Genomic DNA, 57,010 nt, shown 5'->3' with positions numbered 1-57,010 from the left:
CGGCAGCGCACCGGTCGGCCCGGGCTCGCAGCCGGCCGGGTTGGCGACGTCGCCGATCTCGGAGACGATCGACGCGGCCAGTCCCTCCCACTTGGCGTAGGCGTCCGGGAACCCCGAGCGCTGCACGGTCTGGGCGGCCACCGTGACCGGCATCCGCTCCCAGCCCGGCACCTCCACCAGCCGCTCGTAGAAGATCCGGCTGCTGTACGCCGGGTCGGTGACCTGGGCCGGGGTGCCCCAGCCCATCGACGGGCGCTGCTGGAACAGCCCGAGCGAGTCCCGGTCCCCGTAGTCGATGTTGCGCAGGGTGGACTCCTGCATCGCGGTGGCCAGCGCGACCAGCCACGCCCGGGGCGGCAGCTCCATCTCCTTGGCGACCGCGATGATCGCGGTCGCGTTGGCCCGCTGCTCGTCGGTGAGCGTCTCGATGGTCGCGCCGCCGCCCCCGCGGCCGACGGTGGCCGTGGAGATGCCGGTGTCGCACCACTCGGCGCCCGCGGACTGGCGGCCGGTCACGTTCGGGCTGAACGCCAGGAACCCGACGGTCAGGAACAGCAGCAGGGCCAGCGCGATCGCGACGAACGGCAGCAGCAGCCGCAGCGGGCGCAGCGCCCGGGTGAGCGGGGTGCTCACACCCGGTCGTAGCGGGACACCTTCCAGCCCGCGTCGGTGTCCACGACCAGGATCGTCAGGCGCAGCGTGTCGGTCGGTACCTCCACCTCGACGCTGCGCGGCGCGGCCCGCACCGGCGTCGCCTGCCCGGTGACCCGGGACGCCGGGATGTTCGCCGGGTCCACGCCGGCGAGCACGCCGAGGAACTCGTCGGTGGTGTAGGGGCGCAGGCCGGCCAGCCACTGCTCGGCCGTCGTGCCGTCCGGGTGGTTCACCCACGCCGACGCCCACACCCGCGCGACCTCCAGGGCCTGCGGCGACGCCTGCTCCGGCGGGATCGCCTCGGGGGTGAGCTCGGCGACCGGCGGGAGCATGGTCGGGGTCGGCGTCGCCGAGACGCCGGAGCGGCCGTCGTCCCAGCCCTGCTGCCCGCCGCCGGCGATCAGCCCGCCGCCGGAGGTGCCGCCGCCGAACTGGCCGCCGAGCGTCACCAGCCCGAACACCAGTGCGCCGAGCACGACGACGGTGACGGCCAGCCGCAGCGGGGAGCGCAGCGGCCACTGCCACACCGAACGGTAGGCGGCCGCCCGGCCGCGCGAGGACCTAACGGGCACGGTCACCCCGCCCGTCGTCGGCGGTCCGGGCGGCCCGCGGCCGGTAGATCTTGTAGACGGGCACGCCGTCGACCAGCTCCGGGGTCACCGGCGTCGGGTCGCCGGGCCGGCGCGGCAGCGGGTCCGCCCGCCGGTAGATGGACCGGTCGTCGATCTCGCCGGGATCGGTGCGGCCGGGCACGCCGGAGCCGGTGTCCGGCCGTCCGGACGCCCCGACCGGCAGCCCGGCCCGCCGCGGCTCGGCGAGCCGGGCGTTCTGCGGGGTCTCGCCGGACGTCCGGCGCCGCAGGGTCCGGGCGCCGGGTCCGGCCACGGTGTCGGCCTCGGGCCGGACGGCGTCCGGGTCGCCGGAGCCGCCGCCGGGCCCGCGCTCGGACCACCAGCGGCTCTGCCGTTCCTCGCCGGGCAGCGGGCCGCGCATCCGGTTCCACACCTTCGACATCGGCCCGTCGGCGACGCCCGGCACGATCCCGCCGAACTGCTCCCTGGTCAGCGACACCATCGACACCAGCCGCCGGAACGGCCGCGCGACCGCCCACAGCACGAGCGTGACGACCCCGGTGACCAGCAGCGCGAGCCACAGGTCGACGCCGGAGCCGGGCGCGAACAGCGACACCACCAGCAACGCGTGCAGCCCGGCCAGCGCCCCCACGACGAGCGTGTTCACCACGGCCGCCCCGGTGATCCGCAGGATCGCCGGGATGACGTCCGGTTTCAGCAGCGCGACGACGGCGACCGCGGGCGCGCACACCACCAGCAGCCGGATGATCAGCAGTGCCACCAGCACCAGCACCTTCGCCAGCAGCTGGAACAGCGCGATGCAGGCGGCCTGGATCAGCGCGAGCGTCCCGGCGCCGATCCGGCTCCCGGACGTCCCGGTGAAGTAGCTGTACCGGTCGCCCATCCGGTCGGCGATCGCGGCGTAGTCGGCCTTCTTCTGCTCGGCCGTCTCGGTGGTGTCCAGGCCCTGGTCGATCTCGTCGATGGTGAACGCCTGCGCCCGCAGCAGGTCCCGGCCCAGCTCCTGGGCCTGCGGGACGTCCGGTGCGCCGAACGTCCCGCGCAGCCAGTTCTGGTAGGCGACCTGGTCGACCAGCACGGTCGGCAGCGTGTCCCGGGTGCCGAGCCCGATCTGGCCGAGGAAGCCCTCCTGCATCTGGGTGACCCCGTCGAGCAGCAGATCGTCGGCGGCCCGTGACCAGTCCACCGGTGCCAGGTACGCCGCCGACCCGATCATCAGGGCGAGCACCGCGATGCCGGTGCGCTGGGCCTGCTTCGCGAGGTCGCCGCGCATCGCCAGCAGCAGGACGATGATCGCGAACCCGAGCAGCGCGAGGCCGATCCAGGTGGTGAACACCGTCTCGTACATCGCGCGGGTGGCGGTGGTGATGACGTTGTCGATCGGCTCGAACAGGGCGCCGCCGTCGGCGATCAGGTAGTGCGCCCAGTTGACCCCGCCGACGGTGAGCTTGGCCAGGTTGAACGCCTGGTTGCCGAGCCAGGTGTCGGTGGTGACCGACGGGTTCAGCACCCCGGACGCGGCGCAGCCGAGGTCGTAGTTGTGCCAGACCAGGCCGGCGTAGCCGACCTCCTCGTAGACCGACCCGGCCTCGCCGTGCAGCGCGCTCGGCCGGTCCAGCGAGCCGACCAGGCCGGTGCCGGGGCGGTCCGGCTCGGGCGGGGTCTTGCAGTCCAGGGCCTGCGCCATCGCCGGCGTGCCGACCAGCAGCGTGCCGCCGACCAGCGCGGCGACCACGAGCGCGGCCCGGCGGCGCGGGCGCGCCGGTCCGGCGGGCCGCGGGCGCCGGGCGCGCCGGGCCCGCACGACCGAGACCACGACGGCCGCCAGCAGCACCCCCAGCACCACCCAGAGACCGGCGCCTCCGGACGGATCGGACCCGCCCGTCACCGCCCGGCACCGTCGGGGCCGGGCCGGGGATCGTGCCCGTTGCGGGGCTCGTCGACCACCCACTCGTCGTCCAGCTCGTCGAGCAGGTCGAGCTGCTCGTCGTCGAACAGCTCGGCGGAGTCCAGCACCTCGGCCGAGACCACCTGCACCGCACCCGCCCGGACGCCGCCGGCCAGCACCGGATCGGCGTCGCCGACCGGGCCGATCCGGGTGTCGGCGACACGCAGGTCGGCGTCCCTCAGGTCGGCGTCCCTCAGATCGATGTCGTCGCCGTCCAGGTCCGGGACGACGGCGGACGCCGGCGCCTGCCGCGGCGCGGGCGGCAGCGGGGTCGGCTCGTCCGGCGCGGTCAGCCCGGGATCGGGCGTGCGCGGCTGGACGCGGGCGGCGTCCGGGTTGGTGTCCAGCGCCTCCCGGATGTGCTCCAGGTGCGGCGCCTCCAGGTCGATCCGGATCTTCTCGACGCCGCCGTGCCCGTCGGCGAACACGAACTGGCGCGGGGTGTCGTCCGGCCGGTCGTCGTGCCGGGGGCGCGGGGACAGCGTCCCGAGCATCTCCTCGTAGCCGACGTCGGTGGGCACCCGCAGCAGGCGCAGCGCCTCGGACTGCGCCTCCTCGTCGTCGGTGCGGCCGACGAACACCGCGTTCACCAGCGACGCGAACCCGGACACCCGCAGCAGGTCGCCCGCCAGTTGGGAGGCGAACAGCGCGCGGACGTTGAACTTGCGGGAGTCGCGGGCCAGCCGGTCGATCAGCACCTTGCCGGTGGGCACCTGGGACAGGAAGTGCGTCTCGTCCAGCGCGACGCCCTTGCGCAGGTTCCGGTCGGCGTCGTAGATCGTGCGCTGGGTCAGCCAGGACGCCAGGTTCAGCAGCTCGACGCCGAGCGACTCGTTGTCGGTCCACTCCTCGCGCGGGCTGCCGGGCCGGGGTAGCGACAGTCCCTGCATGGTCAGCACGGTGAGCCGGTAGTCGCGGTCGGCGTGCCACGGATCGGCCCGGGTCTCGTCCGGGAACAGCAGCGCGGCCTGCGGGAGCTCGCGGCGCTCGTCCAGGAAGTCGGCGACGACGCCCGCGTGGTCCTCGCCGTCGGCGGCGTGCCGGCGCAGGGTGTCGATCACCATGCCGGGATGACGGTCCGGTGCGCCGCCGACCTCGCGGACCGCGCGCAGCAGCACGATCCGGGTGTGCGGCTGCCGGGAGACCTCGTAGGGCAGCAGGCCGGACAGCACGTCGAGCACCAGCCGCCGCCGGGTGGCCGCGGCCAGCGAGCGCTCCCGTTTCCAGGCGCGCTCGGGGTCCTCGTCGTCGGCGAAGTGGTCCGGCCGCGGCTCGGCGACCACCCGGTACGGGTTGAGGATGCCGGGATCGGCGCGCAGCAGGTTGATGTGCCGGGAGAACGGTGCGAGCTCGGGCAGCCGGGTCAGCTCCGCGAGCGGGCCGGACGGGTCCAGCACCGTCCAGCGGGCCCCGGCGCGCAGCGTCTTGTAGACGACCAGGCCGGTGAGGAAGGACTTGCCGGACCCGAGCCCGCCGACGATCGCGGTGAGCCCGGACGCCCGCCGGACCTCCTGCGCGAGCCACGGGTCCCAGGCGACCGGGCGGCGGGTCGCGGTGCAGGTCTCGCCGAGCATGATGCCGCGCCGGTCGCCGACGCTCGCGGTCGCCGCGGGCACCCCGGCCGCCGCCCAGGTGACGCTGCCCCGGCGCCGGTAGGCCGTGGAGGCGAGCGGCTCGCCGGGGATGAACTCGCGGGCGTAGCGGTACTGCGCCTCGGGGTGCTCGATCTGCACCTTCGGCCGGTACAGGTCGACGACCTGCTGGGCGCGGGTGGTCGCCTCCGCCTCGTCGCGGCCGGAGACGGCGATCCGCCACCAGCCGTAGAGCCGGGTGTTGAGCTGGGTGAGCCCGGTGGTGAGCTCGTCCTCGACCTCGAGCACCCGGTCGGCCTGGCGGGCCAGCGACATCGGCGGATCGAGATCGTGGTCGTGCGTGTAGTGCCGGATCTGGCTGCGGACCTTGCCCATCTGGCGCTGCAGCTCGCCGGTGACGTCCTCGGGGCGGCGGATGTACATCCGGGCCGACCACTCCACCGGGAACGGCAGCCGGTCCGAGTGCTGCATCCACGGGTCGTCGATCTCCGGGATGCGCAGGCCCTCCATCAGGCCCAGGGAGAGCACCGCGACGTTGCGGGAGACGGTCTGCGAGCGCATCCGACCGACCACCTGCACGGTCGGCGCGTACGGCTCCTGGTGCAGGTCGACGCCCTCGGTGAAGGCGGCCAGGTCCTCGGCCTCCCAGGTGCTGACCCCACGCGGGACCGACGACAGCCCGCGCGGCGCGGGCAGCCCGAGCGCGACCGAGCGGTGCATCAGCCACGCCATGTCCTCGGCGCTGGCCGGGACGGCGTCCAGCCCGGACCCGGCGACCAGCACGTCGAGGTGGTTCACCTCGGACTCCAGCGCGGCCAGCTCGGCGCGGACCGCGGACGGCGCGATCCGGTCCAGCACGGGCGCGGCGCGCTCCACCCAGCGATCGAGCAGCCCGCGGCCGGACACCTCGATGCCGAGGAAGACCTCCTTGTCGGCCATCGACAGCCCCATCAGGTGCCGCTGCTCGCCCTCCAGGAAGCCGTCCCAGCCGAGCGCACCGGGGACGTCGGGCATCCGGCCCAGCGCGTTCTGGTCGAACGACTCGGCCCACATGTGCACCGGATAGGGCCGGGTGGTCACCCGCAGGTGCAGCCAGCGGCCCTGCAGCTCGCCCAGCTGGGCGGCGATCTGCCGGATCAGCACCTCGCGCTGGCCGTCGCTGCGGAAGCTCCAGGCCTGCGCGGCGAGCCGGTACCAGGCCATCACCTGGGTGCCGGTGCGGGTGAGGTGGCCGTCGATCGAGCGCAGCGCTATCGACGGCGTGTAGGACGAACCGCCCTCGCCGGCCCGGGCACGGCCACGCCTGCGCGCCCGGCGGGAGGTCCGCTCAGGTGCGGCCACGGTGGCCACCCCTGCGCCAGGGCTCGGGCTGACGGGTGCGGGCCGGGGCGGCCGCGCCGCGACCGCGCCTGCCGATCCGGCCGCGTGCCTTGCGGAAGCGGCCCCGCTGCGGCGCGCTCACCGGGTCCGGGAGCGGCGGGACGACGCGCTGCGGTTCGGCGGGACCGGTCTCCCCGGTGCCGGGTACGACGGCCGGGTCCCCGATGGCACCGTCGACGACCGTGGGACCGGCCGGAGCCGGGTCCGGCACAGCCGGGTCGTGCACGGCCGGGCGCTGCACTGCCGGGTCGTGCACTGCCGGGTCGTGCACTGCCGGGTCGTGCACTGCGGGGTCCTGCGCAGCCGGGCGCTGCACTGCCGGGGACCGCCCGGATCCGGCGCGCGGGGCCGGGACCGTGGCCCCGGCGAGCGACGGCCGGGCGGCCCGGCCGGACAGCGTCCCCGGCCGCTTCCCCTGCCACCCGGTGGCTCCGGCGCGCAGCGCGGGCTGGTTGCGCGAGGCCTGGATCCGGACGTGCCGGGCCCGCACCGAGCCGCCGTTCGCCCGCGGGTCCGCCCGCGGGCCGGTCACCTCGGCCCAGAAGTGGGCGAGCACCTGGCCGAGCGGGCGCTCGTAGTCGATCTTGTGGCCGAGGAACCGGGTGATCGCGACGGTGCCGACCAGCGCCCACGCGACCGAGAAGAAGTCCAGGCCGATCCCGAGCCGCCGCTGGATCATCATGATCAGCATCATCACGAGCAGCCCGACGCCGTAGCTGACGTAACGGGCCCGCCAGGGGAAGGTGGCCCGGGGCGGTCCGAGCCAGACCGCATCGACGCGGTAGACCTCGTCGTCGGTACGAACGAGCACGGATCAGCCCCGGCTCAGCCCGTGGAGACGAGCAGGTTGGCCAGCGCCTGACCGACCGCCGGACCGCTGCCGGTCACGGCGATGCCCAGTGCGACGAGCCCCACCAGCAACCCGATGCTGCGCCGGGCCACGCCCGCGTTGTCACCACGGCCGCCGATCCACAGCAGGATGACGGCGATCGCGAGCAGGATCAGCGGCACGATGTTGTTCGTGATCCAGTCACGGAGATTGACGGTCGTGAGCTCGCCCTGGGCGAGCACCAGCTGGATCGCCTCGAGCGAGGTCTTCACAGCTCCTCCTTGCGGCATCCGCTTGTCCCGGTCGCTCCCGCAGGCGAGTAGACCACGAGACCCGCCGGTGATAGTAGAGGAGTGGTCCGTACGCCCGGTGTGAACGCCACGCACCGCAGTCGATCAAACACGGTCGGCCGAGTGGAATCGCCTCCTCCCGGGCGTGACTCGTGCCTCACCTCGGGCCGGCCGACTGGGGCGGGGCCGCCCGAGATGTCATGGTCCAGGGGGCTACTGTTCGGTAACAAAGCATGTCCCGTCCCCCGGTGGTGCAGGGCGCTCCGCGCCCGGGCGCACTACCCTTCGCCCGACCGCCGTTGCGTCCCACCACACCAACGCGACGGCGACGTCCGAGGAGGCACCGCGATGGAGAGGCCCGCCCGGTCCCGGCGGCACGGTCCACCGTGCCCGGCGCCGCCCGCCTCCCCGGCCCGGCCCGGTCCTCGACACACGATTCCCGTCCCGTCCCGCCGCGATGACAGCGCGCCCAGCGCCCCACGTCTCAGGTCGGCACGGCCCCGTACAGCGCACGGGCCGGGTGCTCTCAAGGGAGGTTCCTCCGTATGACCTGGGTGCAGTATGTCCTCGGCACCATCACGGTGCTGTCGGCCGTCGTCGCGGTCGTGCTGGTCGCCCGCACGGTCGCGAAGATGGTCTCGATCATCCGGCTCGGCCAGCCGGCCCCGGACCGGACGGGCCCGTTCGGCCCCCGGTTCCTCACCATGCTCAAGGAGACCCTGGGTCACACCAGGATGCTCAAGTGGAGCCACATCGGCGTCCTGCACTGGCTGGTGATGGTCGGCTTCGGCGGGCTGTTCCTGGCGCTGGTCGAGGCGTTCGTCGAGGTCTGGAACCCGACCTTCCACCTGCCGCTGATCGGCACCTGGTCGGTCTACTCGCTGTTCGTCGAGATCCTCGGCGTCGCCACCGTCGTCGGCATCGGCTCGCTGATCGTGATCCGGCAGCTGCACAACCCGAACCGTGAGGGCAGGCTGTCCCGGTTCTACGGCTCGAACATGGGCCGGGCCTACTTCGTCGAGGGCATCGTGTTCCTCGAGGGCCTGGGCATCCTGGTCGTGCGCGGGGCGAAGATCTCGCTCGGCGCGTTCGACGTGCCGACCTGGTCGGCACCGGTCTCGACCGCGCTCGCGGCGGTCCTGCCGCCCTCGGAGACGCTGGTGACGGTGTTCGCCGCGGTGAAGGTCCTCTCCGCGACGATCTGGCTGATCGTGATCGCGCTGACGCCGACGATGGGCGTGGCCTGGCACCGCTTCACCGCGTTCCCGAACATCTACTTCAAGCGCGAGGACTCCGGCCGCAAGGCGCTCGGCGCGGTCAAGCCGATGATGTCCGACGGCAAGCCGCTGGACTTCGAGGAGGCCGATCCCGACACCGACGTCTTCGGCGCCGGGAAGGTCGAGGACTTCACCTGGAAGGGCCTGCTCGACTTCACCACCTGCACCGAGTGCGGCCGCTGCCAGTCGCAGTGCCCGGCCTGGAACACCGAGAAGCCGCTGTCGCCGAAGCTGCTGGTCAACGCGCTGCGGGACAACGCCTACGCCAAGGCGCCGTACCTGCTCGCGGGCGGCCGCAAGGACATGGCAGGCGACGAGATCGGCATCACCGGCGACGACGCGGAGGCCCGCCTGGCGGCGATCCCCGAGTCCGCGCGCACGGAGGCCGAGCGGCCGCTGATCGGCGGCGAGGACGTCCTCGGCGTGATCGACCCGGAGATCCTCTGGTCCTGCACCACCTGCGGCGCCTGCGTCGAGCAGTGCCCGGTGGACATCGAGCACGTCGACCACATCGTCGACATGCGCCGCTACCAGGTCATGATCGAGTCCGAGTTCCCGACCGAGCTCAACTCGCTGTTCAAGAACCTGGAGAACAAGGGCAACCCCTGGGGCCAGAACCCGAAGGACCGCCTGGAGTGGACCAAGGGGCTCGACTTCGAGGTGCCGGTCGTCGAGGGCGAGCTGGACGCCGAGACCGAGTACCTGTTCTGGATCGGCTGCGCCGGCGCGTTCGACGACGGCCAGAAGAAGACCATCCAGGCCACCGCGGAGCTGCTGCACCGGGCCGGGGTCAACTTCGCCATACTCGGCTCGGGGGAGACCTGCACCGGTGACCCGGCCCGCCGGTCCGGCAACGAGTTCGTCTTCCAGATGCTGGCCCAGCAGAACGTCGAGGTCCTCAACACCGTCTTCGACGGCCGCGAGCCCGGCACCCGCAAGATCGTCACCACCTGCCCGCACTGCCTCAACACCCTCGGCCGGGAGTACCCGCAGCTGGACGGGCACTACGAGGTGCTGCACCACACCCAGCTGCTGAACAAGCTGGTGCGGGAGAAGAAGCTGGTCCCGGTCTCGGCGCCGTCCGCGGAGCAGGGCCCGGTCACCTACCACGACCCGTGCTACCTGGGCCGGCACAACGAGGTGTACGAGGAGCCCCGCGCGCTCGTCGGCGCCGCCGGCGCGACGTTGTCGGAGATGCCGCGGCACGGCGACCGGTCGATGTGCTGCGGCGCCGGTGGCGCCCGGATGTGGATGGAGGAGCGCATCGGCAAGCGCATCAACTTCACCCGCGCCGAGGAGGCCGCCGAGACCCTCACCAAGGCCGGGAACGGCAGCGAGCCGTCCGGGACGCTCGCGGTGGGCTGCCCGTTCTGCCGGACGATGATGACCGACGGCGTCAACCAGACCGCCGGTGAGGCCGTCACGGTGCAGGACGTGTCGCAGATGCTGCTCGCGGCCGTGCGCCGTGGAGACCCGGCTCCCGAGCCGACTCCTGAGGCGGCTCCCGAGCCGGCTGCTGAGGCGGCTGCCGAACCGACTGCCGAGGCGGCTCCCGAGGCGACTGCTGAGCCGACTGCCGAGGCGGCTGCCGAACCGACTGCTGAGGCGACTGCCGCGCCGGAGGTCCCGGCCGGGTCCGACGGCGCCGAGAGCACCGGGACCGCGGCCACCGGGCCGGGATCGAACGGCGCCACGGGCAACGGATCGTCGTCGTCGCCCGAGCAGGCCGCGCGGGAGCGCACGAACGAGAGCTGATCACCGTCCGGGTGCACCGGGCCGCGCGGATCGCGGTCCGGCGCACCGGAACGGTGATCTTCCGGTGCCGGTCGGGCTCAGCAGGGCGCGAAGGACGAGACCTGGAAGGTCGGCGTCGCCGCGGCCGTGCGGGTGAGCACCACGGTGCCCAGCTGCGGTCCGGCTGCGGCACCCCAGGCGGTGCCGCAGCCGTCGACGGTGGTGCTGCCGCCGGGTGCGACGGCCGGATCGGACAGCCGGTCCGGCGTCGTGACCGGGGCGTCGGCGGGGACCCGGGAGTGCAGGACGGCGACCGCGTCCTCGCAGGTCGCTGAGCCGGTGGCGAGCCGGAGCTGCTCGATCGCCGGATCCTGCGCCAGCCGGCAGACCCGCGCCGGGTTCCCGTCCGTGACGCCGGTGTCGAGCGCCACCAGGGCGAGCTGCGGCCGGTCCACGCCGAGCGCCGCCCGCATCTGGGCGCCGGCCTGGGCGTCGATCCGGGCCTGGTCGTCGCGGATCTCGGCGGACCGGAACGCGTAGCCGGCCCCGGACACGACCAGCAGCACCCCGCCGACCGCCAGCACCTTCCAGCGCGGGAGCAGCAGCAGGCCGGCGACGACCACCCCGACGCCCAGCGCCAGCCCCCACGCCCACGGGTTGCGGGAGGTGGCCTGCAACAGCGCGCCGACCAGCACGACGCCCGCGACGTGCGGCGCCCAGCCGTTCAGCAGCCGGTCGAGCCGGAACAGGGTGAGCAGCACCAGCGTCCCGAAACCGAGCCCGACCGGCACCCACCAGCGGTCCGGGTCGTCGAGGAACGGGAGCAGCAGGACGGCGGCGCCGGCCAGGCCGAGAGCGCTCGCCCCGCGCACGGTGCGCGGCCGCAGCCTGCGCCAGTGCGCCCACGGGTCGCGATCGGGATCGGGGCGCGCGGAAGCGGGCCCGCGGCCGCTGCGCTCGCGCTCCCGGTCGCTTCGCTCGCCGTGCGCGCCGGGACCGGGCTCGCGGTCCGTGCCGGGCTCGCGGGCCGGGGCCGCGGGCGCGTCCTGCGCGCGGGGGACGTGCACCATCGCCGAGCCGGGATCCTGGGCGCCCGCACCGGCGGCCGCGCCGTCACCCGACCGCCGGCCGCGGTCGGGCCGCCCCGGGCGGCGGCGCCCGGTCGCCCACGGATCAGGGGGTCCGGTGTCCCGGGAGCTGCGGTCGGCGTCCATCGCGACCAGGGTAGCGACGCGCCGCCGCCGCGCCGCGGAACGACGGGGCGGGCGGTGTCAGATCCGGCGGGTGTCGGTGCGGTGGAAGTTCCGGAACGCCCGCGACGGCGTCGGGCCGCGCTGGCCCTGATAGCGGGAGCCGACGCCCTCGCTGCCGTAGGGCCGCTCGGCGGGGCTGGACAGCCGGAACAGGCACAGCTGGCCGATCTTCATGCCGGGCCAGAGCGTGATCGGCAGGTTCGCCACGTTCGACAGCTCGAGGGTGATGTGGCCGGTGAACCCGGGATCGATGAACCCGGCCGTGGAGTGGGTGAGCAGGCCGAGCCGGCCCAGCGAGCTCTTGCCCTCCAGCCGTCCGGCCAGGTCGTCGGGCAGGCCGACCCGCTCGAAGGTGGAGCCGAGCACGAACTCGCCGGGATGCAGGACGAACGTCTCGCCGTCCGGCGTCTCGACCGGCGTGGTCAGCTCGTCCTGCTGCTCGGCCGGGTCGATGTGGGTGTACCGGGAGTTCTGGAACACCCGGAAGTAGCGGTCCAGGCGCACGTCGATGCTGGACGGCTGGAGCATCTCGACGTCCCACGGATCGAGCACCAGCCGCCCGGACTCGATCTCCTTGCGCAGGTCACCGTCGGAGAGCAGCACCGGCACACCCTAGCGATCGGGGCTCACGCCCCGGACGACTCCTCCGCGGCCGACTCCTCCGCCTGCTCCGACCGGGCCACCGGGTCCAGCTGGGGCGACCGGCAGAGGCCGAACATCCAGGCCACCGCCTGCTCCGCGCGGGCCGCCTCGAAGCCGTCGGACGACGCCGGCCTGCGGCCGTGGTCGCCGTCCATCACCTGGGCGACGGCCGCCGCGGCGTCGTGCGCGGCGATGCTGCGGATGGAGTCGCCCGGCTGCGGCACGTTCGGCCCGTCGACCAGCACGGCCAGCGTGCCCAGCCCGGGGGCGTCGACCACCAGCTCGTGGTCGTCGCTGACGACGACGGTCGCCGCGGCCAGCACGGCCAGCTCGTCGGGCAGTTCCAGGAGCGGGACGACGGTGACCCGCGGGTGCCGGGCCAGCGACAGGGCCGGCTCCTCGGTCGCGAGCGAACCGGTCACCAGGATCTCGATCTTCGGGTACCGCTCGAGCAGGTCGGCGAGGCCGCCGAGCACCGCCAGCGACGACGGCCGCTCGAGATCGACCAGCACCAGCCTGCGGTGCTGGTCGTGCGCCCGCTCCAGCGCGTCGCGGCAGTTGCGGTCGCACGGCCCGGGCAGCGAGTTGACGGTGTCGCCGATGGTGAGCACGTTCGGGCCGAGCGGGCTGCCGAGCGCGGACCCGCTCGTCGTCAGGAACAGCGACGCCAGCTGGCCGATCACCCGCCGGTGCGCCTCCTGCGGGAACGGGCACAGCAGGTCGTCGGTACCCATGCCGGCCTGCATGTGGACGACCGGGATGCGCCGCCAGAACGCCACCGACGCCGCGACGGCGGCGGCCAGCCCGCCGCCGTGCACCAGCACCGCCGACGGGTCCTGGTCGACCATCAGCTGGTCCAGCCTGGTCAGCAGGGCGGCCGCGACGTCGGCCACGGCGGGCCCGACGTCGCCGGGCAGCAGGATCGTGATGTCGGTGGCGACGCCCAGCGCCTCGAAGGTCTCGTGCACCGCCATCGGGTCCGACCCGGTCGCGACGGTGATGCCGCGGATCCGGTCCGCCGCGGCGATGGCCGACGCGACCGGGGCGAGCCGCGCCACCTCCGGCCGGCTCCCGGCGATGAGGAGAACGTCGTGCTCGTGGTCCGCCGACATGGCGGCCGAACCGGACGTCAGCGGCTCGAAGATGCTCATCGCGACCCCTTCCGGCCGTAGAACGGACCGACGTCCGAAGTGTGCGTGACGGTCGCGATGGGGGTCGAGGTGATCGCGCCGGGTGGTCGGTTCCTGCGACGACCGGACGGTGGTGGCCCGTGACAGGTCGCCGAGGGCTGGTGCTAGGGTGATCGCACACCGTGCGGATGTAGTTCAATGGTAGAACATCAGCTTCCCAAGCTGAATACGCGGGTTCGATTCCCGTCATCCGCTCGCATACCGAAGGCCCAGGTCAGCGGGGTAGTCACCCCGAGCCTGGGCCTTCGTCGTTCCAGGGCGGGCCGCGGACCGCTCGGCGCGCGCGGTCCCGTACCACCGGACCGTTGGTGCCCCCGGCCGCACACCTACGCGGAGGTGCGCGACGCCGCGCGCGCGACGCTGCCCGGATGTCGGTGGCGACGGCTCCCGCTGTGGCGGTACTGCGTGACCTGGACCAGGCGGGCCCGGGCCCGGGCCCGGGCCCGGTCACGCCGGGGCGGGCCGGAGCGCAGGGACGGCGTCTACTGCTGTGCGCCGCCGCTGACCAGCAGGGCCTGGCCGCTCACCCACGAGGCGAGCGGGCCGGCGAAGTACTCGGCGGCGTCGGCCGCGTCGTCGGGCCGCCCCATCCGCCCGCCGAGCGGCCGGGCCCGGCTCATCTGCTGGTACGGGTCGTCGTCGGCGATGTCGGTGAAGACCCCGGCGCCCTCGATCGTGGTGGGCAGGATGGTGTTCACCGTGATGCCGCGGTTGCCGACCTCCATCGCCAGTACCTGCACCAGGTAGCGCGCACCCATCTTGCTCGACCCGTAGAGCCCGACCCCCGGAAGGCGTTGCAGGTGGTGCTGGAGCCGATGTAGATGATCCGGCCGTTGTCCGCGATGTGCATCGCGGCCCGCTGCAGGGTGAAGAACGTGCCCTTGGCGTTGATCGCGTAGAGCCGGTCGAAGTCCTTCTCGGTCGCCTCGAACATCGGCTGGTCGATGATCTCGACGCCCGCGTTCGCCACGACGATGTCGACCCGGCCGAACCGGTCGGCCGCCTCGGCGAACAGCCGGTCGATCTCCTCGACCCGCGACACGTCGGCGCGGACCGCGATCGCCTCGACGCCGAGCGCGCGGATCTCCTCCACGGTCCGCTCGGCGTTCGTGGTGTCCCCGGAGTAGTTGACGACGACGTTCGCCCCGAGGGACGCGTACCCCAGGGCGACGGCCTTGCCCACCCCCCGGGCCGAGCCGGTCACCAACGCGGTCCTACCGGTGAGATCGGACATTGCTTCCTCCTTGTGTCAGGATTCTTGTGAATCAGTGCAGGGATCACTGCCGGGATCGGTGCCGGATCCGGGCCGGACCTGTGCCGGATCCCCGGCTCGATCCGGCGTGCGGAACGGCGGCCTCAGACGGCGGGGTAGCGCAGCCCCACCAGCTCCTCGGAGAGCTCCCAGAGCCGGCGCGCGTCGTCCATGCTCGTCAGCGGCAGCCACAGCTTCTGCTCACCGGGGGCGCCCCCGACGCTGCCCGGACCCGTCGGCCCGAAGAACCGGCCGCGCTGCGACTCGGGTCCGGTGGCGGCCATCAGTGCGGGCAGTGCGGCGGACTCGACGGTGCCGGCGAGCCCGATCCGGGACATCACCCGGATCGCCCGGACCCGAGCGTGTCGCTCTGGCGGCCCACCCCGGGCTGTGCGGCGAGCAGGTTCGTCGGCGAGACACCGGGATGGGAGAGGGTGCTCGTGATCCCCCAGCCGCCCGCCAGGCTGCGGGCGTCGAGCTCGCGGCCGAACAGCCCGGTGGCGATCTTGGACTGGGTGTAGGCCCGGTTGACGTCGTAGCCCGACTCCCAGTTCGGGTCGTCCCAGTTGATCGTGCCGCGGCCGCTGCGGGCGGAGATGCTCGTCTGGTTGACCACCCGCGCCGTGCCCTCCCGGAGCACCGGCAGCAGGGCCTGGGTGAGCGCGAAGTGACCCAGGTGGTTGTTCACCAGGATGTGCACCGGCGGCCGTCCTCGACGACCTGCTTCCCGAACGCGGCGACGGAGGTGAGCGAGGCCAGGTCCAGCGGGCCGGTGGTGATCCGCGCCCCGGGCACCTGCTCGCGGATGGCGCCGGCGGCCCGGTCGCCCTTCGCGGGATTGCGGACCGGCATGATCAGCTCGGCGCCGGCACCGGCCAGGCGACGGGCGATGACGGCTCCGATCCCGTCGCTGGCGCCGGTGACACGGCCAGCTTCCCGGTCAGGTCGGGCAGGGTGATGTCGATGGTGCGAGGCATGTCCGCGGACTCCAGTCTGTGTGCGGTTGCGGTGTGCGGGCGGGGTGGTCAGTCGTCGGATCCGGTCGCGCCGCGCTCATAGGCTGCCTGCTCGCCGGGCGCCGCGGCCCGCTCGCGCTCGGCGGCGATGGCGGTGTCGATGGCGGCCTCCCAGCGTTCGGGGGAGCGCCGGCGGATCGCCCGGGTGCGCCGGAAGGCCAGCACGGCCGGGCTCAGCAGGGCGTCGGCGACCGGCGCCTCCGGGACCCGCAGGTCCTGGCTCATCGCGACGCCGTGGATCCGCCGGGTGATGGCGTCGAGGGCCGGCCGGGACAGTCGCCCCGGTATCCGGAACAGGTCCTGCAGCAGCACCGAGATCGAGTCCAGCGTCGCGGTCGCGAGCCGGGCCGAATCCTCCGAGACGGGTCCGGTCACGGTCTGCAGGACGGCGTCGACCCGGCGGGCGGCGTCGTTGCCGGTGATCCCCTCGACCAGCCGGGCGTCGATGCCGAGCAGGTGCCCGAGGTACCACCAGTAGCGGTAGAGGCCGTCGAGCTCGCGCACCGTCAGGTCGAAGCCGAACAGCTCCTCGGCGGCGAACGAGGTCAGCGTGAAGTCCATCCAGGTCCGTGCCAGATCGACCTGGTTGATCGGGACGCCGTCGGCCGCGCTGTCGTAGCCGCGGTCGAGGGCCAGCTTGCGCATGTGGGCGTGCAGCATGCGCACCTCCAGCGTCGCGACGTATCCCGGCTGCCCGGGGCGCAGGCTCCCCGGCAGCATCGCCCTGGTCAGCCAGGACCCGGTCTCGGTGAGCCGCTTCTCCGCCCGGTCGACGAGCCGGCCGGTGGTCGAGAGGACCTTCGCGATCGACGGCGACTCGTACACCCGGACCAGGGCGCCCGCGCTGAGCGAGAGGATGTGCACCGGCGTCGGGGAGCTGAGCCAGGGCCGCGGGAACACGTCGAGCAACTCGTCGTCGACGTAGCCGGGCGGGGTCTCGGTGCTGCCCAGCAGCGCGGCGAGGGCCGGTGGCGGGTCCTCGATCGAGGCCAGGCCGCGCTGGATGCCCCGGGTCAGCAGCGGCCGCGCGGTGGACATCCCGAGCTCGTGCATCTCGGCGACGACCGCGTCCGCGAGCGGGTCGCCGGTGTTCAGCGCCCACTGCATGAGTTCGGCGCGGCCCTCGCCGAACTGGGCGAGTACGCCGGTCCGGCTCGACCGGGCGGTCGGCCATGCCGGGGTGGTCGGGATCGTGGTCATCGTGGCTCCCGGTCGTCGTGGTGGGGCTCTCCGGTCCACCGGTCGGTGACACCGAAGGCGTCGAAGAGGCGGGCGACGTCGGCGCGCACGGTCTCGGTGGGCGCCTCGGCGCCGCGCGCCAGCTCGTGCAGGACGACCCCGGACAGCGCCCTGGCCAGGGTCCGCGCCGTCTCCGGCGAGGTGACCAGCGGATCGAACAGGCCCGCCAGCTCCTCCACGAACGCGTCGGCGATCGGCCGCAGGCGCGGATTGTGGATCGCCGAGAGGGTCAGCTGGATCACCCCGTCCGGCGGGAGGCGGTCACCGTAGGGGGACCGGGCGACCACGGCCATGGCCGCGTCGACGATCCCGAGACCCCGGTCGGTGGCCTCCCGGCCGGCCCGGCGCATGTCCTCGATCGTCCGGCTGCAGGTCAGCTCGAAGGCGGCGACGAGCAGATCCTCCGCGGTGCGGAAGTGGTACGTCGTGGAGGCCAGCGAGGTGCCGGCCCGCGCGGCGACGGCGCGCTGCGTCACGGCGGTGACGCCCTGCGTACAGATGATCTCGACCGCGGCGTCGAGCAGCGCGCTGCGCGTGCGTGCGCTGCGGGAATGTCTGCCGTCCACAATCTGTACGGTAGTACGAAATCATTGCGACACGCCACCCCGTCCCCCGGACGGGGTCTCCCGGAACGGCGCGGGCGGGGCGCCGGATGCGGCCCGGCGTCATGACGCCGGGCCGCATCACCTGCCGGGCCGCCTCACCCGTCGAGCAGGTCCTCGATCCCGATCGGCAGGTGCCGCACCCGGATCCCGGTGGCGTCGTGCACGGCGTTGGCGACCGCGGCGGCCATGCCCACGATCCCGATCTCGCCGATGCCACGCGCGCCGACCGGGTTGTGCAGCGTGTCCGGCCGGCGCACGAACTCGACGTCCACCTCGGGGATGTCGGCGTTGACCGGGATCAGGTACCCGGCGAGGTCGGCGTTGGCCGGGCGGCCGTCCGGATCCATCTCCAGCCCCTCGTGCAGGGCGGCGGACACGCCCCAGATCATGCCGCCGATGATCTGGCTGCGGGCGGCCTGCTCGTTGACGATCCGGCCGGCGTCGAACACCCCGAGCATCCGGGACACCCGGATCTCCCGGGTCCACCGGTGCACCCGCACCTCGCAGAACTGTGCCCCGAACGAGCTGAACGAGTGCTTGGTCATCTCCTCACCGGCGGCGGACGACCCGGTGGCGGCGACCGAGGACCGTCCGGCCGCCCGGAGCACCTCACCGAAGGTGAGGCTCCGGCCGTCGGCGGTGAGCACCCGGCCGTCGGCGTAGGAGGCGTCGGCGCTGGCGAACGGGCCGTCCGGCGCGGTCGCCAGCGCCACCAGCTCGTCGATCACCATCGGCGCGGCCACCATGATCGCCGAACCGGCGCTCGCGGTGGCCGTCGAACCGCCGGACATGCCGCCGGGCGGCAGCGCCGAGTCACCGAGCCGGGGCACCACCCGATCGGGGGTGACGTCGAGCGACTCGGCGCCGAGCACCGCCAGGACGGTCAGCAGGCCGGTGCCCGGATCGGCACCACTGGTCGCGACCTCGGCCGTGTCGTCGTCGTGCAGCGTGATCCGCACCGATGCGGGGAAGCGCAGCGCGGGGAACATCGCGGTGGCCGTGCCCTGGCCGACCAGCCAGTCGCCGTCGGTCCGGCCGCCCGGCGTGCGCCCGGACCAGCCGAACCGGGCGGCGCCGATGGTGAAGCACTCGTCGAGGTGCTTGCTGGACCACTGCAGGTCCCGGCCGGGCGGCGCGGCCGAGCTGTTGCGGCGGCGCAGCTCGATCGGATCCATGCCGAGCGCAACGGCGAGCTCGTCGACCGCGCTCTCCAGCGCGAAGGAGCCGGGTGCCTCGCCCGGAGCCCGCATGAAGGTGGTCCGCGGGATGTTCAGCGGCACCATCTTCTGGCTGATCGCCAGGTTCGGGGTGGCGTACCACTCGCGCGAGGTGCCGTGCGAGGTCGGCTCGACGAACGCCCGGTCGAGCGCCGTCTCCGACCAGGAGTCGTGCGCCACCGCGACCAGCGTGCCGTCCTCCGCCGCCCCCAGCCGGAGCCGCTGGACGGTCGCCGGGCGGTTGGCGGTCGCGGTGAAGACCTGCTCCCGGGTCAGCGCGGCCTTCACCGGCCGGCCCAGGTCACGGGCCGCCGCGGCGGCCAGGAACGCGGGCGCCGCGGTCTGCCCCTTCCCGCCGAACGCCCCGCCGACGTAGGGATTCACCGCGTGCACCAGCGGCTGGTCCACGCCCAGTGCCTGCGCCAGCGAGCCGGCCTGCAGGTCGGAGCCCTGGGTGCCGCTGTGCACGGTGAGCCGGCCGGACTCCCAGACCGCGACGGCCGAGTGCGGCTCCATCGCGGCGTGGTTCTGCGCCGACGTGCGGTAGGTCGCGTCGACCACGACGGCGCTCGCGGCCAGCGCCTCGTCGATGGACCCGACGCCGGTGGCGAGCACCTCGATCGACGGCGGCGAGCCGTCCATCGAGGGCGGTGCGTCCTCCGCGCCGGCCAGCCCGTCCTCCAGCGAGGTCGCCGCCGGCCGGGTCCGGTAGGTGACCCGCACGAGCATCGCGGCGTCCCGGGCCTGCTCGTAGGTCTCGGCGACGACGAAGCCGACCGGCTGGCCGTGGTGGACGACGTCGGTGTCCTGCAGCGGCACCCAGGTGCCCCCGAGCAGCGGGTGCTGCGGCGGGTGCAGCGTCAGCGGGTCGAACGGCGTGTACACGGCGACGACGCCCGGTGCCGCGCGGGCCGCCGTCACGTCCATGGCCGTGATCTCGCCGTGCGCGACGGTGCTGGGCACGACGTGGCCGTGCAGCATGCCGGGCAGGACCCGGTCCGATCCGTACCCGGCCGCGCCGGTGACCTTCGGCAGTGCGTCCAGACGTCCGGTCATGTCCGGTCCTCCTGCGTGACCTCGAGCAGTGCGCGGACGATCGTCCGGCGCACCAGCGGCACCTTGAAACCGTTCCCGGACAGTGGCCGGGCGCCGTCGGCCGCGGTCGCCGCCGCGGCCTCGAAGGCGTCCGCGGTCGCCGGGGCACCGCGCAGCGCCGCCTCCACCGACGGCAGCCGCCACGGCACGGTGGCGACCCCGCCGACGGCGATCCGGGCGTCGGTCAGGTGGCCGTCCCGGACCTGCACGGCGACCGCCGCGGAGCAGAGCGCGAACTCGTAGGACTGCCGGTCCCGCACCTTGACGTAGGTGGACCGGGCCCCGTCACCCGGCGGCGGGACCAGCACCTCGGTGATCAGCTCGCCGGGGCGCAGATCGGTCTCGATCTCCGGGGTGGAACCGGGTGTGCGGTAGAGATCGGCGAGCGCGACGGTGCGTTCCCCGTCGCGACCGATCAGCCGCACCCGGGCGTCGAGTGCGACGAGCGCGACCGCCAGGTCGCTGGCATGGGTGGCGACGCAGGAGTCGCTGGTGCCGAGCACCGCGTGCAACCGGTTGGCCCCGGTGACCGCCGGGCAGCCGGAACCGGGTTCGCGCCGGTTGCACGGCGAGGTGACGTCGCGGAAGTAGCCGCACCGGGTGCGCTGCAGCAGGTTGCCGCCGATGCTGGCCATGTTCCGCAGCTGCTGGGATGCGCTCTGCAGCAGCGCCCGGGTGATCACCGGATGGACGCCGGGGTGCGCGGCGACGTCGCTCATCCGCTCCAGCGCACCGATCCGCAGCCAGCCGCCGGTGTCTCCTTCGATGCCGCGCAGCGGCAGCGCGTCGATGTCCTGCACCCGCGACGGGGTGAGGACGTCGAGCTTCATCAGGTCGACCAGCGTCGTCCCGCCGGCGAGGAACGCCCCGGGCGAGTCGAGCGCGTCGTCGAGGGTCTGCGGCGCGGTCAGCTCAAACGGTCGCATCGGACCGCCTCGCCTGCTCGATCGCCGCGACGATGTTCGGGTAGGCCGCGCAGCGGCACAGGTTGCCGGACATGAACTCGCGGACGTCCGGCACGTCCTGCTCGACGGCGGCGACGGCCGACATGACCTGGCCGGACGTGCAGAAGCCGCACTGCAGGGCGTCCTGGTCGACGAACGCCTGCTGGACCGGGTGCAGTCCGTCGCCGGGGGCGAGCCCCTCGATCGTGGTGACCGGCCCGCGCACGGTGCCGGCGAGGGTGAGGCAGGCGAGTACCGGCCTGCCGTCGACGTGCACGGTGCACGCGCCGCACTGCCCGCGGTCGCAGCCCTTCTTGGGGCCGGTGACACCGAGCCGTTCGCGCAGCGCGTCGAGAAGGGTCACACCCGGCTCGACGCTCAGCTGTTCGGGAATACCATTGACCTGGAGTGAGATGTCCACGTGCTCTCTTTCCGCAGACCCCTCCGCCGGCCGGAACCCGGCGGGGGCCGTGGTGGGCGGTGTCGGATGGAATGAGTGGCGCCATCACGAACACTAGCGGATAGTTATCCGCTACGCCATGGGAGAGGTGACGATGACGCCGTCGGTCAGCCATCGCCGCACGGACACCCGGCGCAACCACGACCGGATCCTGGCCGTCGCCGCGGAGGCCATCGCCACCGGCGAGCCGTCGTTCAACGCCATCGCGAAGCAGGCCGGGGTGGGCGTCGGCACGGTGTACCGGCACTTCCCCACCCGGGAGGCGCTGGTGCTCGCCGTCTACCAGCGCGAGGTGCGCCACCTGATCGACGTGGTCCCGGATCTCCTCGCCGGGCACCCGCCGGAGCAGGCGTTCCGGATCTGGGCCTCCGGGCACCTGGCGCGCTACATGATGACCAAGCGCGGGCTCGCCGCCGCGCTGCAGAAGGCGGGGGCGTCGGCCGACGGGGTCACCGCTGCCGCGTTCCGGGAGATGGTCGAGGCCATCGCGACCCTGGTGGCGGCCAACGTGCAGGCCGGGACCGTCCGGCCCGACGTGTCCGCGGAGACGGTGCTGCGCGGCCTCGGCGGCCTGCTCTACCTCGATCCCGACGACGACTGGCAGCGGCACGCCGAGGACCTGGTCGACCTGATCTGGCGCGGCATGTGCACGCCAGCGCATCCGGGCACCTCCTGACCGTCTCCGTTGATCAGCAGGGTTCCCGTCACCGAGCTGGTGACCGCGTCCCGGCGGCTCGACCCTCAGTAGAGCCGCTGCGCGTACGACGCGCCGTAGTACTCCTCGATCTGCTCCAGCGGCTCGTCCGGGCGGGCGAGCTGCTTCGCGATCGCCGCGACCGAGGGCAGCCGGTCCGCGCCGGGCGGCGGCCAGGCGGCCCACAGCTCGGAGCGCATGAACGCCTTCGGGCAGTGGAAGAACACCTGGTCGACGGCGACCTCGCAGGCCAGCAGCGGGCGCCGGCCGCGGACCGCGAGCGCGTCGAAGTAGCCGGCGTCGCGGACCAGCCGGGCGCGGCCGTTGATCCGCAGGGTGTCGTTGCGCCCGGGGATCAGGAAGATCAGCCCGACGTGCGGGTTCTCCAGGACGTTGCGCCAGCCGTCGACCCGGCCGTTCCCGGGGCGTTCCGGGATCGCTACCGTGCGGTCGTCGACCACGTGCACGAAGCCGGCCGGGTCGCCCTTGGGGGAGATGTCGCAGGTGCCGTCCGCCCCGGCGGTCGCCAGCAGCAGGAACCGCGACACCGCGAGCCACTCGCGGTGCACGTCGACGAGGTGGTCGCGCTCCTTCGCGAGCGAGGCCGCCCCCGGCGGGCCGGTGATCCCCTCCAGCTCGGCGACGGTACGGATCTCGGTGTCCACGGGTGTGCCGGCCATGCAACGACAGTAGGCACCCCCGGCGCCCGGTGCGCCGTCTTTTCGGGTCACCTCATCGCAACGCCGCGAGCAGGTCCGCCCCGGAGCGCGAGCCGGGCGGCTCACCCGCGGCGGCCATCTCCTCGGCCACCCGCAGCAGCTCGGCGTTGGCCGGGGTGGGGATCCCGTGCGCGGCACCGAGCGCGACGATCTCGCCGTTCAGGGACCGGGCCTCGACCGGCCCGCCCCGGTACAGGCTCTGCCAGGACGACGACCCGCGCCGGGCCCGCCCGCCGACCGGGCGTTCGGTGATCGTCCCCTCCCGGCGCACCCGGTCGTCGTCGCCGGTGCGGGCGGCGATCCCGGCGGCGGCCAGGCAGGCCGCGCCCTCGGCACCGGCGAGCCGGACGATCCGCCCGAGATCCGGGTCGCCGGGACCGCAGATCGCGTCCGCGGCGTTGCCGAGATTGGTGAGCAGCTTGCCGTACTTCCCGTCGAGGACGGCCGGATCGGCCCGGGCCGCGAACCCGGCGGCGGCCAGGTCGGCGGCGATCGCCTCGCTCGTCGGGTCGGTGCCGGACGGGTACCGGCCGACGTCGAGCACCCCGGGCACCGGCGCCGACGACGCGATCACCACACCCGGCTCGTAGTGCTCGGCCGGGAGGATCACCAGCACGGCCTGCACCCGGTCGAACCGGGCCGCCGCCGACCGCTCGTTGGCGACGCCGTTCTGCGCGCAGGCGACGGTCACCTCCGGCGCGACGACGGCGAGCTCGTCCAGCACCGGCACCGTGTCCTGGGACTTCACCGCGAGCAGGACGACGTCGCCGGGCCGGAACCCGATCTCGCGCACCGAGCCGACGGCCGGGACCCGGTGCACCGACCGGCCGTCGGGCGAGTCCAGCCGCAGGCCGCGTTCCCGGATCGCGGCGAGGTGCGCGCCCCGGGCAACCAGCACGACGTCCCGCCCGGCCGCGTGCAGCCGGGCGCCGATCGTGCCGCCGACCGCTCCGGCGCCGACCACCACGTAACGGGTGCTCACGCGTCGTGCGCCCGGATCAGGGTCGCCGGGGCCCTGCGCCGCCACGCCTCCTCGACCAGCTCGGCGAGCTGCCCGGGATCGACCCGGTCCAGGTCGACCAGGATCGAGCCGTGGCCGTCGTAGTGCGGTGTGGTGCTGTACGCCGGATCGCCGGAGGCGAGCAGTGCCTCCTTCTCGGCGGGCGAGCACAGCAGCACCACCAGCCCGTCGGACTCGCTCCGCAGCCGGGCGAAGCCCTTGCCGCGCACCTTCAGCGACGGGGTGCGGAACCAGGTCGACCGCTCGACCCCCGGCAGCGCACATCCGATCCGCACGACGTCGTCCCAGTCCGGCATGCCGCTCATCCTGCACCCGGCGGGCCCGGCCGGGCGTGGACGTTTCAGAGGTGCTTCGCCAGGAAGGTGTCGACGGCGGCCTTGCCGTCGGCGACGTACTCCTCGGCCTTCCAGCGTTCCACCAGCTCGGCGCCGGGGGCGAGCTCGACGACCCGGCGGGACACCGACTCGGGGTGGTAGTCGTCGCCCCCCATCAGGATCAGCCAGGGGGTGGTGAACCGGGCGAGCGCCTCGTCGGGCACCGAGAACAGGATCCCGCCGCCGCCGTACATGTTCGCCTTGAAGGATGCCCAGTCGTCGTCGCCGGCCTCCGGGTGGTCGGCCGCGATCTCGGCGCGCCAGCCGTCGAAGATCTCCTCGAACATGTGCTGGTTGCCGTCGCGGCCGATCGGCTGCAGGGTGACCGCGGCCCGGATCCGCTCCGGCGCGGTCGCGAGCAGGCTCGCGATGTAGGCGCCGCCGATGCACATGCCGAGCACCCCGAACTCGTCGACGCCGAGATGGTCGAGCAGCGCGAGCTGGTCGGCGGTGTAGCTGGACCAGCCGTCGGTGCCGTGCACCTGCGCGACCGACGAGCCGGCGTTGCGCTGGTCCAGCGCGATCAGCCGGTAGCGGTCGGACAGGTGCTCGAGAGGGTTCCACGGCGCCTTGTCCCAGGCGGCCACGGTGGAGCGCATCCCGCCGGGCGCGATCAGCAGGATCGGGAAGCCGGAGCCGCGCTCCTCGTAGTGCAGGCTGACACCGGGGCGTTCGAAGGTCGGCATGTCATCACGCTAGGCGACCCGCGGGGGGACGCGCCTCTCCGGCCGCCGCCGGGCCAGGATCGACGTGCCGTAGACGATGAAGGCGAGCCCGAGCAGCAGCATCCAGGTGAACCCCTTGCGCACGGTGTCGTCGAGCAGGGTGATGCCGACCAGCCCGGGCACCACTACCTGGACGGCCATGTACAGCGCGGTGACGGTGGCGATGTCGCCGAGCTGCAGCGCTCGCGCGTAGTTGTAGAGCCCGACGGCGGCCATCCCGAGCAGCACGTAGACCAGCGGTTCGGCGACCAGCGCCGACACCTCGACGCCGTCGGAGACGTGCAGCGCCCGGATGCAGACCGCGCCGCCGCCGAGCCCGAGCCCGGCGAGCACGGCGGAGGGCCAGGGCATCGTCGACGGATTCACCGCCAGCGTCGCCACCATGATCACGACCATCGCCGCGACCAGCACCGCGACGGTGGTGCCGTGGCCGGTCATCGCCTGCTTCCGCTCGATGCCCGCGCTGCCCGCGACCAGGGCGAGGCCGAGGATGCTGGCGCCGATCGCGAGCCGGTGCACCGGGCGCAGCCACTCGCCGCGGAAGTACCGGGCGTACAGCGCGGTCATCGCGATCGCGCCGGCCAGGGTCGCCTGCACCGCGAAGATCGGGATGTACTGCAGCGCGACGACCATGCACAGCCAGGTGACGACGTCCATCAGCAGACCGGCGAGGAACCGCGGGCGGGCCATCACCGAGCTGGTCCGGCCGCCCTGCCGGGCCGCGTCGGCCTGGAGGATCGCCGCGACCGTGCTGCAGAGCATGGCCAGGACGGCGAACGTCATCCCGATCAGCACGGGCACCGGTCCGGGACGCGGGCGGTGGGGAAGATCGGCACCGCCCGATTCTCACCTACGGTCGGCGGGCCGCTGCCCGGCGGGCGTCGTGCGCGAGCGCGGGGCGCTGCTCCGGCAGCCCGGCGTCCTGCGGGCTGACCTCGAAGAACCCGCTCATCAGGCCGCCGGCGGACGGCTCGCCGCGCTCGGCGGCCTGCTTCCACGGCGACTCGCCGAGGTGCGCGGCGCGGCGCTCGCGGAGCACCTCGCGGGGCCGCTCGGTGAGTGCCAGGGCCAGCAGCGTGATCGCGATGCCGACCAGCAGCGGCCCGCCGAGCAGCAGGACCGGCCACCCGAAAGCCAGGTAGGCGACCACCAGTGCCACCGCAGCTATGCCGATGACCGCCCCCGCGAACCGCGTCATCACGAACTCCCCCCGAATCGTGCACACCCCACTACCACCAGTGGTTTTACCACCTCGGCGGGGGCGCGGACCGGCAGGCGCGACGCGGTCGCGGTCACACCTTCGAACGATCGGGTGACCCGGGTGTCGGTGCTGGGGCCGAGCCGGCGTGGGGGCTCCCGGTTCCACGCCGGCCCGGCGGTCTGAATCATCCCGTGTGCACTCGGCATCCGAACGGGGTGGGGGTCACTCGCCGCTGTCGTCGCAGCGCAGAGGGTGATCGGGGGTCACGCGACGGGATCCACGGTCGTCGTCGGTGCCGGGGTCGTCGTCTCCGTCGGCGGCGGGACCGACGGCGGCGGCTCGGCCTCCGCGGACGGGGGATCCGCCGGGGTGCTCGGCACGGTCGCGGGCGGCGGCACCGGGGCCGCGGGCGCCGGGGCGGGCGGCGGCACGGCCGCGGGCGGCGGCACCGGCGCTGCCGCGGCGGGCGGCACGGCCGCGACGGTCCCCGGCCGCGCGGGGGAGGCCGCGGCACCCGCACCCGTCGCGGGAGCGCCGTTCGCGGTCGCCGGGGCGCCCGCAGCGGTCCGCGCGGCGACGGTGGCGTCCGCACCGGCGGGGGCCGCGACACCGGCGATCCCGGAGGTCCCGGCGGCCGGGACCTCCGGGGGCGGCACCGGCGACGGCGCGGGCGCCGAGGTGCTCGGCAGCGTCGGGGCGGCGCTGAGCTCGCCGAGCGTCGGCGACGACGACGGCCAGAACAGCAGCGCCCCGGCGAGCGCCACGGTGCCGGCGAGACCGCCGGCCCCGATCAGCACCCGCTGCCGGGTCAGCACGCGGCTCGCGGGCCGGCCCACCGGATCGCGGGTGACCAGGGTGTCCAGGGCGCCCAGGGTGCCCGACGGCTCCGCGGGAACCTCCGGGGTGGCCGCGCGGGCGGGCGACGGGACCGTCGACAGGGCGGCCGACAGGGCGGTCGGCCGGGCTCCTGCACGGTCCGCGGTGTCCGCCGCGCGGTGCCGGGCGGCGCGGACGTCCGGCTCGGCGTCCGGGTCGCGCTGCGCGGGGACGGCGGGCAGCGGGCCGGTCGCCGGATCGAGCAGCCCGATCGACGAGCCGATGCGCTCCGGGCGGACCCGGCCGGGCCGGCGCCGCTCGCCCGCACGCTGTGCGGGGACCACGGTCCGCGGCGCCGGGCCGCGCGGGCCCGGCACGGCCGCCGGGGCGGGGACGGTGGAGTCCGGTGCGGCACCGGCCGGGACGCCGCCCCGGCCGGCCGGACCGGACACGGCGGGGCCACCACCCGAGGCGGCCGGACCGGACACGGCCGGGGTGCCACCCGGGCCGGTGCGGCCGGACGCGGCCGGGACCGGGGCGATCCGGGTGCCCGGCCAGGACGTCCCGGCACCAGGGGCGACCGCGAGCGCGGCCCCCCGGGCGGCGTCGTGCACCGGATCGGCGGTGACCGCCACCGGCCTGCCCAGGCGGGCCGAGAGCAGCTGGACCGTGACCGGCGTCCGCGCGGCACCGCCGGCGAGCAGCACCTCGGCGTCCGGCGCGGACCCGACGACGTCGGCCAACAGATCGGCGACCGGCTCCAGGACCGGGGCGGCGAGCTCGTCGAGGTCGGAACGGTGGATGCGGACCGTGGTGCGGATCCCCGGGAGATCGACCGGGACCGCGGCGACCGTGTCCCGGGAGAGCAACTCCTTGGCCGCCCGGCAGTCGTCGCGCAGCACGGTGAGCGCAGCCAGCACCCGGGGGTCGTCGACGTCGAGCGCGTCGAACGCGGCGGCCAGTCCGGGGGTCGCGCCGCGGACGAAGCCGAACACGGCGTCGTCGACGTCGGCACCGCCGGCGGCGCAGGCGACCGTGCGGCCCAGGATCTCCGGCAGCACGCCGGGCGCGGCCGGGGCGAGCAGCGTCGCGGTGCTCCCGTTCCCCCCGAGATCGACGACGGCGAGCGGCCGGCCGCCCGGGACGTCGGTGCCACCGGTCGCCGCACCGCGGGCGGTGTCGCCGGTCGCCGCACCGCGGGCGGTGTCGCCGGTCGCCGCACCGCGGGCGGTGTCGCCGGTCGCCGCACCGCGGGCGGTGTCCCAGGCGAGCGCGACGGCCTGCGGCGCGGCGACCAGCGAGACGGTCAGCCCGCGGCGGCCGAGCGCGGCGGCCAGCAGGTCCCGCTTGTGCCGGCCCCAGGACACCGGGTGGGTGACGCCGATCCGGGACGGCGGGCCGCCGTGCCGGGCGGTCATCTCGTCGACGACGACGCGGACCAGGCGGGCGCAGAGATCCTCGGCCAGGTACGGGATCCCGCCCAGCGAGAGCGGGGTGGGGTCGCCGACCCGGTTCAGGAAGCCGCGCGCGACGCGGTCCGGCTCGGCCGGTGCGCGCCGCCGGGCGGCGGCACCACAGAGCAGGTCACCGGCGGGGGTGGCGACGAGCAGGGCGGGCAGCGAGATCCCGGCGGGCCGCACCGGCTCGCCCGTCGCAGTACGCACCGCCACAGCGGTCACCGCGGTCGCACCCAGGTCGATCCCGAGCAGGTAGGACATGCTCCGTCCCCTCGTCGGCAGCAGGTCCCCCGACTCGCCGCGCCCGTGGGCCCGCCACCAGTGGTGACGGAGCCCCTCCAGAGAGCCATCGATCCCCGGGCGTCCGGCGTTAGCCCGTGCGGCGCAGTGATTCGCGGGGGACCCGCTTCAGGGGTGCGATCCCCTAACGCCCCCTATCGGGACCCGGAGCGATCCCCGATGGCCCCGACCGGCGCCGCCCCTAGCTTTCGTTCTCAACACCGGCCGACCACCCCGAGCCGGTCACCCCAACACCGACACACGGGAGTCTCCGATGGCGAGCGAGAAGCTGACCCTCATCGAGTTCATCAAGATCCTGCTCGGGACCGGCTCCGAGAGCATCCAGATGCGCGACTACTTCAACGACGACCCGGTCGCCGCGCTCGAGGAGCACGGCCTCGGCCACCTGACCGTCGAGGACGTCCGCGACGCGATCGTCATCGCCCAGGACAACGACACCGTCTCCTTCGACCGCAACTACGACACCGGCGTCGACTGGGCCGGCACCGGCCGCGGCGGCTGGGACGGCGGCGGCAAGGAGGGTGGCCACGCGGCCGCCGTGCACGAGAAGGTGCACGTCAAGGACAACTTCTACGAGTACAACATCGACGACCGCGACACCATCGTCGACAACTCGATCAACCAGAACATCGACACCGGCGGCGGCAACTTCAACCAGGACATCGAGACCAACTCGGTCACCGCGTCCGGCGACGGCGCCGTGGCGGCCGGCCGCGACATCGAGGACTCGGTCATCACCACCGGCAACGGCAACATCGTCGGCGACGACAACAACGTGGTGCAGGGCGACGGCAACACCACCGCCTTCGGGGCCGGCAACGCCACCAGCGTCGGCGACATCAAGGCCGACAACGGCTCCGCGGTCTCCATCGGCGGCAGCGCCTCCGGCTCGAACGACACCACCGGCTCGTTCAACGAGACCACCACGACGAACACCGTCGAGACGACGTTCGAGGACTCGTTCAACGTGGACGCCAGCCAGGACAACGACACGTCGTTCACCGACAACAGCACCACCGAGAACCACGTCGGCTCGCACAACACCGTCGACGTGAACGCCGACATCCTCTGACGGTCAGCCCGCTGACCCGGTCACCGGGCCGGGCCCCGACCCCGGCCCGGTGACCACCCCTCCCACCACCACACACCTTCCGTCGCCCGCCCGAGCGCGACGGCACCACACGAGGAGAACGCCATGTCCGCCGAGAAGTCGCTGATCCAGTTCATCCTGGACCTGCTGCGGGACCCGAAGCTGCTGGCCGAGTTCAAGGACGACCCGCAGGGCCTGCTGGCCTCCTGCGGCCTGTCCGAGGTCAGCGCCGAGGACGTGCACGACGCGATCGTCCTGTCCCAGGACAACGACGACGTCTCGTTCGACCGGAACTACAGCACCGGCGCCAACCACGGTGGCGGCCACTCCACCCCGCCGCCGCCGGTCGAGCACCCGAAGCCGGGCGAGGACCCGATCAAGTACCTCGACAAGTACGTGACGAACAACCACTACACGTACAACATCGACGACCGCGACACCATCGTCGACAACTCGATCAACCAGAACATCGACACCGGCGGCGGCAACTTCAACCAGAGCATCGAGACCAACTCGGTCGTCGCGTCCGGCGACGGCGCGGTGGCGGCCGGCCGGGACATCGAGGACTCGGTCATCACCACCGGCGACGACAACATCGTCGGCGACGGCAACGACGTGGTGAAGGGCGACGACAACACCACCGCCTTCGGCTCGGGCAACGCCACCAAGGTCGGCGACATCTCCGCCGACGACGGCTCCGCGGTCGCGGTCGGCGGCAGCGCCTCCGGATCGAACGACACCAACGGCTCGTTCAACGAGACCACCACGACGAACACCACGACGACCGAGTTCACGGACTCGTTCAACGTGGACGCCAGCCAGGACAACGACACCACCATCACCGACGACAGCACCACCGAGAACCACCTGCTGTCGCACAACGACGTCTCCGCCGACATCGCCGTCGGCTGAGCGACAGTCCCGGTCGGCTGAGCGACAGTCCCGGTCGGCTGAGCGACAGTCCCGGTCGGCTAAGGGATAGCATCTCGCTGCTGCCGCCGGCGGCAGCACGCTGGACCGCACGGCCCATCGGCCCCGGTCACCCACCCGTGGGTGACCGGGGCCGATGACGTTCGTGTATCCATGACAAGAACGTGGCGAGCGGCGGCCGGAACCGCTCCGGGGCGATGGGGGCGTCGGCAGGTGGCGGTACCGGAAGCGGTGGGACTGGTCGACCTCGCCCTCAAGGCCGTCGCCGCCTACGACCGCCCGGACCTGGCCTCGCGGCTCAAACAGACCAAGGCCCGGCTGAGCGACCCGAACGTGCGGGTACTGGTCGTCGGCGAGTTCAAGCAGGGCAAGAGCCAGCTGGTGAACGCGCTGGTCAACGCCACCGTCTGCCCGGTCGACGACGACATCGCCACCGCCGTGCCGACCCTGGTCCGGTACGGCGAGGAGACGACGGTGACCCTCGTCCGCGAGCACGACGGCGGCGAGCGCTCCGAACGCACCCCGGTCCCGCTCGAGCAGCTCGCCGAGTACGTCTCGGAAGGGGGAAATCCGGGCAACCGGGCAGGTCTCACGCGTGCCGAGGTGACCCTTCCTCGCAAACTGCTGCAGAGTGGCCTCGTGCTGGTGGACACACCCGGTGTGGGCGGCCTCGGATCGGCGCACGGCGCCGCGACGATGTCGGCGCTGCCGACCGCCGACGCCGTGCTGCTCGTCTCCGACGCCAGCCAGGAGTACACCGCGCCGGAGATCGACTTCCTGCAGGCGGCGCGCAAGCTCTGCCCGAACGTCGGCTGCGTCGTCACCAAGACCGATCTCTACCCGCACTGGCGGCGGATCGTGGAGCTCGACGAGGGCCACCTCCGGAACGCCCGGATCGAGGCCGATCTGCTGCCCGTGTCGTCCGCGCTGCGGCTGCACGCGGCCCGCACCCAGGATCTCGACCTGATCACCGAGTCCGGGTTCCAGGCGCTGGTCGGGTTCCTGCTGCGCAAGGTCGTCGCCCGCGCCGACGACCTGGACCGCAAGTCCACCAGCCAGGACGTGCTCGTCACCTGCCAGGCCCTCGAGTCGAAGATGCGCGCCGAGCTGATGTCGCAGAACGACCCGGAGCGGGCCGGCGCGCTGGCCAAGGAGCTGGAGGCCGCCCGGGCCCGGGTGGAGGCGCTGCGGCAGCGTTCGGCGCGCTGGCAGACCACGCTGAACGACGGCGTCGCCGATCTCATCGCCGACATCGACTACGACCTGCGGGACCGGCTCCGCGCGGTCTCCCGGGACGCCGAGCAGCTGCTCGACGACGCCGACCCGAAGGACATCTGGGAACAGTTCGCCGAGTGGTTCCACAAGCAGGTCTCGCACGCCGTCGCGCAGAACTTCGTGTGGACCACCGAGCGGGCCCGCTGGCTGGCCGAGCAGGTCGCCGAGCACTTCGCCGAGGACGTCGACGTCCAGCTGCCCGAGCTGCGGATCTCCGGCGGCGCGGTGGCCGGCAAGGTGGACGCGCTGGAGATGCCGGTCGGCGAGCAGTTCGGCGTCGGCCAGAAGCTGTTCGTCGGGCTCCGCGGCGGTTACGGCGGCCTGCTGATGGTCGGCCTCGCCTCCACCGTCGCCGGGATCGGCCTGCTCAATCCGCTGTCGATCGGCGCCGGCCTGCTGTTCGGCGCGAAGACCGTCAAGGACGAGAAGAAGCGGCTCGTGCAGCGCCGCCAGGCCGACGCGAAGAACGCCGTCCGCCGGCACGTCGACGAGGCGACCTTCCAGGTCGGCAAGGACTCGCGGGACAACCTGCGGCAGATCCAGCGGGAGCTGCGCGACCACTTCACCGTGCTCGCCGAGGACCTGTCGGAGTCGCTGAAGGAGTCGATGTCGGCGGCCCAGACCGCGCTCAAGGACGACGCGACCCGGCAGCAGCGGGTCGCCGACCTGGAGGCCGAGCTGGAACGGGTCGGCGGGCTCGCCGACCGGGCCCGGAAGCTGGCCGCGGCGGTGGAGTCGTGACCACCCTCACCGACCAGGTCCGCGGGCTGCTGCGGCGCACACTCGACGCCTACGGCGACTCGCCGCAGGCGGCGACCTGGCTGCGCCACCACCTGGAGCGGTTCGACGAGCCGTTGCGCGTCGCGATCGCCGGGAAGGTCAAGGCGGGCAAGTCGACGCTGCTCAACGCGCTGGTCGGGGAGCGGATCGCCCCCACCGACGCCGGCGAGTGCACCCGGATCGTCACCTGGTACGCCGACGCGCCCGCCCCCGGCGTCCGGATGCGGCTGCGCGATCCCGGGCAGCCGGAACGGCCGCTGACCCTGACCCGGCGGGACGGCGCCCTGCAGATCGACCTGCAGGGGGCCCCGGTCGAGCAGGTCGACCGGCTGATCGTGGACTGGCCGTCGCAGCACCTGCGGCGCACCAACCTGATCGACACCCCCGGCATCGCGTCGCTGTCCGCCGACACCTCGGCCCGGGCCGGGGAGTTCCTCACCCCGGAGGACGCGCCGTCGCCCGCCGACGCCGTCGTCTACCTGATGCGCCACCTGCACGCCGGCGACGTGCGGTTCCTGGAGTCCTTCCACGACCGCGGCGTCGCCCGCGCGACCCCGGTCAACACGATCGCGGTCCTGTCGCGGGCCGACGAGATCGGCGTCGGCCGGCTGGACGCGCTCACCTCGGCCCGCCGGATCGCCCGCCGCTACCGGGGCGACGACAAGCTGCGCGGGCTGTGCCAGACCGTCGTCGCGGTGGCCGGGCTGCTCGCCGAGTCCGCCCGCACGATGCGCCAGGACGAGTTCGTCGCACTCTCCGAGCTGGCCGCGCTGCCGCGCGCCGACGTCGAGGCGCTGCTGCTCTCGGCGGACCGGTTCGGCCGCACCGAGCTCGACCGGCCGGACGCCGGCACCCGGGTCCGGCTGCTGGAGCGGTTCGGCCTGTTCGGGGTCCGCCTGGCCAGCACCCTGATCCGGCAGGGCACCACGGACCCGACCGCACTCGCCGACGACCTGGTCCGCCGGTCCGGGCTGGACGAGCTGCGCCGGGTGCTCGACACCCAGTTCTCCGAGCGCCGGGACCTGCTCAAGTCGCGGTCCGCGCTGCTCGCGGTGGACCTCGTGCTCACCCGGGAGCCGCGGCCGGCGACCCTCGCGCTGCGCACCGAGGTGGAGCGGATCCTGGCCGGGGCGCACAAGTTCGTCGAGCTGCGCGCGCTGTCCGACCTGCGCGCCGGGAAGATCGTCTTCCCGCCGGACGCGCTGACCGACGCCGAGCGGCTGCTCGGCGGCGACGGCGGCTCCGCCCTCGCCCGGCTCGGCCTGGACGACGGCGCCGGCCCGCGCGAGGTGCACGACGCCGCGGTCGACGCGCTGCGCCGCTGGCGGCGCCGTGCCGAGAGCCCGCTGACCGGCCGGGCGTCGGCCGAGGCCGCGCGGATCGTGGTGCGCAGCTGCGAGGGGCTGCTCGCGGCGCCGGTGTCGCACTAGCCGGATCCGGGGCCACCCCGCCGGCAGCACCCCTCCACGACGGCCCTATCCCCGGCGCGCGCCCGCGCCCCGTCCGCCGAGATGCGCCACAGCGCGAGAAGTCGATCTCTGCACGACACTGCTGCGCATCTCGGCGGCGTGCTCCACCCGGAACGCCGCCTCAGCCGCGCTCGTCGAGGATCCGGCGGAGCTCGTCGAGCAGCTCGCTGCGCCCGCCGACGCCGAGCCGCTGCCGGATCCGGGCGACGTGGTGCTCGACGGTCTTGGCCGAGATGAACAGGGTCTCGCCGATCTCCTTGTGGGTGCGGCCCTGCACGACCAGCTCGGCGACCTCCAGCTCCCGGTCGGAGAGCAGCGAGGGGGGCGGCTCGACCCGGGCGGCGCCGCCCGCCGTGGCGGCCCGGGCCTGGTCGTGGGCCGCGCCGCGGGTCCCGGATCCGGTCCGTTCCGGCACGGCGCCACCGCCGGGCCCGACGGCGGCCCGATCGGGCGCTGCCGGGGCGCCGGGTCCTGCGCCGTTCCACGGGGCGTCCGAGCCGGCGGCACCCGATGCCGGCCCCGCCGACCTGCCGCCGCCCGGCCCGGTGCCGTCCCGCCCTGAGCCACCCGGAGCAGCGCCACCCGGAGCAGCGCCGACCGGCGCGGTGCCGTCGCGTGCCGGGCGCCCCGGGGCGGTGCCGACCGGGCCCGTGCCCTGCGGCCCGGTTCCGGCCCCGGATCCGGGGCCGCCGGCCGCCGGTCCGCCGGGCGCGGTCCCGGCCGGTCCCCGCGCACCGGACCGGCCCGCCGCGTCCGCGCCACCGGCCTGCGCCGACCGCGCCTCGGCCCCGGCGACCTGCAGAGCCCTGGCACAGGCCAGCAGCGCGGAGACCGCGCGCCGGTCGTCGGTGCGCAGCGCGGCCTGCCCGGCGAGCCGGCCGCCGTCGAACGACAGGCCGACCGCGTGCAGCCCGCGCGCCGCCGCCTCGACCGCCTCGGGATCGACCCGGCCCTCGATCACGCCGACCCAGTGCGGCGCGGCGGCTGCCATCGCCTGCGCGAACCGGCTGCCGCAGGCGGCCCGCTCCAGGGCAGCGGTCTGCTCCCGGGCCGCGTCGGCGTCGTCGACCAGGATCGCGGCCTGCAGCTGCGCCCAGTGCAGCGGCGCGGCCCACAGCGCCGGACGGCCGAGCCGGTCCAGCAGCGCCTCGGCCTCGTCCAGGTGCGGGCGCACCCAGCTCTCCTCGCGCAGCCGGGTCGCCGCGGTGACCAGCTCGCCGAGCGGCTGCAGCACGAACAGGTCCACCGGGTGCCGGACGATCGCCTGCCGGGCCCGGGTCCAAGCCCGCATCAGCGCGCCCAGGTCGGAGTTGCGGCGGGCGATCGCGACCTGCAGCGCGGCGGCCAGGAACTCGTCGCGCGGTTCCAGGGGGCGGCCGGCGGCGTCGGCGTCGACCGCGTCGAGCCGCTCGGCGGCCGGGCCGGTGGCGCCGCGCAGCAGCGCGATCCAGCCCAGCAGCAGCCGGTGCCGGGGCCGGGCGGGGGCGCCGCCCAGACCGGTCCGCAGCGCGCGGTCCAGCACCGACGAGGCGACGTCGAACTCGCCGGTGTGCACCGCGACGAGCGCGGCGAGCGCGGCCGGGGTGTCCGGCAGCAGCGCGGCGCCGTGCGCGCCCTCCAGCAGCCCGGCGGCGCGGGCCAGGCCGGACAGCGCCGCGGTCGGCGAGCCCTGCACCGAGTCGAGGATCCCGCGGGCGGTGAGATCGTCGGCGCCGTCGACGAGCGTCGGCGCCCGGCCGGGGACGAGCGCCCCCGCCCCGCCGATCTCGCGGGCCTCCGCCCAGGCGCCGGTGCCGATCAGCACCGGCACCGCGGCGGCCGGCAGCCGCTCCCCGGCGACCGCGGCCGTCCACCGGTACAGCTCGGCGCTGCGGACCAGCAGGCCGCGCCGGGCCAGCACCGCCGCGGCCACCGACCCGGCCCGGACCGCGTCCTCCGGTTCGACGGCGTCGGTCGCCGACAGCACCGCGTCGGCGTGCCCGAGCGCACCGTCGAGGTCCCCGGCGACCAGGTGCGCCTCGGCCCGCCGGGCGGCCACGACCAGCGGGGCCGTCCCGGCCGCGACGGCCTCGGCGTAGAAGCGGACCGCGTCCGGGTGCTCGGAGCGGGCCGCCTCCGCCGCGGCGGCCCGGAACACCGCGGCGGCCCGGTCGCCGGTGGCCCCGGACCCGCGCAGCGTCCGGGCGACGGCGAGCACGCTGCCGCCGCGGTCCAGCTCGATCTCGGCCAGCGAGCGGCGCAGCTCGGTCCGGCGGGCCGGCGGGACCCGGCCGCGGACGGCGTCGCCGACCAGCGGGACGACCCGGCCGTCCGGGGTGCAGAGGCCGGCCGCGACGGCCCGCTGCACCAGCTCGTCGAGCTCGTCGATGCCGCTGCCCGCCGCGTCGGCGAGCCCGAGCATCGGGACCAGCACCTCGCTGTCCTGCGGCGCGCCCAGCGCGGTCGCCGTCACCAGGTCGACGACCCGGCGGTCCTCGGCGTCGATCGCGTAGCCCAGCTGCTCGGCCAGCTCCGGCGGGACACCCGAGGCGCCACCGGACGCGGCCAGCAACCGGTCGACCAGCAGCGGCGAACCCGCGGTGCGCTCCAGCACGACGCGCACGGTCTCGTCGGACGGCCGGGAACCGGTGATCCGCACCGCGCGGGCCAGCACCCCGGCCGCGTCCAGTGCGCCCAGCACCAGCGGCGGCGCGGACGCGGCGAGCGCCGCCCCGAGCCGGGCCAGCGCCCGCCCGCGCGGCCACGGCCGGAACGCGACGACCAGCCGGGCCGCCGGATCGGCCGCGAACGCGCGGAGCTCGTCGAGGACGTCGTCGGGCAGCTCGTGCGCGTCGTCGACCAGCACCACCCGGCCGGGGTCGGTGCCCGGGATGCGGTCGACCTGCGCCCCGGCCGCGGACCAGACCCGGGCCAGTTCCCGCAGCACCACCGACTTCCCCGATCCCGCCGGGCCGGTCACGGCCAGCGTGCGCGGCGCCGCCGGGTCCTCGGCGACCGCGCGGACGAGCGCGGTGGACACCGGCCCGCCGGCGAGCGGGGAGGTGGTCGGGGCGGTCGCCGTCACGTCGCTCCTCGTCGCTCCTCGTCGCTGCTCACGGGTCCCCCGAACGGGGTGTTCGAGGCTATCGGGTGCGGCCACCGGACCCCGGCCGGGCCCGGGCAGGATCACCCCTGTGGTGGACGAGGTGTGGGCGGTCGTGCTGGCCGGCGGGCGCGGGGCCCGTTACGGGCGGTTGAAGCAGCTGGAGGAGCTGGCCGGGGCCCGGCTGGTCGACCACACGGTCGCCGCCGCCCGGCGCACCTGCGACCGGGTCGCGCTGGTGCTGCCGCCCGGCCTGGCGTGGGACGGCGCGCCGGTGGACGCGCTGGCGACCGGCGGGGACCACCAGTCCGAGTCGCTGCGCGCGGGCCTGGCCGCCGTGCCGGACGACGCCGGGATCCTGGTGCTCGCCGATCCGGCCCATCCGCTCGCCGCGGACCGGATCTTCCGCGCCGTCGTCGCCGCGGTGCGCGACGGCGCGGACGGCGCGGTGCCGATCGTCCCGCTGCTGGAGGTCGTGCAGCGGGTGGTCGACGGCGTGGTCGTCGAGACGCTGCCCAAACAGGACACCGTGCTCACCCAGTCCCCGCAGGCGTTCCGGGCGGACGTGCTGCGCGCGGCGCACGCGGACGCGCCGCGGCCGGTGGAGAACTCGGGGATGCTCGCCGCCCGCGGCCACCGGATCGTGACGGTGCCGGGGGACCCGGCGAACCTGCACGTCGCGACGGCGGAGGACCTGGCCGTCGTACGCCGGCTGGCGGGGTGAGCCGCGACGCCGCTACACGGCGAGCAGCTCGGTGCTGCCCAGCCCGAGCCCGTCCAGGGTGGACCTGACCTCGCCGGTGTAGACCGGGTTCATCAGCAGCGCCGCGCGCGGCGGCGAGTCGAGCAGGTCCTTCGGCGCGCGGATCGGCAGGCCGAGACCACCCATGAAGCGGCCCTGCAGGCCCGGGTTGATGTCGACGACGCCGCGCACCGCACCCGGGCCGGCACCCCCGCCCTCGACGACGTTGAGGAAGGTCAGTCCCTTCGCCCCGCCGCCCCAGACGACGATCTCGTCCCCCGCGGACGCCCGCTCGCCCAGCCAGGACCGCCAGCGTCCGACCTGGTCGCCGACCCGGGCCGCGAAGTCGAGGCAGGCGGTGCGGAGCCGGTCGAGCAGCTGCGGTGCGAGGGCCGCCGGGCCGGGCGTGCCGTCCGGGCCCGCCTCGGCGACGACGTACTGGTCGGCGTAGGTGAGCCGGGTCGCCGGATCGGCGAATCCGGCGCCGAGCAGGAAGGTGCGCAGCGTCGCCGGGGTGAAGTAGGAGCAGCCTCGGCGAGCAGCGCGCGACCGCCGCCGCGGCGGAGCCCGGCGTGCAGCTCCGCGCCGAACCCGGCCAGCGCCGGGATGTGCTCCAGGGTGTGCCGGCAGACCAGCGCGGCGGTGCCCGGCTCGACCTGGTCGCGGGCGAACTCGGCCGGGACCGCGGTGAGCCGGCCGGCGAGCTCCGGGCGGACCCGCTCCGGGACGAAGTGCGGGTCGATCCCCGTCACCCGGCCGGCGCCGGCCCGGAGCAGCTCGGCCGCGAAGTCGCCGGACCCGCAGCCGACCTCGACGACGTGCGCGCCGGCCAGCCCGAACCGCGCCACCCAGTCGGCGGCGATCTGCTCGGCGTAGGCGGCGAACCGGGGCGAGTGGTGCTGGGACTCCTCGTGGTCGCCGGAGTAGTCGAGCAGCTCCGGGGCGAAGTCGCGGTTGAACACGGTCCCGCAGTGCTCGCACAGCACCAGCACCTGGTCGCCGACCGACACGGCGCGGGCCGACGCCGGATCGGCCAGCACCGCCGTCCCGTGCACCGGGAGTCCGGTCACCGAGAAGAACGGCTCGGCGGCGGGGGCGTCGCACGCGGGGCAGCGGTTGAGCACCCGGCGAGACTAGTTCACCCGTTGGTGGGTGCCCCCGGGACGGCCAGGTAGTCCGAGACGCGCGGGGTGAACGACGCCAGTGCCGCCACCACGGTCAGCACCGCGGCGCCGACGCCGAGCCCGGCCAGCACGGCGGGCACCCCGGACGCGGCGGTGAACGGCGACGGCGTCCCGGGTGGGACGAGCGCCAGCAGCGCGCCGACCGCACCGGCGAGCACCAGGCCGGTGCGGGCACGGGCGCGCCCGGCCAGCATCCGGTGGGCGAGCGCCGCCGGCACCGCCAGCATGATCAGGACGAGTGCGGTGGTGGTGAGCACGCCGCTGCGCGGGGGCGTCGTCGCTGCGACCAGTACCGCGGCGACCTGCGTGGCGACGGCCGCGGCCCACCAGCCGACGGCGCGGCGCACCTGTGGCGGAGGCTCGTCCATAGCGTCGACGACGGTACCCGACAGACGGCCGTATTTCGCCCGAAACACCCAGTCGTTACCTGCCCCGCCGGCCATCCCGCGTCAGCGGTCCAGGACGCCGGGCGGGTCCTCCGCGACCGGCACCGGCGCTCCGCCGGTGCCGAGCAGCCGCTGCCAGACCGGATGGTCGACGACGTCCGGCACGCTCTCCACCTTCCGGTACGCCGCCAGCACCTCGACCGCCCGCGCGGCGTCGCCCTCGGTCCCGGCGTGCACCGTGCGCGCGAGCTCCGGCCAGGACTCCCCGCCGAGGATGCCGTTGGCGTCGTCGGCGCGGTGCGCGGTCTGGAACGCGGTGACGGCCTCGACCGTCCGCTCGTCGTAGCGGCCGTCCGGCTTCGCGTGCAGCGTCCCGGCGTCGCGCAGCAGGTACTGCGCCGCCTCGACCAGCGCGCCGGAGGACCCCTCGCGCAACAGCGGCCAGCTCGCCTTGCCCGCCTCGGTCCGGGACAGCCGGCGCCCGAGCAGCCCGGCGACCTCCGAGCGCAGCCGCGGCAGCATCCCGTAGAGCCGGTCACCCGGGCAGATCGTGTTGCGGTAGTCGCGGTGCCCGTAGAGCTCGGTCGGCGCGATCCCGTACTTCATGCAGATGTAGGCGCAGGTGGCGCGCAGCGAGTTCCACAGCGCCGCCGTCGGATCGACGCCGATGTAGGTGCCCTCGTTCTCGATCCCGATCGCGATCACGTTCTGGCCGGGGCTGTGCGCGCCCTCGACGACGCGGCGGCCGCCGTTGAGCTCGCCCAGGCTGTACAGCCTGCCCTCCATGATGTGCCCGCCGCGGGAGATCGTGAAGTGCTGGCCGGAGTCCAGCCATCCGTTGCTGTCCATGTGGTACGCCTGGATGCCCCGGGCGAGCCGGTGCGCCGCACCGACACTGTAGTCGGTGGTGTTCGCCCCGGCCGTGTGGTGCACCAGGATCCGGATCGGCCGCCGGTCCCAGATCTTCGGCGGGAACTTCGGCTTCCGCGCCCCCCACTCGAAGCACCGCGCGATGTACGGGGCCCGGACGGCCTCGGCCAGCCCGCCGGCCCCGGCGGCCGGCCCGGGCATCCCCTGCGGTCCGGGCACGGAGTCCGGGCCGGGCACGGTCGCGGGGCCCGGCCGCGGCGCGGGCTCGGTGGTCGGCGGCTCGGCCGCGTGCGCCCGGCCGGCCATGCCCGGCACCACCAGACCGGCCCCCGCAGCAGCTCCGACGACCAGCGCACCGCGCCGGCTCCAGCGTGCGCGCCCCTCCGCTTCGCCCATGGTCGTCCGCCCTTCCGGACGTCACCCGATACCACCGGCGTCGCCCTGAGTCACATGCGCCACGGACGTCCCCTGCGTCTCTGGCGTCACGCCATTCTCGGCTATCACAGCTGATCGACGTGTCGGGCACGCCGGACGAATGCGTCACTCGCTCGTGTCGCTGCGCCGGGCGGCAGCCGGCCTTGCCACTGGTTACCGACCAGTAATACCCTGGAGGCAGTTACCGGCCGGTAATGGGATCGGCCCTGGCAGGAACGGCGGTGAAGGACTGATGGGCCACTACAAGAGCAACCTGCGCGACCTCGAGTTCAACCTCTTCGAGGTCTTCCGGGTGCAGGACCACCTCGGCACCGGGCCGTTCGAGGGCGTCGATCTCGACACCGCCAAGGGCGTGCTGACCGAGCTGTCCGCGGTCTGCACCGGCCCGCTCGCGGAGCACTACGCCACGATCGACCGCAATCCGCCGGTCTTCGACCCGGCGACGTTCTCGGTGAGCACCCCGCAGGAGCTCAAGGACGCCTACAAGGTCCTCTGGGACGGCGAGTGGTGGCGCCTGGGCCTGCCGACCGAGCTGGGCGGCTACGGCATCCCGCCGTCGGTGCAGTGGGCCGCCGCCGAGATGATGCTGGGCGCCAACCCGGCCGTCTTCATGTACATGGCCGGGCCGAACTTCGCCGGCATCGTGCACCGCAACGGCAACGACGAGCAGAAGCGCTGGGCCGAGCTCATGATCGAGCGCGGCTGGGGCGCGACCATGGTGCTGACCGAGCCGGACGCCGGGTCGGACGTCGGCGCCGGCCGCACCAAGGCCGTCGCGCAGGACGACGGCACCTGGCACATCGAGGGCGTGAAGCGCTTCATCACCTCGGCCGAGCAGGACTTCACCGAGAACATCCTGCACCTGGTGCTGGCCCGCCCCGAGGGCGCGAAGCCGGGTACCAAGGGCCTGTCGCTGTTCCTCGTGCCGAAGTTCCACTTCGACACCGAGACCGGTGAGCCCGGCGAGCGCAACGGCGCCTTCGTGACGAACGTCGAGCACAAGATGGGCCTCAAGGCGTCCACCACCTGCGAGCTGACCTTCGGCGCGCACGGCACGCCCGCGGTCGGCTGGCTGCTCGGCGACGTCCACGACGGCATCGCCCAGATGTTCCAGGTCATCGAGTACGCCCGGATGATGGTCGGCACCAAGGCCATCGGCACGCTGTCGGCCGGCTACCTGACCGCGCTGGACTTCGCCAAGGAGCGGGTGCAGGGCGCCGACCTGACCCGGATGACGGACAAGACCGCGCCGCGGGTGACGATCACCCACCACCCCGACGTCCGGCGCAGCCTGATGCTGCAGAAGGCGTACGCCGAGGGGCTGCGCGCCGTCTACACCTACACCGCGACGTTCCAGGACCGGATCCGGCTCGGCGACGAGGGCGGTACCGGCGGAGGGATCAGCACGGAGCTGGCGGAGAAGGTCAACGACCTGCTGCTGCCGATCGTCAAGGGGGTCGGCTCGGAGCGGGCCACCGAGCAGCTCGTCCAGTCGCTGCAGACCCTCGGCGGCTCCGGCTTCCTGCAGGACTACGCGATCGAGCAGTACATCCGGGACGCCAAGATCGACTCGCTGTACGAGGGCACCACCGCGATCCAGTCGCTGGACTTCCTGTTCCGCAAGATCGTGCGGGACAACGGCCAGGCGCTGGCGCACGTCGCGGGGGAGGTGTCCGCGTTCATCGACTCCGACGCGGGCAACGGCAGGCTCAAGGAGGAGCGCGAGCTGCTGCGCACCGCGCTCACCGACGTCCAGGGCATGCTCGGCTCGCTGACCGGGCACCTGTACGCCTCCGCCGAGGACGTCACGAACCTGTACAAGGTCGGCCAGCACACGGTGCGGCTGCTGATGGCGGTCGGTGACCTGCTCGTCGGCTGGCTGCTGCTCCGGCAGGCGACGGTCGCCCTGGACGCGCTGGGCACGGACGGCACACCGGCCCGGGACCGGGCGTTCTACGAGGGCAAGGTCGGCGTCGCATCGTTCTTCGCCAAGACCGTACTGCCCCGCCTGACCTCGGAGAAGGCGATCATCGACAACGCGGACAACGCGCTGATGGAGCTGGACGAGGCCGCGTTCTGATCCGGCCCCGCCGATGAGACGGGCCCCGGGCGCGGACTCCCCGCCCGGGGCCCGCTCATGTCCGGCGGTGCGGCCGGCGCCGGAGATCATCGGCGCGCTCGTGGCGCCGCGCCCCACGCTACTGGGCGATGTAGCTCTCCAGCTGCTCACGCTCCTGTTCGAGCATGTCGATCCGTGCCTTCACCAGGTCACCGATCGAGACGATCCCGGTGAGCTCACCGTCGACGACCACCGGGAGATGCCGGATCCGGCGGTCGGTCATGACCCGCCCGAGGTCCCCGACGCCGTCGTCCGGGCCGCAGGTCACCACGTCCGCGGTCATCACGTCGGACACCCGGGCGTCGAGCAGTCCGCTGCCCCGCTGGTGCAGCCGGCGGACGACGTCGCGCTCGGACACGATGCCGACCAGGCGGCCGGCGTCGACCACGGGCAGGGCGCCGACGTTCTGCTCGGCGATGCAGCGCAGCACCTCCGTCACCGGCGCGTCCGGCGCCACGGTCGTGACCGTGCTGCCCTTGGTCCTGAGAATGTCCCCGATGCGCATCCGGTAACCCCGATCCCTCGCTCCGCCGTCGGCCGAGGGATCAGGGTACGAATGTGACGGACCTCTCGTCAGCATCCAGACCGAGGGATCACCGGATCAGCCGCCGCAGCGCACGATCGGCTGAGGGTTGTACCTCACCGTCCGCGTCTCCGACTGCGTCTCACCGGTCTGCACGTTGCGCATCGTCCGGGTGTCGGTGGCGGTGAAGCCGGGCGCACCGTTGCTCGGGCTGCACGCCTCGCCCGCCGGGATGTCGACGACCTGCGGCTCGGTCGGGTTGGTCCGCGGACCGGTCGCCGACTCGACCTCCCACATCTTCTGGCCGAAGAAGGTCACCGTGACGTTGCTGGGCGTCCAGTTGGTCCTGATCAGCACGGCCGTCGGCCCGTCGTTGCGGAACTTGACGTCGATCAGGTTGTTGAACACCGTCGCCTCGCGGGCCACCGGGTACCGGCTGATGTAGTAGCTGTGCTCCTTGTGCTCGATGTCGGTCATCCCGGCGAAGTACGACGCGTTGTACAGCGTCGTCGCGAGCTGGGAGACACCGCCGCCGACGCCGCGCGCGGGGTGCCCGTCCTCGATCACGCCCGCCTCGACGTAGCCGTTGGCCTCGTTGCGCGGCAGGGTGACCGCGTTGAGGCTGAACGTCTCGCCCGGTGCGACGATCTGGCCGTCCACCGCCTCGGCGGCGCGCCGGATGTTCTGCCCCGAGTCGGCCGCGAATCCGCCGGTGGTGAAGGTGCTGATCTCGACCGCGTTGCCCAGGGACTCCAGGTCCGCGGTGGTGATCTCGGCGGGCTGCTCGGCGTACACCGCGGGCACCTCGCGCGGGCCCTCGCCGGTGAGCACCGGCAGGACGTTGGCGAAGGTCGCCTCGTAGTCGACCCCGCGGCCGTCCTCCGAGGGGACCACCCGCGGCGGGGTGGACGCGAAGTCCAGCTCGGCGTCGACACCCGGCCGCTCGGTCTCGGCCAGCTGCGGTGCGGCCGCGTCCTCCAGGGTCTTGGTCGCGATCACCGGCTTGAGCTTGGCGGCGCCCTCCGGGTCCGCGGTGAAGCTCAGCGAGCTCGCGATCTGCTCCGGGGGGATGGTCGCGTTGGCGCCCTCGCCGGTGACGGTCAGCGGACCCGAGACGGCGGGGCGGGCGACCTCCTCGATCGCCTGCTGCACGTCGGCGGGCGTGGTGACGGGCTGCTCGATGATCAGCGGCAGCTGCACCGGCTCGCCGTCCGCCCAGCGCTGCTCGACCACACCGACGGCCGCGTCGACGTCGAGCTCCTGGCCGGGCTCGGGCTCGACCGGCTGCGGCTCCAGCCCGTCGAACCGGACCGAGCCCTCGGTCGGCTCCTTCATCACCAGTGGCGCCATCTGCTCGAGCGCGGTGCGGACCGCCCGGTCGTCGGTGGTGTTGACGACCGGAACGTCCCGGTTCCCGAAGAACGACGCGATCCGGGTGAACGGGTTGAGCGGCTGCTCACCGGCCTCGTCGAGGGTGCGCTCGTAGTCCACCCGCAGGCCGGCGGACCGCGGGTCGATCTCGCTCTGGATCTCACCGGCCTGCACCGGGACCGGTGCCGTGGACCGCGGCTCGATCGCGGCCTGCAGCTTCTCGGTCGCGGCCGAGCGGGACATGCCACCGATCTCCTGCCCGGCGACGACGACGCCGCGCGGGACGCTGCCCGAGGACAGCGCGAGATCACCGAGGTACCCGACGGCCAGCAGGCCGAGCGCGACGGCCGCGACGATCAGCGCCTTCGGGCGGCGGCTGCCGGAGCGGCCCTCACCGTCACCGTCGCCGGAACCGGCGGCGTCGGAACCGGGCCCGCCCGGCCCACCGGGCCCGCCGGGGCCACCCGGACCGGTCGCGGCCGTGCCGCCACCGAAGGCCGCGGCGCCGCCGGTGCGGATCTGCTCGGTCCGGGCCGCCGAACCGTCCTCGGCCTGCGCCGACGCGGGCGTCACCCGGGGCAGCACGTGGGTCTGCTGCTCGCTCACCGGCGCGACCCGGACGGTGTCCTGGTCGGTGCTCGTCGGGGCGGGCGGGTGTTCGACGGTCGGGGCGCCCGCGGACTGCGGGGTGGGGGCGGGGACGGTCGGCGAGTCCGGCTGCACGGGAGCGGCGGGCTCGGCGGTGTCGCCGGGGGCCTGCTGGGCCCCACCGGCACCGGCAGCACCGGCAGGTCCGCCGACACCGGCAGCACCGCCGGCTCCGCCGGTCCCGGCGGCACCGGTTCCGGCGGCACCGGTTCCGGCGGCACCGGTTCCGGCGGCACCGGTTCCGGCCGCGGTGGCTCCGGCCGCGGCGGCGGCTCCGGCGGCCGCGGCGGCGGGCCGGGGGCCGGGTCCGGGGCGGGTGGCGCCGTCGGGGCGGCTCTCGAGCCGGCCGTCGGGTCGGCTCTCGGGTCGTGCGTCGGCCCGGCCGGCCTCGGCCGGGGGAGTGGAGCCCGCCTGGGGGCCGTTGCCCGGCCGGCCGGCACCGGCCGGCGTCGGGGTGGTCGGCGCCGCAGCCGATCCGGCGGCGGCCGCACCGGCCTGGCCCTGGGGAGCGGCCTGCGGCTGGGCCGCACCCTGGTGGGCCTGCGCCGCACCCTGCTGGGCCGCGCCCGGCTGCCCGGAAACCTGCTGTCCGGAACCCTGCTGAGCCGCGCCGACCTGCCCGGCGCCCTGCTGACCGGAACCCTGCTGCCCAACACCCGGCTGCCCGGCGCCCGGCTGCCCGGAACCCGGCTGACCGGCGCCCTGCTGCCCGGAACCCTGCTGCCCGGAACCCTGCTGCCCGGAACCCTGCTGCCCGGGGCCCGGTGGCTGCCCGGCACCCGGCGCCCCGCCGGAACGCGGCGCGGGCGACGGACGCGGAGATCCGGTGGCCGCGCCCCCGGCGGCCGGAACCGCTCCGGCGCCGGAACGGCCGTCCGGCTCGGACTGCGGGTCGGCGGCCTGACCGGCGACAGACCGGGCCGCGGCGGACTCGGCGGGCGCCTGCTCGGCGGCCTCGGCCGGGTCCGCGGGGCGCGGGACCGGTGACGGCCGTCCGGCCGCCGGGGCGGTTCCGTCGGCCTGCGGTGCGGGGACGGGCCGGGGGGAGGGGCGGCGGGCCGGCATCACCGGCCGGCCGGACGACTCCGTGGTCGCAGGACCCCCTCCGGCCTCGTCACCAGGTCCCGTCGCCGGATCCGGTGAGGACGTCACCGGCTGCTCGGTGGCCTCACCGGACGGGGACTGACGCTCGGGCATGACGTCGGACTTCCTTTCCGCACTGCCGTGGTTCCTGCAGTTCCGCACCCGCGCGGGCCCGCGGAACCAGGGGTCAGAGGTAGAGACCGGTCCCGTACTGGGCGGCCTCGCTGGCCACCGCGTGCAGGTCCCGCTCGCGCATCACCAGATGGGCGATCCCGCCGATCTCGACCTCGTACTGGTCGTCGGCGGCGAGGAGGACACGATCGCCGGCCTTCACCGTGCGGACGTGCTGCCCCACCCCGACCACCTCTCCCCAGACCAGACGCTTGGCGACCTGTGCGGTTGCCGGGATCACGATTCCGGCCGAGCTCCGTCGCTCACCGGCACCCTCGATCGCCTTGATCATGACGCGGTCATGAAGCATCTGGATCTCGAGTTTGGGCTCGGCCACCCGGCAGATGCTACGGGCCGCGCGGGGCGCCCCCGGCAGCGCCCGGGCGCGCGGGGAAGGCCCCGGCCGTGGAACGCCCCGCGGTGCGACCGAGTCGGGGGTCCGGTGGCACCGCGGGGCTCACCAGGGATGTCGTCCCCTACCGGCGAAGCGTTACGGCGCAACTTCATTTCACTCGGACGGGTGAGTGCTCATGTGTTCGCGAGCAGATATCGCCCGAAGTGCGGGACGGTGAAGGCGATCTGGCCGCGCTGCGCCGAGAACACCAGACCCTTCTTCATCAGGCTGTCCCGGGCCGGCGACAGGGACGACGCCCGCCGCTCCAGGTGCTTCGCGACGGCCGCGGTCTCGACCGGCAGGTCCTCGCCGTCGGTCAGCTCGGCCATCGCACGCAGGTACTCCCGCTCAGCGGGGGTGGCCCGCTCGAACCGGGAGCCGAAGAACCCGACGGCCAGCTCGGCCTCCGCCTCCGGTGCGGCCATGGCGACGTCGCGCACCCCGATCGGGCTGGTCGGCGCGGCGTCCCAGGCCGCCTTGCCGTACGCCTGGACGAAGTAGGGGTAGCCGCCGGAGCGCCGGTACAGGTCGTCGAGCGCCTCACGGTCGAACGTCGCGTCCTCCCGCTCGGCCGGCGCGAGCAGCGCGAAGTCGGCGTCCGAGCGGTCCAGCCGATCGATCCGCGAGTACTTGAACAGCCGCTCCGAGTACGACTTCGACGCCGACAGCACCGCGGGCAGGTGCGGCAGCCCGGCCCCGACCACGACCAGCGGCACCCGGGACTGGGACAGCTCGTGACAGGCCGCGCAGAGCGCGGACACGTCCTCGGCGCGCAGGTCCTGCATCTCGTCGATCAGCAGCGCGATGCCCGACCCGACGTCCTGCGCCAGCTCGGCCACCTCGGTGAACAGCTCGACCAGGTCGATCTCGATGTCACCGGAGTCGGCCCGGCCGTTGCGGACCGGCACGTCGATACCCGGCTGCCAGCGGTCGCGCAGCTTGGTGCCCTCCGGCGACGACCGCAGCGCGAACGCCTTGAGCACGCCGAGCACCTCGTCGATCCGCTCCGGGGCGCGGTGCCGGACGGCGAGATCGCGGATGGCGCGGTGCAGCGCCGCCGACAGCGGGCGGCGCAGATCGGCCTCCGGCCGCGCCTCGATCTTCCCCGCCCCCCAGCCGGCGTGCATCGCCATCGAGCGCAGCTCGCCGAGCAGCACCGTCTTGCCGACCCCGCGCAGGCCGGTGAGCACCAGGCTGCGCTCCGGCCGGCCCCGGGCGACCCGCTCCAGGACGATCTCGAAGGCGTCCACCTCGCGGTCCCGGCCGGCCAGCTCGGGCGGGCGCTGCCCGGCGCCGGGGGCGAACGGGTTGCGCACCGGGTCCATGATCCGACGGTATCCGCCGATCTTCCGGATTCCGTAGACGGCGGTATCGCCGCCCCGGCGTGTCGGCGCCGATCACCCGCCCGGCCCAGCGGCGCGCGTTCGTCATCGCCCCGGGCCCGACGCCGTCGGTGTACCGCAGATGTGGGATCTCCGGGCCGATTCCCGGGTTCGGTGCCGGGCCCGCGGGCCCGCCTGCTCCACACTGGGCGTCGTTCCGGAGGGGGACACGCGCCGGGCCGCCCGAGACCGGGGACCGCCGGCACGTCGACGCGGCGCGGCTGCGCCGGCCGGCCGCCGCGCCGCTCCGATCCCCGTCCGACCCGACGAGCCCCGGGAGATCCCGTGTCCGCTCCGATGTTCGACCTGTCCGGCTCCGTCGCGCTGGTGACCGGCGGCAGCCGCGGGCTGGGCCGTGTCATGGCCGAGACGTTCGCCGCGCACGGCGCCGATCTCGTGCTCGCCGGCCGCAAGCCGGACGCCTGCGAGCGGGCGGCGGCCGAGATCGCGGCCGGGCACGGCGTCCGCGCGATCGGGGTGCCGTGCCACGTCGGCGACTGGGCCGACTGCGACCACCTGGTGGAACGCGCATACGCCGAGTTCGGCCGGATCGACGTGCTGGTCAACAACGCCGGGATGTCGCCGCTCTACGACTCCCCGGAGGACGTGTCCGAGGCGCTCTACGACAAGGTGCTCGCGGTCAACCTGAAGGGACCGTTCCGGCTGACCGCGGTGATCGGCGCCCGGATGGCCGCGCACGGCGGCGGCTCGATCATCAACGTCAGCTCGATCGCCGCCACCCGGCCGACCGCGCACGAGCTGCCCTACGCCGCGGCGAAGGCCGGGCTGAACAGCCTGACCGTCGGTTTCGCGCACACCTTCGGCCGCACCGTGCGGGTGAACGCGATCCAGGCCGGCCCGTTCCTCACCGACATCTCGCGCGCGTGGGACCTCGATGCCTTCGCCGCGCAGGCGGCCGAGACCATCGCGCTCGGACGGGCCGGGGAGCCGGGCGAGATCGCCGGTGCGGCGCTCTACCTGGCATCGCGGGCGTCGTCGTACTGCACCGGGGCCGTGCTGCGGCTGGACGGCGGCTCCCGCTGAGCGGCGCGGCTCGGGCCGCGGCGGTGTTCATCCGCTCCTCCGGGCCGACGACCAGGTGCCCGGCCCGTCCGGCACGACGGACCGCCCATCACCGAGAGTGAGATCGGTCGGGTGTCGCCACTGGTCCGGCGTCGCCCGGTCGACACCGCGCCGACCGTCCGTGAGACGCGGGGACCTGAATCACACTGCTGTAGTCACGATCCGGTGGCCTCGGCCGGCCGACCTTCCGGAACCGGCCGCGACCAGCGAATATGGTGACCGAACACCATGTCGCACCCGTTCCCGCCCCCGGAAGGAAGCGCCGTGACCCGACGTCGTGGACGGCACCGTGCCGCCGAGACGCACCACTCGACGTTGCGGATGCGCCCGAATACGCAGCGTCGTCGCCGGCTGGAGAGCCTGCGAAATCTGCTCGCCGGCACCCGGCCCGGCTGGTGAGCGCGGCGGGGTGCCCGACGGCGCCCCGCCGATCCGGTCGGTCACGCCGATCAGTCCCGCCGATCGGTCGCGCCGATCAGTCCCGCCGGTCGGTCGCGCCGGTCAGTCACGCCGGTGGTCGTCGACGATCTCGCCCTCGACCACCGGTCCGCCGCCGGCCGCGGGACCGGTGATCGTCGGCTGCCCGGTCGGCCGGTACGGCCGCGGCTCGCTCACCGTCTCGCCGTCGACCACGGTCGCGCCGTAGCGGATCCGTGCGGTGCGCAGGCCCGGTGCCGCGCGCTCCGCCGCGTGGACCATCCGCCGGCGGGCGAGCGCGCGGGTCGGCGGGAACACCAGCGCCAGCCCGAGCAGGTCGGTGATCAGGCCGGGCAGGAACAGCAGCACGCCGCCGATCGCGATCAGCAGGCTGTCGGTGGCCTCCTCGTGCGCGAGCTTCCCGCGCTGCACGGCGGCGCCGAGCGCCCGCGCGGCGCGGATCCCCTCGCGGCGGGCGAGGAGCAGGCCCAGCACGGACCCGGCGAGCAGCACCAGCATGGTCCAGCCCGCACCGATCCAGGACGCCAGCGCGACGATCGCCAGCACCTCGAGCACGATGTAGAGCAGCACGAACGGCATGTCCTGGTAACGCGCGACGGCGCCGTTCTGCTCCCGATCCGTCCGAATCCGCCCCGATCGGCGGCTCCTACCAGGTGAGCGCGACCCCCGGATCCTCCAGCAGGGCACCGACGTCGGCGAGGAACCGGGAGCCCTCGGCGCCGTCGACGATCCGGTGGTCGAACGACAGCGCGAGCTGGCAGACGGTGCGCACGGCGAGCTCGCCGTCGACCACCCAGGGCGCCTGCTTGATGGAGCCGACGGCCAGGATGGCGGACTCGCCCGGGTTCAGGATCGGGGTGCCGGTGTCGACGCCGAGCACGCCGACGTTGGTGATCGTGAACGTGCCGCCGACCAGGTCGGCGGGTGCGGTCCGGCCGGCCCGGGCGGTCTCGGTGAGCTCGGTCAGCGCCTCCGCCATCGGGCGCAGCGCGAGCCGGTCGGCGTCGCGGATCTTCGGCACCAGCAGGCCGCGCGGGGTCGCGGCGGCGATCCCGAGCTGCACCCGCTCGTAGTAGACGATCTCGCCGGCCCGCTCGTCCCAGGTCGCGTTGACCGCGGGGGTGCGGGCGGCGGCGAGACAGGCCGCCTTCGCGACGAACGCGAGCGGGGTCAGCTTCACCCCGGCGAACTCGCGCGATCCGCGGAGCCGGTCGCGCAGCGCCATCATGCCGGTGACGTCGACGCTGAGGAACTCGGTGACGTGCGGTGCGGTGAAGGCGCTGGCGACCATCGCGGCGGCGGTGGCCTTCCGGACGCCGCGGATGGGCTCCCGCCGGTCGCCGGCCGGGGCCTGCGCGGCCGCGGGCGCGGGTGCTGCGGCGGGTCCGGGCCCGGCCGCCGGGACGGCGGCGGCCGGGGCGGCGGTCGCGGCGCCCGGGGCGGCGGTTGCGGCGCCCGGGGCGGCTCCCACGCCCGGCGCCGCGGACGCGGCCGGGCCTCCGGCGGCGACCGGGCTCGCGGCCGGGGCTCCGGATTCCGCCGGGCTTCCGGATTCCGCCGGGGCGGCTGATCCGGCCGCGGCGGCGTGCACGTCGTCGCGGGTGATCCGGCCGTGCGGGCCGGTCCCGGTCACCGCGCGCAGGTCGACGCCCAGCTCCCGGGCGAGCAGCCGGACCGGTGGGGGTGCCAGCGGCACGAGCGCCGCGACCGGGCCCGCAGCGCCGACCGCACTGCCGGTACCGGTGCCGGTGCCGGGCGCACTGCCGGCGCCGGTGCCGGTGCCGACCGCACTGCTGGTACCGGTGCCGGTGCCGACCGGCTCGGCCGGGCCGGACTCATCGAACAGGCCGGCGGTGTCGGGGGCGGTGCCGTGGGCCCCGGGTGCGGCCACACCGACCGGGCCCGCACCGGGCACCTCGGCGCGGACGTCCGCCGCCTCACCGGGCCCCACCGCGGCGGCCGCGGCCACCCCGGCCGGGACGTCCGGCTGCGCGGACGCGGGCGACCCCGGCTTCCCGGCGGGCGCGGGCGATCCCGGCGCACCGGCAGGCGCAGCGGCGGTCGCACCGGGAGCGCCGGAAACACCCGGCGCGCGCCGTGGCCGGCGACGCACCGAACCCTGCCGCGGGCCGTACCCGACCAGCGTGGCGATCCGGCCGTCCTTGCCCGCCTCACCGATCTTCGCGCCGGCCTCCTCCTCGGCGGCCCCGCCGGAACCGGAACCGGGGGTGTCGATGGCGATGATCGGCGTCCCGACCTCGATCGTCGCGCCCGGCTCGGCCAGCAGCTCGCCGACCGTGCCCGCCCACGGCGAGGGCAGCTCCACGGCCGCCTTCGCCGTCTCGATCTCGACGATCACGTCGTTGACCTGGATCGTGTCGCCCGGAGCGACCCGCCAGGTGACGATCTCGGCCTCGGTCAGTCCCTCGCCCACGTCGGGCAGGTTGAACAGCTCACGCGTCATCGGGGTCCCTCACCAGGCCAGCGAACGGTCGACGGCGTCCAGCACCCGGTCCAGGTCGGGGAGGTAGTCGTCCTCCAGCCGGGACGGCGGGTAGGGGGTGTCGAAGCCCGTCACCCGCAACACCGGGGCCTCCAGCGAGAAGAAGCACTCCTGCTGGATCCGGGCGGCGACCTCGGAGGTGATCGAGGACTCGGACGGTGCCTCGGACACCACGACCAGCCGCCCGGTGCGCCGCACCGACTCGACGACCGGCCCCAGGTCGAGCGGGGACAGCGTGCGCAGGTCGATCACCTCCAGGTCCTGGCCGTCCTCGGCGGCCGCGGTCGCGGCCTCCAGGCAGGTCTTCACCATCGGTCCGTAGGTGGCGACGGTGAGCGTCGAGCCGGGGCGGACCACCCGCGACGAGTGCAGCGGCGGGGCCGCGGAGAGGTCCGGATCGACCGTCCCCTTCTCCCAGTACCGCCGCTTCGGCTCGAAGAAGATCACCGGATCGTCGCCCGCGATCGCCTGCTGGATCATCCAGTGCGCGTCGGCCGGGGTGGCGCAGGCGACCACCTTCAGGCCCGCGACGTGCGCGAACAGCGACTCCGGCGACTCCGAGTGGTGCTCGACTGCGCCGATCCCGCCGCCGAACGGGATCCGGACGACGACCGGCACCGGCACCGTGCCCTGGGTTCGGTACCGCAGCTTGGCGAGCTGGGAGACGATCTGGTCGTAGCCGGGGAAGACGAAACCGTCGAACTGGATCTCGCAGACCGGCCGGAAGCCGCGCACGGCGAGCCCGATCGCGGCGCCGATGATGCCGGACTCGGACAGCGGGGTGTCCAGCACGCGCTGCTCGCCGAAGTCCTTCTGCAGCCCGTCGGTGATCCGGAAGACGCCGCCGAGCCTGCCGACGTCCTCACCCATGATCAGGACCTTGGGGTCGCGCTCCATCGCGGCGCGCAGCCCGTCGTTGAGGGCCTTCGCCATCGTGGTGGTGCTCATGCCTGCTCCCCCTCGCCGGTGAAGGAGGCGTGGTAGGCGAGGTACTCCGCGCGCTGCGCGTCGACCTGCGGGGACGCCTCGGCGTAGACCTCGGAGAACATCCGCTCCGGGCCCGGCTGCGGCATCGCCCGGCAGAACGCGCGGAGCCGCTCGCCCAGCTCGTTCGCCTCGGCGTCGACGGCCTCGAAGAACTCCTGTTCGACGCCGTGCCGGCGGGCCAGGTGCACCCGGACCCGCTCGATCGGGTCCTTCAGCTTCCACAGCTCGACCTCGTCGGCCAGCCGGTAGCGGGTGGCGTCGTCGGAGGTGGTGTGCGAGTCCATCCGGTAGGTGAACGCCTCGATCAGGACCGGCCCGTTGCCGGTGCGGCACTCGTCGAGCGCCCAGCGGCTGACGGCGAGGCAGGCGAGGACGTCGTTGCCGTCCACCCGGACGCCGGGGAAGCCGTAGCCGCGGGCGCGCTGGTAGAGCGGCACCCGGGTCTGGCGCTCCAGCGGGACCGAGATCGCCCACTGGTTGTTCTGGCAGAAGAAGACCAGCGGCGCGTCGTAGGCGGCGGCCCAGACGAAGCCCTCGTGCACGTCGCCCTGGCTGGTGGCGCCGTCGCCGAAGTAGCAGATCGTCGCCTCGCCGGTGTCCGGGTCGCCGACCCTGCCCTCGAAGCGCTGGCCCATCGCGTAGCCGGCCGCGTTCAGGCACTGGTTGCCGATCACGATGGTGTACGGGTGGAACCTGCGGCCGGTGAAGTCCCAGCCGCCGTGGTCGGTGCCGCGGAAGATGCCGAGCAGCTCGGTCGGGTCGATCCCGCGGGTCCACGCGACGCCGTGCTCGCGGTAGCTGGGGAAGCACATGTCGGTCGGGCGCAGCGCCCGGCCGGACCCGACCTGCGCGGCCTCCTGGCCGAGCAGCGGCACCCAGATCCCGAGCTCGCCGTGCCGCTGCAGCGAGTTCCCCTCGCGGTCGGCGCGGCGGACCAGCACCAGGTCCCGGTAGAGCGACATGAGGTCGTCCAGGGTCACGTCGGCGGTGTAGCGGTCGAAGTGCTCGTGGTACACCCGCTCGCCCTCGGGCGTCAGCAGCTGGACGAGCTCGACCCCGCCCTCGTCGACCCCCTTCAGCCCGGCGACGACCTGCTCGCGGCTGGGCCGCGACCGCGGATCCCCCGGTACCCACGCCTGCGGTTCCTCCACGGCGTACCTCCTCGGTGTCGCCGGGCCGGGGTGACCGGCCGGCGGTGTCGGCGCCGTGACCCGCACGGGTGGGCGGGTCAGGGACGCTCCTGTGTCGTCCCCGATCCTGGCACGGGATCGGGCGCCGGGACAGCTCGTGCGGCGCGGCCCACCGGGTGTCCACATGCGACGGCCCCGGCACCGTCACGGTGCCGGGGCCGGTCGCGGGCGGACTCAGGCACCCTGTTGGTTGCCCGGGTTCGGCGGCGGGAACGCGGGCGGCTGCTGAGCGCCGCCGGGCTGCTGCCCGTTGCCCGGCGCGGGCGGCGCGGGCGGGGTGGTGCCGGGCGTCCCGTAGCCGTAGCCGGGCTGCGGGATGCCTGCGGCGTCCTTCGCCTTGCGTGCGACGCCGGCGATCTGGTTGGTGTACTTGCCGCCGGTCTGCTTGTCGACGAACTGGGCGGCCGAGTCCAGCGCCTTCCCGGCCTTGTCCGGGTTGGAGCGGGCGTAGCGGCGGGCGGCCTCGGCCGCGCCGGCCAGGACGACGAGTCGTCGGAACAGGGACATCGTGACGGACCTCCGTGACGGGTCGCGGCAACTCGGCGTGCCGCGGGCTGTCGAGCCCACGGTAGGGGAACGCGGCGCTGCGGGCAGGAAGTTCCCCCCTCAGCCGCGCGGCACCCGTCCCAGCAGGAAGAACTCCGGGTTGGGGCGCAGCGCGGTCAGGTGCGCGAGCCGGTTCGACATGGCGAACAGCGCGGTGATGGCACCGACGTCCCAGATCTCGTCGTCGGTCAGACCGGCGGCGCGGGCGGCGTCGAGATCGGACTCGGTGAGCGACTCCGACCGGCGGGCGACCAGCAGTGCCAGGTCGACGATCGCCCTCTCGCGGTCGGACAGCTCCACCGCGTACGGGTTGGTCGCGACCCGGTCCGCGATCTCCGGGTCCCGGTACCGGATGCGCAGGATCGCCCCGTGCGCGACCACGCAGTAGGTGCAGCTGTTCGCCCCCGAGGTGGCGACGACGACGAGCTCGCGCTCCGCCTTCGACAGCCCGCCCGCGTCGGGGGCGGGCTCCATCAGGGCGTCGTGGTAGTCCAGGAACGCGCGCAGCTCGGCGGGCCGCCTGCCGAGTGCCCGGAACACGTTCGGGACGAAGCCCGACTTCTCGGCGATCGCGCCGGTCCGCTCGGCCAGGTCCGGCGGGAGCCCGTCGGGATCGACGTGTCCGAACCGGCTGACCTCGTGCTGCTGTGCCATGACCGGCGACGCTACCCGGCGCGGGCGGTGCAGCCGGGTGTCGCGATCGCAGGCGGGCGAGTGCCCGTCGGCGGTGGCGATCCCCGGTGACCGGCCCCGTGACCGGGAGGGACTTTCCGGACGGATCCGGATCGGGGACCATGTGCCCGCATGGGAGTCCCGGAGCAGGTGCGCGAGCAGCTCGCGGCGTGGTGTGCGGGGCTCGTCCCCGAGCCGCAGCGCGAACGCCGCCGGATCGGTTACACCACCGCCGGCGGCACCGTCACGATCCTCGACCGCAGGCCACCCGCGTTCCCCGAGCTGGGCGCGGCCTGGTCGTCGACGTCGCTGGCCCGGCTGCGGGCCGACGACCCGGAGCCCGGCCGGTGGACGCTCTACCTGCCCGCCGATCCGGCGTCCGGGGAGCGGTGGGAGCGCGCGCAGCCCCCGGCCGACGACCCGTTCGTGCTGCTCGACCGGGTCGCGGACGGGATCCGCGCGGTCGGGTCGAGCTGAGCCGCTAGCGCTCGTCGCCCGCCGGGCGGGCCGCCGGGGCCATCGCCGACGGCGCGGACGGCCGCTGGTCGTGACCGGCCGACGCCGAACGCGGCGCGGGCACCTCGGGCCCGGACCGCTCGTCGGCCGGGCCGGACTGCTCGGGCACCGACGAGGCAGGCGGCACCGCAGGCACCGCCGCGTGCTCGTCCGGGGCGGGGCCGGCCGGCTCCGCCATCCCGGTGCCGCGCAGGAACCGGGCCGACGCCTGGTTCAGCACCTCCAGCAGGGTGGTCCCGGAGGACTCGGCCCGCGGCTCGTCGCCGACGACGGCGAGCATCCGCGGTGCGGCCGCGGTGAGCAGCAGGCCGTCGGCCTGCATCGATCCGGTCCCCAGCACCACGACGACGTCGGTGGAGTCGGCGGGCGGCAGCGCGGCGAGCAGGTCGTCGGTGGACGGGACGGCGATGAGCCCGAACCCGCGGGCGCCCCGCGCCGCCTGCGCGGCCCAGGCCAGCGCCAGGGCGCGGTGGGTCCCGGCGAGCTCGCCGAGCAGCGTGTCCAGCTCGTGCCGGTCGGCGACCTCGCGGCGGGCCCGGCCGATCTCGCCGAGCGCCTCGGCGTAGGCGTCCGGGTGGTGGGCCCGGACGGCGGCGACCGCCGCGGCGTGCTCCGGCGCCATCG

At 74.6% G+C, this 57,010-nt stretch carries 51 protein-coding genes, 1 tRNA gene and 1 pseudogene (2 of these 53 running past the window's edge); 12 read left to right on the top strand and 41 right to left on the bottom strand.

Features of this window, described 5'->3' with window-relative positions:
* The 6 genes in view from ACVJO7_RS08870 to ACVJO7_RS08845 are tightly spaced (at most 14 nt apart) and all read right to left on the bottom strand, a layout consistent with a single transcriptional unit that may run on beyond the window.
* Positions 1-633, bottom strand: partial view of a C40 family peptidase gene (locus ACVJO7_RS08870; protein ID WP_344025112.1) — the 5' portion only. 396 nt of this gene lie to the left of the window's left edge; 633 of the gene's 1,029 nt are visible here — the first part of the coding sequence; it begins with the start codon at positions 631-633; the stop codon falls past the left edge of the window.
* Positions 630-1,232 carry a hypothetical protein gene (locus ACVJO7_RS08865; RefSeq protein ID WP_344025110.1) on the bottom strand — a complete coding sequence of 201 codons (603 nt, stop codon included), beginning with the start codon at positions 1,230-1,232 and terminating at the stop codon, positions 630-632. Before ACVJO7_RS08865 ends, ACVJO7_RS08870 begins: the two co-directional genes overlap by 4 nt.
* Positions 1,216-3,135, bottom strand: a complete 1,920-nt coding sequence (locus ACVJO7_RS08860) for a hypothetical protein (RefSeq protein WP_491672448.1) — start codon at positions 3,133-3,135, stop codon at positions 1,216-1,218. Before ACVJO7_RS08860 ends, ACVJO7_RS08865 begins: the two co-directional genes overlap by 17 nt.
* Positions 3,132-6,128, bottom strand: coding sequence for an ATP-binding protein (locus tag ACVJO7_RS08855; RefSeq protein ID WP_491672447.1), 2,997 nt, complete (start codon positions 6,126-6,128; stop codon positions 3,132-3,134). Before ACVJO7_RS08855 ends, ACVJO7_RS08860 begins: the two co-directional genes overlap by 4 nt.
* On the bottom strand, positions 6,115-6,978 hold the full coding sequence (locus ACVJO7_RS08850; RefSeq protein WP_491672446.1) for a hypothetical protein: 864 nt from the start codon (positions 6,976-6,978) through the stop codon (positions 6,115-6,117). Before ACVJO7_RS08850 ends, ACVJO7_RS08855 begins: the two co-directional genes overlap by 14 nt.
* Positions 6,979-6,992: 14 nt before the next feature.
* Positions 6,993-7,268 carry a hypothetical protein gene (locus tag ACVJO7_RS08845; RefSeq protein WP_344025102.1) on the bottom strand — a complete coding sequence of 92 codons (276 nt, stop codon included), beginning with the start codon at positions 7,266-7,268 and terminating at the stop codon, positions 6,993-6,995.
* Positions 7,269-7,831: 563 nt separating this feature from the next.
* Between ACVJO7_RS08845 and ACVJO7_RS08840 the strand changes: the two genes are divergently transcribed.
* Positions 7,832-10,318, top strand: a complete 2,487-nt coding sequence (locus ACVJO7_RS08840) for a (Fe-S)-binding protein (protein WP_491672445.1) — start codon at positions 7,832-7,834, stop codon at positions 10,316-10,318.
* Between the two features lie 77 nt (positions 10,319-10,395).
* Here the strand turns inward: ACVJO7_RS08840 and ACVJO7_RS08835 are convergent, their stop codons facing one another.
* The 3 genes from ACVJO7_RS08835 to ACVJO7_RS08825 are packed head-to-tail and all read right to left on the bottom strand — an operon-like array spanning position 10,396 to position 13,343.
* Positions 10,396-11,511, bottom strand: coding sequence for a hypothetical protein (locus ACVJO7_RS08835; protein WP_491672444.1), 1,116 nt, complete (start codon positions 11,509-11,511; stop codon positions 10,396-10,398).
* 57 nt (positions 11,512-11,568) lie between these two features.
* Positions 11,569-12,153 carry a dCTP deaminase gene (gene dcd / locus ACVJO7_RS08830; RefSeq protein WP_344025096.1) on the bottom strand — a complete coding sequence of 195 codons (585 nt, stop codon included), beginning with the start codon at positions 12,151-12,153 and terminating at the stop codon, positions 11,569-11,571.
* A gap of 23 nt (positions 12,154-12,176) precedes the next feature.
* Positions 12,177-13,343 (bottom strand): UDP-N-acetylglucosamine 2-epimerase, encoded by a 1,167-nt coding sequence (locus tag ACVJO7_RS08825; protein WP_491672443.1) that lies wholly within the window; start codon positions 13,341-13,343, stop codon positions 12,177-12,179.
* Positions 13,344-13,506: 163 nt separating this feature from the next.
* Between ACVJO7_RS08825 and ACVJO7_RS08820 the strand changes: the two genes are divergently transcribed.
* Positions 13,507-13,577, top strand: a tRNA-Gly gene (locus tag ACVJO7_RS08820).
* A gap of 287 nt (positions 13,578-13,864) precedes the next feature.
* Here the strand turns inward: ACVJO7_RS08820 and ACVJO7_RS08815 are convergent.
* From ACVJO7_RS08815 to ACVJO7_RS08775, 9 genes and pseudogenes are all read right to left on the bottom strand, one after another.
* A pseudogene (locus tag ACVJO7_RS08815) lies at positions 13,865-14,616 on the bottom strand (SDR family NAD(P)-dependent oxidoreductase).
* A gap of 122 nt (positions 14,617-14,738) precedes the next feature.
* Positions 14,739-14,972 carry a hypothetical protein gene (locus ACVJO7_RS08810; RefSeq protein ID WP_491672442.1) on the bottom strand — a complete coding sequence of 78 codons (234 nt, stop codon included), beginning with the start codon at positions 14,970-14,972 and terminating at the stop codon, positions 14,739-14,741.
* Positions 14,972-15,334: a hypothetical protein gene (locus ACVJO7_RS08805; protein WP_491672441.1), complete on the bottom strand. Its 363-nt coding sequence runs from the start codon at positions 15,332-15,334 to the stop codon at positions 14,972-14,974. Before ACVJO7_RS08805 ends, ACVJO7_RS08810 begins: the two co-directional genes overlap by 1 nt.
* The gene (locus tag ACVJO7_RS08800) at positions 15,319-15,513 is read right to left on the bottom strand and encodes a hypothetical protein (protein WP_491672468.1); all 195 of its coding nucleotides are present in this window, start codon (positions 15,511-15,513) and stop codon (positions 15,319-15,321) included. The genes ACVJO7_RS08805 and ACVJO7_RS08800 overlap by 16 nt, the downstream gene beginning before the upstream one ends.
* A gap of 146 nt (positions 15,514-15,659) precedes the next feature.
* Positions 15,660-16,850: an oxygenase MpaB family protein gene (locus ACVJO7_RS08795; protein WP_491672440.1), complete on the bottom strand. Its 1,191-nt coding sequence runs from the start codon at positions 16,848-16,850 to the stop codon at positions 15,660-15,662.
* The gene (locus ACVJO7_RS08790) at positions 16,847-17,455 is read right to left on the bottom strand and encodes a TetR/AcrR family transcriptional regulator (protein ID WP_491672439.1); all 609 of its coding nucleotides are present in this window, start codon (positions 17,453-17,455) and stop codon (positions 16,847-16,849) included. Before ACVJO7_RS08790 ends, ACVJO7_RS08795 begins: the two co-directional genes overlap by 4 nt.
* A 134-nt stretch (positions 17,456-17,589) precedes the next feature.
* A complete protein-coding gene (locus tag ACVJO7_RS08785; protein ID WP_491672438.1) occupies positions 17,590-19,767 on the bottom strand; it encodes a xanthine dehydrogenase family protein molybdopterin-binding subunit in 2,178 nt (725 codons plus the stop codon).
* Positions 19,764-20,732, bottom strand: a complete 969-nt coding sequence (locus tag ACVJO7_RS08780) for an FAD binding domain-containing protein (RefSeq protein WP_491672437.1) — start codon at positions 20,730-20,732, stop codon at positions 19,764-19,766. Before ACVJO7_RS08780 ends, ACVJO7_RS08785 begins: the two co-directional genes overlap by 4 nt.
* On the bottom strand, positions 20,719-21,171 hold the full coding sequence (locus ACVJO7_RS08775; protein WP_491672436.1) for a (2Fe-2S)-binding protein: 453 nt from the start codon (positions 21,169-21,171) through the stop codon (positions 20,719-20,721). Before ACVJO7_RS08775 ends, ACVJO7_RS08780 begins: the two co-directional genes overlap by 14 nt.
* A gap of 118 nt (positions 21,172-21,289) precedes the next feature.
* On the opposite strand from ACVJO7_RS08775, the gene ACVJO7_RS08770 reads away from it, so the two are divergent.
* Positions 21,290-21,886, top strand: coding sequence for a TetR/AcrR family transcriptional regulator (locus ACVJO7_RS08770; RefSeq protein WP_344025077.1), 597 nt, complete (start codon positions 21,290-21,292; stop codon positions 21,884-21,886).
* A gap of 65 nt (positions 21,887-21,951) precedes the next feature.
* On the opposite strand, the gene ACVJO7_RS08765 is transcribed toward ACVJO7_RS08770, so the two are convergent.
* From ACVJO7_RS08765 to ACVJO7_RS08735, 7 genes are all read right to left on the bottom strand, one after another.
* Positions 21,952-22,584, bottom strand: a complete 633-nt coding sequence (locus ACVJO7_RS08765; RefSeq protein WP_491672435.1) for a pyridoxamine 5'-phosphate oxidase family protein — start codon at positions 22,582-22,584, stop codon at positions 21,952-21,954.
* Between the two features lie 52 nt (positions 22,585-22,636).
* Positions 22,637-23,605: a ketopantoate reductase family protein gene (locus ACVJO7_RS08760; protein ID WP_491672434.1), complete on the bottom strand. Its 969-nt coding sequence runs from the start codon at positions 23,603-23,605 to the stop codon at positions 22,637-22,639.
* Positions 23,602-23,940, bottom strand: coding sequence for an MmcQ/YjbR family DNA-binding protein (locus tag ACVJO7_RS08755; protein ID WP_491672433.1), 339 nt, complete (start codon positions 23,938-23,940; stop codon positions 23,602-23,604). Before ACVJO7_RS08755 ends, ACVJO7_RS08760 begins: the two co-directional genes overlap by 4 nt.
* A gap of 44 nt (positions 23,941-23,984) precedes the next feature.
* Complete coding sequence (locus ACVJO7_RS08750) at positions 23,985-24,704, bottom strand: alpha/beta fold hydrolase (RefSeq protein ID WP_344025072.1); 720 nt, start codon at positions 24,702-24,704, stop codon at positions 23,985-23,987.
* A 9-nt stretch (positions 24,705-24,713) separates the two neighbouring features.
* Positions 24,714-25,544 (bottom strand): hypothetical protein, encoded by an 831-nt coding sequence (locus ACVJO7_RS08745; RefSeq protein ID WP_491672432.1) that lies wholly within the window; start codon positions 25,542-25,544, stop codon positions 24,714-24,716.
* Positions 25,545-25,593: 49 nt separating this feature from the next.
* On the bottom strand, positions 25,594-25,941 hold the full coding sequence (locus tag ACVJO7_RS08740; protein WP_491672431.1) for a hypothetical protein: 348 nt from the start codon (positions 25,939-25,941) through the stop codon (positions 25,594-25,596).
* Positions 25,942-26,207: 266 nt separating this feature from the next.
* A complete protein-coding gene (locus tag ACVJO7_RS08735) occupies positions 26,208-28,478 on the bottom strand; it encodes an Hsp70 family protein (protein WP_491672430.1) in 2,271 nt (756 codons plus the stop codon).
* Positions 28,479-28,770: 292 nt separating this feature from the next.
* On the opposite strand from ACVJO7_RS08735, the gene ACVJO7_RS08730 reads away from it, so the two are divergent.
* From ACVJO7_RS08730 to ACVJO7_RS08715, 4 genes are all read left to right on the top strand, one after another.
* Positions 28,771-29,589 carry a hypothetical protein gene (locus ACVJO7_RS08730; protein ID WP_491672429.1) on the top strand — a complete coding sequence of 273 codons (819 nt, stop codon included), beginning with the start codon at positions 28,771-28,773 and terminating at the stop codon, positions 29,587-29,589.
* Between the two features lie 123 nt (positions 29,590-29,712).
* On the top strand, positions 29,713-30,519 hold the full coding sequence (locus ACVJO7_RS08725; RefSeq protein ID WP_491672428.1) for an IniB N-terminal domain-containing protein: 807 nt from the start codon (positions 29,713-29,715) through the stop codon (positions 30,517-30,519).
* A gap of 249 nt (positions 30,520-30,768) precedes the next feature.
* Positions 30,769-32,553 (top strand): dynamin family protein, encoded by a 1,785-nt coding sequence (locus ACVJO7_RS08720; RefSeq protein WP_344027454.1) that lies wholly within the window; start codon positions 30,769-30,771, stop codon positions 32,551-32,553.
* Entirely contained in the window at positions 32,550-34,022 is a 1,473-nt protein-coding gene (locus ACVJO7_RS08715; RefSeq protein WP_491672427.1) for a dynamin family protein, read from the top strand. The genes ACVJO7_RS08720 and ACVJO7_RS08715 overlap by 4 nt, the downstream gene beginning before the upstream one ends.
* A gap of 160 nt (positions 34,023-34,182) precedes the next feature.
* On the opposite strand, the gene ACVJO7_RS08710 is transcribed toward ACVJO7_RS08715, so the two are convergent.
* The gene (locus ACVJO7_RS08710; RefSeq protein WP_491672426.1) at positions 34,183-37,125 is read right to left on the bottom strand and encodes a LuxR C-terminal-related transcriptional regulator; all 2,943 of its coding nucleotides are present in this window, start codon (positions 37,123-37,125) and stop codon (positions 34,183-34,185) included.
* Between the two features lie 112 nt (positions 37,126-37,237).
* On the opposite strand from ACVJO7_RS08710, the gene ACVJO7_RS08705 reads away from it, so the two are divergent.
* A complete protein-coding gene (locus ACVJO7_RS08705) occupies positions 37,238-37,867 on the top strand; it encodes an IspD/TarI family cytidylyltransferase (RefSeq protein WP_491672425.1) in 630 nt (209 codons plus the stop codon).
* A 12-nt stretch (positions 37,868-37,879) separates the two neighbouring features.
* Here the strand turns inward: ACVJO7_RS08705 and ACVJO7_RS08700 are convergent, their stop codons facing one another.
* From ACVJO7_RS08700 to ACVJO7_RS08685, 4 genes are all read right to left on the bottom strand, one after another.
* Positions 37,880-38,185 carry a Rossmann-fold NAD(P)-binding domain-containing protein gene (locus tag ACVJO7_RS08700; RefSeq protein WP_491672467.1) on the bottom strand — a complete coding sequence of 102 codons (306 nt, stop codon included), beginning with the start codon at positions 38,183-38,185 and terminating at the stop codon, positions 37,880-37,882.
* Positions 38,122-39,009 carry a class I SAM-dependent methyltransferase gene (locus ACVJO7_RS08695; RefSeq protein WP_491672424.1) on the bottom strand — a complete coding sequence of 296 codons (888 nt, stop codon included), beginning with the start codon at positions 39,007-39,009 and terminating at the stop codon, positions 38,122-38,124. Before ACVJO7_RS08695 ends, ACVJO7_RS08700 begins: the two co-directional genes overlap by 64 nt.
* 14 nt (positions 39,010-39,023) lie before the next feature.
* Positions 39,024-39,437 carry a hypothetical protein gene (locus tag ACVJO7_RS08690; protein WP_344027464.1) on the bottom strand — a complete coding sequence of 138 codons (414 nt, stop codon included), beginning with the start codon at positions 39,435-39,437 and terminating at the stop codon, positions 39,024-39,026.
* 81 nt (positions 39,438-39,518) lie between these two features.
* The gene (locus ACVJO7_RS08685; protein ID WP_491672423.1) at positions 39,519-40,721 is read right to left on the bottom strand and encodes a peptidoglycan recognition protein family protein; all 1,203 of its coding nucleotides are present in this window, start codon (positions 40,719-40,721) and stop codon (positions 39,519-39,521) included.
* 271 nt (positions 40,722-40,992) lie between these two features.
* On the opposite strand from ACVJO7_RS08685, the gene ACVJO7_RS08680 reads away from it, so the two are divergent.
* Positions 40,993-42,840, top strand: a complete 1,848-nt coding sequence (locus ACVJO7_RS08680) for an acyl-CoA dehydrogenase (protein ID WP_344027468.1) — start codon at positions 40,993-40,995, stop codon at positions 42,838-42,840.
* A gap of 118 nt (positions 42,841-42,958) precedes the next feature.
* Here ACVJO7_RS08680 and ACVJO7_RS08675 read toward each other — a convergent pair whose 3' ends face one another.
* Both ACVJO7_RS08675 and ACVJO7_RS08670 read right to left on the bottom strand, forming a co-directional pair.
* Positions 42,959-43,384, bottom strand: coding sequence for a CBS domain-containing protein (locus ACVJO7_RS08675; RefSeq protein WP_491672422.1), 426 nt, complete (start codon positions 43,382-43,384; stop codon positions 42,959-42,961).
* 96 nt (positions 43,385-43,480) lie between these two features.
* Complete coding sequence (locus ACVJO7_RS08670) at positions 43,481-45,379, bottom strand: VanW family protein (RefSeq protein ID WP_491672421.1); 1,899 nt, start codon at positions 45,377-45,379, stop codon at positions 43,481-43,483.
* Here ACVJO7_RS08670 and ACVJO7_RS08665 point away from each other — a divergent pair.
* Positions 45,359-46,408, top strand: coding sequence for a pentapeptide repeat-containing protein (locus ACVJO7_RS08665; protein ID WP_491672420.1), 1,050 nt, complete (start codon positions 45,359-45,361; stop codon positions 46,406-46,408). The two genes, ACVJO7_RS08670 and ACVJO7_RS08665, sit on opposite strands and share 21 nt — an antisense overlap.
* 283 nt (positions 46,409-46,691) lie before the next feature.
* On the opposite strand, the gene ACVJO7_RS08660 is transcribed toward ACVJO7_RS08665, so the two are convergent.
* Positions 46,692-47,012, bottom strand: a complete 321-nt coding sequence (locus tag ACVJO7_RS08660) for a GroES family chaperonin (protein WP_344027476.1) — start codon at positions 47,010-47,012, stop codon at positions 46,692-46,694.
* Between the two features lie 191 nt (positions 47,013-47,203).
* The gene (locus ACVJO7_RS08655; RefSeq protein WP_344027477.1) at positions 47,204-48,394 is read right to left on the bottom strand and encodes an ATP-binding protein; all 1,191 of its coding nucleotides are present in this window, start codon (positions 48,392-48,394) and stop codon (positions 47,204-47,206) included.
* Positions 48,395-48,736: 342 nt separating this feature from the next.
* Between ACVJO7_RS08655 and ACVJO7_RS08650 the strand changes: the two genes are divergently transcribed.
* The gene (locus ACVJO7_RS08650; RefSeq protein WP_491672419.1) at positions 48,737-49,495 is read left to right on the top strand and encodes an SDR family NAD(P)-dependent oxidoreductase; all 759 of its coding nucleotides are present in this window, start codon (positions 48,737-48,739) and stop codon (positions 49,493-49,495) included.
* Positions 49,496-50,035: 540 nt separating this feature from the next.
* Here the strand turns inward: ACVJO7_RS08650 and ACVJO7_RS08645 are convergent.
* From ACVJO7_RS08645 to ACVJO7_RS08620, 6 genes are all read right to left on the bottom strand, one after another.
* Positions 50,036-50,551, bottom strand: coding sequence for an FxsA family protein (locus ACVJO7_RS08645; RefSeq protein ID WP_491672418.1), 516 nt, complete (start codon positions 50,549-50,551; stop codon positions 50,036-50,038).
* 67 nt (positions 50,552-50,618) lie between these two features.
* Positions 50,619-52,436, bottom strand: a complete 1,818-nt coding sequence (locus ACVJO7_RS08640; protein WP_491672417.1) for a dihydrolipoamide acetyltransferase family protein — start codon at positions 52,434-52,436, stop codon at positions 50,619-50,621.
* Positions 52,437-52,445: 9 nt separating this feature from the next.
* The gene (locus ACVJO7_RS08635) at positions 52,446-53,423 is read right to left on the bottom strand and encodes an alpha-ketoacid dehydrogenase subunit beta (RefSeq protein WP_491672416.1); all 978 of its coding nucleotides are present in this window, start codon (positions 53,421-53,423) and stop codon (positions 52,446-52,448) included.
* Positions 53,420-54,613: a pyruvate dehydrogenase (acetyl-transferring) E1 component subunit alpha gene (gene pdhA / locus ACVJO7_RS08630; RefSeq protein ID WP_491672415.1), complete on the bottom strand. Its 1,194-nt coding sequence runs from the start codon at positions 54,611-54,613 to the stop codon at positions 53,420-53,422. Before pdhA ends, ACVJO7_RS08635 begins: the two co-directional genes overlap by 4 nt.
* 213 nt (positions 54,614-54,826) lie before the next feature.
* Complete coding sequence (locus ACVJO7_RS08625; protein ID WP_344030479.1) at positions 54,827-55,159, bottom strand: antitoxin; 333 nt, start codon at positions 55,157-55,159, stop codon at positions 54,827-54,829.
* Positions 55,160-55,258: 99 nt separating this feature from the next.
* On the bottom strand, positions 55,259-55,852 hold the full coding sequence (locus ACVJO7_RS08620) for a peroxidase-related enzyme (protein ID WP_491672414.1): 594 nt from the start codon (positions 55,850-55,852) through the stop codon (positions 55,259-55,261).
* Between the two features lie 150 nt (positions 55,853-56,002).
* On the opposite strand from ACVJO7_RS08620, the gene ACVJO7_RS08615 reads away from it, so the two are divergent.
* Positions 56,003-56,347 (top strand): DUF3024 domain-containing protein, encoded by a 345-nt coding sequence (locus ACVJO7_RS08615; protein WP_491672413.1) that lies wholly within the window; start codon positions 56,003-56,005, stop codon positions 56,345-56,347.
* A gap of 4 nt (positions 56,348-56,351) precedes the next feature.
* On the opposite strand, the gene ACVJO7_RS08610 is transcribed toward ACVJO7_RS08615, so the two are convergent.
* Positions 56,352-57,010: the final stretch of a hypothetical protein gene (locus ACVJO7_RS08610; RefSeq protein WP_491672412.1), read on the bottom strand. Its footprint extends 1,375 nt past the window's final position; 659 of the gene's 2,034 nt are visible here — the last part of the coding sequence; its start codon lies beyond the right edge, outside the window — the gene reads right to left on this strand; its stop codon occupies positions 56,352-56,354.

The organism is Pseudonocardia sp. DxW (genome assembly GCF_058448985.1).
Note: the sequence above shows the minus strand (reverse complement) of the source record. Positions and strands in the feature narration are given on the sequence as shown.

Excerpts from the sequence above, each read along its gene's own strand:
- ACVJO7_RS08840 (WP_491672445.1), top strand. The coding sequence starts at position 7,832 with ATGACCTGGGTGCAGTATGTCCTCGGCACCATCACGGTGCTGTCGGCC.
- ACVJO7_RS08835 (WP_491672444.1), bottom strand. The coding sequence starts at position 11,511 with ATGGACGCCGACCGCAGCTCCCGGGACACCGGACCCCCTGATCCGTGG.
- ACVJO7_RS08825 (WP_491672443.1), bottom strand. The coding sequence starts at position 13,343 with ATGAGCATCTTCGAGCCGCTGACGTCCGGTTCGGCCGCCATGTCGGCG.
- ACVJO7_RS08810 (WP_491672442.1), bottom strand. The coding sequence starts at position 14,972 with ATGTCCCGGATCGGGCTCGCCGGCACCGTCGAGTCCGCCGCACTGCCC.
- ACVJO7_RS08795 (WP_491672440.1), bottom strand. The coding sequence starts at position 16,850 with ATGACCACGATCCCGACCACCCCGGCATGGCCGACCGCCCGGTCGAGC.
- ACVJO7_RS08785 (WP_491672438.1), bottom strand. The coding sequence starts at position 19,767 with ATGACCGGACGTCTGGACGCACTGCCGAAGGTCACCGGCGCGGCCGGG.
- ACVJO7_RS08780 (WP_491672437.1), bottom strand. The coding sequence starts at position 20,732 with ATGCGACCGTTTGAGCTGACCGCGCCGCAGACCCTCGACGACGCGCTC.
- ACVJO7_RS08770 (WP_344025077.1), top strand. The coding sequence starts at position 21,290 with ATGGGAGAGGTGACGATGACGCCGTCGGTCAGCCATCGCCGCACGGAC.
- ACVJO7_RS08765 (WP_491672435.1), bottom strand. The coding sequence starts at position 22,584 with ATGGCCGGCACACCCGTGGACACCGAGATCCGTACCGTCGCCGAGCTG.
- ACVJO7_RS08755 (WP_491672433.1), bottom strand. The coding sequence starts at position 23,940 with ATGCCGGACTGGGACGACGTCGTGCGGATCGGATGTGCGCTGCCGGGG.
- ACVJO7_RS08750 (WP_344025072.1), bottom strand. The coding sequence starts at position 24,704 with ATGCCGACCTTCGAACGCCCCGGTGTCAGCCTGCACTACGAGGAGCGC.
- ACVJO7_RS08740 (WP_491672431.1), bottom strand. The coding sequence starts at position 25,941 with ATGACGCGGTTCGCGGGGGCGGTCATCGGCATAGCTGCGGTGGCACTG.
- ACVJO7_RS08735 (WP_491672430.1), bottom strand. The coding sequence starts at position 28,478 with ATGTCCTACCTGCTCGGGATCGACCTGGGTGCGACCGCGGTGACCGCT.
- ACVJO7_RS08730 (WP_491672429.1), top strand. The coding sequence starts at position 28,771 with ATGGCGAGCGAGAAGCTGACCCTCATCGAGTTCATCAAGATCCTGCTC.
- ACVJO7_RS08725 (WP_491672428.1), top strand. The coding sequence starts at position 29,713 with ATGTCCGCCGAGAAGTCGCTGATCCAGTTCATCCTGGACCTGCTGCGG.
- ACVJO7_RS08690 (WP_344027464.1), bottom strand. The coding sequence starts at position 39,437 with ATGGACGAGCCTCCGCCACAGGTGCGCCGCGCCGTCGGCTGGTGGGCC.
- ACVJO7_RS08685 (WP_491672423.1), bottom strand. The coding sequence starts at position 40,721 with ATGGGCGAAGCGGAGGGGCGCGCACGCTGGAGCCGGCGCGGTGCGCTG.
- ACVJO7_RS08680 (WP_344027468.1), top strand. The coding sequence starts at position 40,993 with ATGGGCCACTACAAGAGCAACCTGCGCGACCTCGAGTTCAACCTCTTC.
- ACVJO7_RS08675 (WP_491672422.1), bottom strand. The coding sequence starts at position 43,384 with ATGCGCATCGGGGACATTCTCAGGACCAAGGGCAGCACGGTCACGACC.
- ACVJO7_RS08655 (WP_344027477.1), bottom strand. The coding sequence starts at position 48,394 with ATGGACCCGGTGCGCAACCCGTTCGCCCCCGGCGCCGGGCAGCGCCCG.
- ACVJO7_RS08645 (WP_491672418.1), bottom strand. The coding sequence starts at position 50,551 with ATGCCGTTCGTGCTGCTCTACATCGTGCTCGAGGTGCTGGCGATCGTC.
- ACVJO7_RS08640 (WP_491672417.1), bottom strand. The coding sequence starts at position 52,436 with ATGACGCGTGAGCTGTTCAACCTGCCCGACGTGGGCGAGGGACTGACC.
- ACVJO7_RS08635 (WP_491672416.1), bottom strand. The coding sequence starts at position 53,423 with ATGAGCACCACCACGATGGCGAAGGCCCTCAACGACGGGCTGCGCGCC.
- ACVJO7_RS08625 (WP_344030479.1), bottom strand. The coding sequence starts at position 55,159 with ATGTCCCTGTTCCGACGACTCGTCGTCCTGGCCGGCGCGGCCGAGGCC.
- ACVJO7_RS08620 (WP_491672414.1), bottom strand. The coding sequence starts at position 55,852 with ATGGCACAGCAGCACGAGGTCAGCCGGTTCGGACACGTCGATCCCGAC.
- ACVJO7_RS08615 (WP_491672413.1), top strand. The coding sequence starts at position 56,003 with ATGGGAGTCCCGGAGCAGGTGCGCGAGCAGCTCGCGGCGTGGTGTGCG.